At 44.5% G+C, this 57,671-nt stretch carries 54 protein-coding genes and 1 pseudogene (1 of these 55 running past the window's edge); 6 read left to right on the top strand and 49 right to left on the bottom strand.

From position 1 onward, the window contains the following. Positions 1–236, bottom strand: a pseudogene (locus tag C8R34_RS11240) (arsenic resistance protein); the annotation flags it as partial. Between the two features lie 197 nt (positions 237–433). On the opposite strand from C8R34_RS11240, the gene C8R34_RS11245 reads away from it, so the two are divergent. The 3 genes from C8R34_RS11245 (at position 434) to C8R34_RS11255 (ending at position 2,001) form a co-directional block, all read left to right on the top strand. Further along, positions 434–1,360, top strand: coding sequence for a cation diffusion facilitator family transporter (locus C8R34_RS11245; RefSeq protein ID WP_090318408.1), 927 nt, complete (start codon positions 434–436; stop codon positions 1,358–1,360). A 100-nt stretch (positions 1,361–1,460) separates the two neighbouring features. After that, positions 1,461–1,688: a GDCCVxC domain-containing (seleno)protein gene (locus tag C8R34_RS17080; protein ID WP_090318410.1), complete on the top strand. Its 228-nt coding sequence runs from the start codon at positions 1,461–1,463 to the stop codon at positions 1,686–1,688. Positions 1,689–1,848: 160 nt separating this feature from the next. After that, on the top strand, positions 1,849–2,001 hold the full coding sequence (locus tag C8R34_RS11255; protein ID WP_181415498.1) for a hypothetical protein: 153 nt from the start codon (positions 1,849–1,851) through the stop codon (positions 1,999–2,001). A 49-nt stretch (positions 2,002–2,050) separates the two neighbouring features. Here the strand turns inward: C8R34_RS11255 and C8R34_RS11260 are convergent, their stop codons facing one another. The 25 genes from C8R34_RS11260 to C8R34_RS11380 all read right to left on the bottom strand — a co-directional run bounded on the left by C8R34_RS11260 (position 2,051) and on the right by C8R34_RS11380 (position 28,371). Beyond that, positions 2,051–2,407, bottom strand: a complete 357-nt coding sequence (locus C8R34_RS11260) for a hypothetical protein (RefSeq protein WP_090318413.1) — start codon at positions 2,405–2,407, stop codon at positions 2,051–2,053. A 140-nt stretch (positions 2,408–2,547) separates the two neighbouring features. Beyond that, positions 2,548–4,755: a copper-translocating P-type ATPase gene (locus tag C8R34_RS11265; protein ID WP_090318416.1), complete on the bottom strand. Its 2,208-nt coding sequence runs from the start codon at positions 4,753–4,755 to the stop codon at positions 2,548–2,550. Between the two features lie 66 nt (positions 4,756–4,821). Continuing rightward, positions 4,822–5,175 (bottom strand): hypothetical protein, encoded by a 354-nt coding sequence (locus C8R34_RS11270; RefSeq protein ID WP_090318419.1) that lies wholly within the window; start codon positions 5,173–5,175, stop codon positions 4,822–4,824. 181 nt (positions 5,176–5,356) lie between these two features. After that, a complete protein-coding gene (locus tag C8R34_RS11275) occupies positions 5,357–6,112 on the bottom strand; it encodes an HD-GYP domain-containing protein (protein ID WP_090318661.1) in 756 nt (251 codons plus the stop codon). A 61-nt stretch (positions 6,113–6,173) separates the two neighbouring features. After that, positions 6,174–8,876: a cation-translocating P-type ATPase gene (locus tag C8R34_RS11280; RefSeq protein WP_090318423.1), complete on the bottom strand. Its 2,703-nt coding sequence runs from the start codon at positions 8,874–8,876 to the stop codon at positions 6,174–6,176. Further along, a complete protein-coding gene (locus tag C8R34_RS11285; protein WP_090318426.1) occupies positions 8,873–9,532 on the bottom strand; it encodes a class I SAM-dependent methyltransferase in 660 nt (219 codons plus the stop codon). Before C8R34_RS11285 ends, C8R34_RS11280 begins: the two co-directional genes overlap by 4 nt. After that, positions 9,529–12,675: an efflux RND transporter permease subunit gene (locus C8R34_RS11290; RefSeq protein ID WP_090318429.1), complete on the bottom strand. Its 3,147-nt coding sequence runs from the start codon at positions 12,673–12,675 to the stop codon at positions 9,529–9,531. Before C8R34_RS11290 ends, C8R34_RS11285 begins: the two co-directional genes overlap by 4 nt. A gap of 1 nt (position 12,676) precedes the next feature. Beyond that, positions 12,677–14,269, bottom strand: a complete 1,593-nt coding sequence (locus C8R34_RS11295; RefSeq protein WP_090318432.1) for an efflux RND transporter periplasmic adaptor subunit — start codon at positions 14,267–14,269, stop codon at positions 12,677–12,679. 24 nt (positions 14,270–14,293) lie between these two features. After that, on the bottom strand, positions 14,294–15,640 hold the full coding sequence (locus C8R34_RS11300) for a TolC family protein (RefSeq protein ID WP_090318435.1): 1,347 nt from the start codon (positions 15,638–15,640) through the stop codon (positions 14,294–14,296). After that, positions 15,637–16,059, bottom strand: a complete 423-nt coding sequence (locus tag C8R34_RS11305) for a copper-binding protein (RefSeq protein WP_090318436.1) — start codon at positions 16,057–16,059, stop codon at positions 15,637–15,639. The genes C8R34_RS11300 and C8R34_RS11305 overlap by 4 nt, the downstream gene beginning before the upstream one ends. Positions 16,060–16,214: 155 nt before the next feature. Next, positions 16,215–16,559 (bottom strand): hypothetical protein, encoded by a 345-nt coding sequence (locus C8R34_RS11310; protein WP_090318439.1) that lies wholly within the window; start codon positions 16,557–16,559, stop codon positions 16,215–16,217. Positions 16,560–16,664: 105 nt separating this feature from the next. Next, entirely contained in the window at positions 16,665–17,021 is a 357-nt protein-coding gene (locus C8R34_RS11315) for a hypothetical protein (protein WP_090318443.1), read from the bottom strand. A gap of 425 nt (positions 17,022–17,446) precedes the next feature. Beyond that, complete coding sequence (locus tag C8R34_RS11320; RefSeq protein ID WP_090318445.1) at positions 17,447–17,905, bottom strand: transglycosylase SLT domain-containing protein; 459 nt, start codon at positions 17,903–17,905, stop codon at positions 17,447–17,449. Positions 17,906–17,933: 28 nt separating this feature from the next. Continuing rightward, positions 17,934–19,022 carry a P-type conjugative transfer protein TrbL gene (gene trbL, locus C8R34_RS11325; protein ID WP_090318448.1) on the bottom strand — a complete coding sequence of 363 codons (1,089 nt, stop codon included), beginning with the start codon at positions 19,020–19,022 and terminating at the stop codon, positions 17,934–17,936. 55 nt (positions 19,023–19,077) lie between these two features. After that, positions 19,078–19,266 carry a hypothetical protein gene (locus tag C8R34_RS11330; RefSeq protein ID WP_256206170.1) on the bottom strand — a complete coding sequence of 63 codons (189 nt, stop codon included), beginning with the start codon at positions 19,264–19,266 and terminating at the stop codon, positions 19,078–19,080. 19 nt (positions 19,267–19,285) lie between these two features. Continuing rightward, positions 19,286–20,086: a P-type conjugative transfer protein TrbJ gene (gene trbJ / locus C8R34_RS11335; protein WP_090318453.1), complete on the bottom strand. Its 801-nt coding sequence runs from the start codon at positions 20,084–20,086 to the stop codon at positions 19,286–19,288. A gap of 18 nt (positions 20,087–20,104) precedes the next feature. Next, positions 20,105–21,514 (bottom strand): TrbI/VirB10 family protein, encoded by a 1,410-nt coding sequence (locus C8R34_RS11340; protein WP_110340759.1) that lies wholly within the window; start codon positions 21,512–21,514, stop codon positions 20,105–20,107. A gap of 13 nt (positions 21,515–21,527) precedes the next feature. Further along, positions 21,528–22,001: a conjugal transfer protein TrbH gene (locus C8R34_RS11345; RefSeq protein ID WP_258364474.1), complete on the bottom strand. Its 474-nt coding sequence runs from the start codon at positions 21,999–22,001 to the stop codon at positions 21,528–21,530. Beyond that, entirely contained in the window at positions 22,001–22,918 is a 918-nt protein-coding gene (gene trbG, locus C8R34_RS11350; RefSeq protein ID WP_110340761.1) for a P-type conjugative transfer protein TrbG, read from the bottom strand. Before trbG ends, C8R34_RS11345 begins: the two co-directional genes overlap by 1 nt. A 14-nt stretch (positions 22,919–22,932) precedes the next feature. Continuing rightward, positions 22,933–23,697, bottom strand: a complete 765-nt coding sequence (locus C8R34_RS11355; RefSeq protein ID WP_110340763.1) for a VirB8/TrbF family protein — start codon at positions 23,695–23,697, stop codon at positions 22,933–22,935. Continuing rightward, positions 23,694–26,231, bottom strand: coding sequence for a VirB4 family type IV secretion/conjugal transfer ATPase (locus C8R34_RS11360; RefSeq protein WP_110340765.1), 2,538 nt, complete (start codon positions 26,229–26,231; stop codon positions 23,694–23,696). Before C8R34_RS11360 ends, C8R34_RS11355 begins: the two co-directional genes overlap by 4 nt. Further along, on the bottom strand, positions 26,228–26,539 hold the full coding sequence (locus C8R34_RS11365) for a conjugal transfer protein TrbD (protein ID WP_074721752.1): 312 nt from the start codon (positions 26,537–26,539) through the stop codon (positions 26,228–26,230). Before C8R34_RS11365 ends, C8R34_RS11360 begins: the two co-directional genes overlap by 4 nt. A gap of 11 nt (positions 26,540–26,550) precedes the next feature. After that, positions 26,551–26,922, bottom strand: coding sequence for a TrbC/VirB2 family protein (locus C8R34_RS11370; protein WP_110340767.1), 372 nt, complete (start codon positions 26,920–26,922; stop codon positions 26,551–26,553). A gap of 21 nt (positions 26,923–26,943) precedes the next feature. After that, a complete protein-coding gene (gene trbB / locus C8R34_RS11375) occupies positions 26,944–27,909 on the bottom strand; it encodes a P-type conjugative transfer ATPase TrbB (protein WP_110340769.1) in 966 nt (321 codons plus the stop codon). A gap of 90 nt (positions 27,910–27,999) precedes the next feature. Continuing rightward, positions 28,000–28,371 (bottom strand): helix-turn-helix domain-containing protein, encoded by a 372-nt coding sequence (locus C8R34_RS11380; protein ID WP_110340771.1) that lies wholly within the window; start codon positions 28,369–28,371, stop codon positions 28,000–28,002. A 529-nt stretch (positions 28,372–28,900) separates the two neighbouring features. Between C8R34_RS11380 and C8R34_RS11385 the strand changes: the two genes are divergently transcribed. Together C8R34_RS11385 and C8R34_RS11390 are read left to right on the top strand one after the other, a co-directional pair. Further along, entirely contained in the window at positions 28,901–29,956 is a 1,056-nt protein-coding gene (locus C8R34_RS11385) for a ParB/RepB/Spo0J family partition protein (RefSeq protein ID WP_110340773.1), read from the top strand. Positions 29,957–29,995: 39 nt separating this feature from the next. Continuing rightward, positions 29,996–30,367: a KfrB domain-containing protein gene (locus C8R34_RS11390; RefSeq protein WP_110340775.1), complete on the top strand. Its 372-nt coding sequence runs from the start codon at positions 29,996–29,998 to the stop codon at positions 30,365–30,367. 171 nt (positions 30,368–30,538) lie between these two features. On the opposite strand, the gene C8R34_RS11395 is transcribed toward C8R34_RS11390, so the two are convergent. The 7 genes from C8R34_RS11395 to C8R34_RS11425 all read right to left on the bottom strand — a co-directional run bounded on the left by C8R34_RS11395 (position 30,539) and on the right by C8R34_RS11425 (position 42,013). Then, entirely contained in the window at positions 30,539–30,727 is a 189-nt protein-coding gene (locus C8R34_RS11395) for a hypothetical protein (protein ID WP_110340777.1), read from the bottom strand. Between the two features lie 36 nt (positions 30,728–30,763). Next, positions 30,764–32,431: an anti-phage dCTP deaminase gene (locus C8R34_RS11400; protein ID WP_110340779.1), complete on the bottom strand. Its 1,668-nt coding sequence runs from the start codon at positions 32,429–32,431 to the stop codon at positions 30,764–30,766. Between the two features lie 345 nt (positions 32,432–32,776). After that, positions 32,777–35,743, bottom strand: coding sequence for a type I restriction endonuclease subunit R (locus C8R34_RS11405; protein WP_110340781.1), 2,967 nt, complete (start codon positions 35,741–35,743; stop codon positions 32,777–32,779). Positions 35,744–35,745: 2 nt separating this feature from the next. Next, entirely contained in the window at positions 35,746–36,933 is a 1,188-nt protein-coding gene (locus C8R34_RS11410; RefSeq protein ID WP_110340783.1) for a restriction endonuclease subunit S, read from the bottom strand. Positions 36,934–36,936: 3 nt separating this feature from the next. After that, positions 36,937–38,397, bottom strand: a complete 1,461-nt coding sequence (locus C8R34_RS11415) for a class I SAM-dependent DNA methyltransferase (RefSeq protein WP_110340785.1) — start codon at positions 38,395–38,397, stop codon at positions 36,937–36,939. Further along, the gene (locus C8R34_RS11420; protein WP_110340787.1) at positions 38,394–40,532 is read right to left on the bottom strand and encodes a DUF262 domain-containing protein; all 2,139 of its coding nucleotides are present in this window, start codon (positions 40,530–40,532) and stop codon (positions 38,394–38,396) included. Before C8R34_RS11420 ends, C8R34_RS11415 begins: the two co-directional genes overlap by 4 nt. Continuing rightward, a complete protein-coding gene (locus C8R34_RS11425) occupies positions 40,529–42,013 on the bottom strand; it encodes a class I SAM-dependent DNA methyltransferase (RefSeq protein ID WP_110340789.1) in 1,485 nt (494 codons plus the stop codon). Before C8R34_RS11425 ends, C8R34_RS11420 begins: the two co-directional genes overlap by 4 nt. A 77-nt stretch (positions 42,014–42,090) precedes the next feature. Between C8R34_RS11425 and C8R34_RS11430 the strand changes: the two genes are divergently transcribed. Beyond that, positions 42,091–42,393: an HU family DNA-binding protein gene (locus C8R34_RS11430; protein WP_110340791.1), complete on the top strand. Its 303-nt coding sequence runs from the start codon at positions 42,091–42,093 to the stop codon at positions 42,391–42,393. A 50-nt stretch (positions 42,394–42,443) separates the two neighbouring features. Here the strand turns inward: C8R34_RS11430 and C8R34_RS11435 are convergent, their stop codons facing one another. The 16 genes from C8R34_RS11435 to C8R34_RS11510 all read right to left on the bottom strand — a co-directional run. Beyond that, the gene (locus tag C8R34_RS11435; protein WP_110340793.1) at positions 42,444–42,758 is read right to left on the bottom strand and encodes a DNA-binding transcriptional regulator; all 315 of its coding nucleotides are present in this window, start codon (positions 42,756–42,758) and stop codon (positions 42,444–42,446) included. Then, positions 42,745–43,125 (bottom strand): type II toxin-antitoxin system RelE/ParE family toxin, encoded by a 381-nt coding sequence (locus tag C8R34_RS11440; protein ID WP_110340795.1) that lies wholly within the window; start codon positions 43,123–43,125, stop codon positions 42,745–42,747. Before C8R34_RS11440 ends, C8R34_RS11435 begins: the two co-directional genes overlap by 14 nt. A gap of 429 nt (positions 43,126–43,554) precedes the next feature. Then, positions 43,555–44,847: a Y-family DNA polymerase gene (locus C8R34_RS11445; protein WP_110340797.1), complete on the bottom strand. Its 1,293-nt coding sequence runs from the start codon at positions 44,845–44,847 to the stop codon at positions 43,555–43,557. After that, entirely contained in the window at positions 44,840–46,231 is a 1,392-nt protein-coding gene (locus tag C8R34_RS11450; protein ID WP_110340799.1) for an exonuclease domain-containing protein, read from the bottom strand. The genes C8R34_RS11445 and C8R34_RS11450 overlap by 8 nt, the downstream gene beginning before the upstream one ends. Further along, entirely contained in the window at positions 46,228–46,845 is a 618-nt protein-coding gene (locus C8R34_RS11455) for a LexA family transcriptional regulator (protein ID WP_110340801.1), read from the bottom strand. Before C8R34_RS11455 ends, C8R34_RS11450 begins: the two co-directional genes overlap by 4 nt. Before the next feature lie 400 nt (positions 46,846–47,245). Continuing rightward, on the bottom strand, positions 47,246–47,398 hold the full coding sequence (locus tag C8R34_RS17085) for a hypothetical protein (RefSeq protein WP_258364475.1): 153 nt from the start codon (positions 47,396–47,398) through the stop codon (positions 47,246–47,248). A gap of 66 nt (positions 47,399–47,464) precedes the next feature. After that, positions 47,465–47,680 carry a hypothetical protein gene (locus tag C8R34_RS11465; protein WP_110340803.1) on the bottom strand — a complete coding sequence of 72 codons (216 nt, stop codon included), beginning with the start codon at positions 47,678–47,680 and terminating at the stop codon, positions 47,465–47,467. Further along, a complete protein-coding gene (locus tag C8R34_RS11470) occupies positions 47,677–48,000 on the bottom strand; it encodes a DUF4258 domain-containing protein (RefSeq protein ID WP_110340805.1) in 324 nt (107 codons plus the stop codon). Before C8R34_RS11470 ends, C8R34_RS11465 begins: the two co-directional genes overlap by 4 nt. 880 nt (positions 48,001–48,880) lie before the next feature. Next, positions 48,881–50,872 (bottom strand): pre-toxin TG domain-containing protein, encoded by a 1,992-nt coding sequence (locus C8R34_RS11475; RefSeq protein WP_132467092.1) that lies wholly within the window; start codon positions 50,870–50,872, stop codon positions 48,881–48,883. A gap of 27 nt (positions 50,873–50,899) precedes the next feature. Then, positions 50,900–53,824 carry a hypothetical protein gene (locus C8R34_RS11480; RefSeq protein WP_110340809.1) on the bottom strand — a complete coding sequence of 975 codons (2,925 nt, stop codon included), beginning with the start codon at positions 53,822–53,824 and terminating at the stop codon, positions 50,900–50,902. 181 nt (positions 53,825–54,005) lie between these two features. Continuing rightward, positions 54,006–55,703: a replication endonuclease gene (locus C8R34_RS11485; RefSeq protein ID WP_110340811.1), complete on the bottom strand. Its 1,698-nt coding sequence runs from the start codon at positions 55,701–55,703 to the stop codon at positions 54,006–54,008. A 7-nt stretch (positions 55,704–55,710) separates the two neighbouring features. Beyond that, positions 55,711–55,905 carry an AlpA family transcriptional regulator gene (locus C8R34_RS11490; RefSeq protein ID WP_181415499.1) on the bottom strand — a complete coding sequence of 65 codons (195 nt, stop codon included), beginning with the start codon at positions 55,903–55,905 and terminating at the stop codon, positions 55,711–55,713. A gap of 114 nt (positions 55,906–56,019) precedes the next feature. Beyond that, complete coding sequence (locus tag C8R34_RS11495) at positions 56,020–56,673, bottom strand: hypothetical protein (protein WP_132467093.1); 654 nt, start codon at positions 56,671–56,673, stop codon at positions 56,020–56,022. A 320-nt stretch (positions 56,674–56,993) separates the two neighbouring features. Next, the gene (locus C8R34_RS11500; protein WP_110340817.1) at positions 56,994–57,320 is read right to left on the bottom strand and encodes a helix-turn-helix transcriptional regulator; all 327 of its coding nucleotides are present in this window, start codon (positions 57,318–57,320) and stop codon (positions 56,994–56,996) included. Continuing rightward, the gene (locus C8R34_RS11505) at positions 57,317–57,583 is read right to left on the bottom strand and encodes a type II toxin-antitoxin system RelE/ParE family toxin (RefSeq protein WP_110340819.1); all 267 of its coding nucleotides are present in this window, start codon (positions 57,581–57,583) and stop codon (positions 57,317–57,319) included. The genes C8R34_RS11500 and C8R34_RS11505 overlap by 4 nt, the downstream gene beginning before the upstream one ends. A gap of 24 nt (positions 57,584–57,607) precedes the next feature. Further along, positions 57,608–57,671, bottom strand: partial view of an integrase family protein gene (locus C8R34_RS11510; protein ID WP_110340821.1) — the 3' end only. 1,199 nt of this gene lie beyond the right edge of the window; only the last 64 of its 1,263 coding nucleotides appear in the window; its start codon lies off the right edge, out of view; its stop codon occupies positions 57,608–57,610.

Below are 57,671 nucleotides of genomic sequence, written 5' to 3' on the forward strand. Positions count from 1 at the left end.
ATGATGAAATTGATCATCAATAGCGCAGCTGTAAACCGCTTATTCGCGAACGCCTCGCGCAGTTGAAGAAAAGGGATTTGCGCAAACATGCTATAAAGCAATAATGCAAGCATGGGGGAAATCAAATACTCCAGGCTTGCGCCAAAGCTAGGATTCCATAACCCAAGCCCCGTCCCGACGGCCAAGGCCACAGCGTATAGCCCTATCTGATTTTCTTCCAGTTGTTCTCTGCGCATAGTATTTCCTTAAAATACAAACCGTCATGGGTCAGCGAAAAATTTGTGCCATAATTTGGCACAGCGTTTTATTTCAATGATTCTGATCATGTTGACATAACCATTGTAATTCAGTCTACGAATCTCCGATCAGTTCCATATAATTTTAGTTAATCCGCTATTTTTAGAAATTCACATGTCGGAAAGAAAACCTATATATGGCACATAACCACTCCCACGATCATGATCATGATCATAGCCACGCTCCCAAAAACTTTGATCGCGCATTCGCAATTGGAATTGCGCTAAATGTAGGTTTCGTTGTGGTTGAAGTTATTTTTGGTTTATTTTCAAATTCTCTCGCGCTGTTGGCAGATGCAGGCCATAACCTCAGCGATGTGTTGAGTTTATTATTCGCGTGGGGCGCAAGCATCTTAGTACGCAAGTTACCAACACAGCGGCACACTTACGGTTTGCGCCGCACCTCGATTTTGGCTGCATTGATTAATGCGCTAGTTTTGCTTGTTGCTGTCGGCGCTATCGCCTGGGAAGCCATTCTCAGATTTGGCCATCCCGAGGCAGTGGCAAGTGATACAGTCATTTGGGTGGCGTCAGTTGGCATAGTCATTAATGGGTTCACGGCATGGCTGTTCATGTCCGGCCAAAAACAAGACATGAATATTCGCGGTGCGTATTTGCATATGATGGCTGACGCAGCTATTTCTCTTGGCGTCCTCTTGGCAGCTATTGCCATAAAATTCACGGACTGGTTGTGGTTGGACTCAGTCGTGAGTCTTATTGTCGCCGTAATTATTGGTATTGGCACTTGGAGTTTGCTCCGTGAATCGCTAAACCTTGCTCTTGATGCTGTGCCAGCAAATATTCATCCGGCCAAAGTTGAGGCTTACCTCGCTGGTCTTCCAGGAATTGAAGCAGTTCACGACCTACATATCTGGGCAATGAGCACGACGGAAATTGCGCTAACCGTGCATTTAATCAAGCCGGATGCAGTCATTGATGATTTGCTATTGGTTCAAATTAATAATGAATTGCGTGAGCTGTTTGGAATACAGCATACCACTGTCCAATTTGAGCGTGGAAATACATCTCATCCCTGTAAGCAAGCACCAGCAGAAGTGGTTTAAAGTAGAAATGAGTAACTTTTGTTTTATCATCACAACAAATAATCATTCGAGAGCTCCACAGGTTTTGTAAACTTAATAATTACGTGACAAATATACATAAATGAATACGATACAGTTGCAATCGACTATTACTTGCTCGAACTGTGGAACTCAAAAATTGGAGATGATGCCGACCAATGTTTGTCAATTCTTTTATGAATGTGAATCTTGTCACCATTTATTGAAGCCTAAAGCGGGACATTGCTGTGTTTACTGTTCTTATGGCAATGTCCCATGTCCACCGATTCAACTGTCCGATAGCAATTCTTCTTGCTGTACAGATTCTTGAATCACCAAGCTTGACTCTTTAAATAAGTTTGTGGATAGAGACGATCACACAAAGCCAGAAAGATGAGTGGATCAGGCCATTATGGCTTGGGAGAACATTAACTGTAATTAAAAAATTACCTTTTGCTCCGATATGAAGGATTCTGAATACTGGAGCTTTTATGTGCTACGTATGCGACAATAAGAACGAATACCCACAACATGATTCACGAAAACGTTCATTCCTGAAATTGACGATAGCCTTTGCGCTGGGTTTGGCTATTAGTGGTGCAGGTATTATCTTCAGTGTGGAAGAAATTCTTTCGGGCGCATAGCTTTCACGCCGAATGGCGGCACACAATTTATGGAGGTAAAGCAAAAGAATTATTTAATTGCTTCGGCCATCTTACGATGGGAATCAGCTAAATTCATATTTTCTATTGTAGCTTGCTCATAAGTATGAATCAAAGCCCGACACATTGATTCCATATCTAAATCGCGCTGACCATAATACTGTCTTTGGGCTTTATATTGCGCCAGCATTTTCTTATGTTCTTCTACTTTTGACTGCATATCTTTTGCAGTATCTTCATAATGTTCAGCAATCCAATTATGATCCCGAGAAGTTTTGGCAGACTCGATTATTTGAGTCATATCCATCTGATAAGGCCCCAGATCTGCGCAGGAAGTCAGAAATCCTAACAAGCCAAAAACAACTAACGAAAAAATTGAAATTCTCACAGTTATATATCCTTACTAATTAGGATCAATTAACACCCTATCAAAAGTAGTATATATCATCATACCTTACAGTACAGCATGAAATTTAGTAGCACAAGTAAATGAAAAATAAAAATTAATATCCAAAAATTTCCTAGTAATCATAGTCTTGTACGATTAAGCCTCAACGCGTTAGTAACAACCGATACCGAACTCATTGCCATGGCAGCACCGGCAAACATGGGTGAAAGTAAAAAGCCAAAAGCCGGGTACAACACACCGGCAGCAAGCGGAATTCCAAAGGCGTTATAGCCGAATGCAAAAGCAAGGTTTTGGTGAATGTTACGCATGGTGGCGTGCGACAGCAGGATAGCGCGCTCAATACCGCGCAAATCCCCTTTTACGAGCGTAATACTTGCGCTTTCCATTGCAACATCAGTGCCTGTACCCATCGCTATACCGACATCGGCTTGCGCTAGCGCAGGCGCATCATTGATGCCATCACCCGCCATTGCAACCTTGCGGCCTTCGGCTTGCAAACGCTTTACATGCCCAGTCTTGTCTTCGGGAAGCACTTCGGCCAGCACTTCATCAATCCCTAGATGCCGAGCTATTGCATTGGCTGTGTGCTGTGAATCTCCGGTCAGCATCACAATTCTAATGCCCAAATGTTTGAGCGTTGCGATAGCTTCGGGCGTGTTTTCCTTAATGGGATCAGCAACTGCTGCGATTCCAACGGGAATGCCATCCACGGCGAAGAACACTACTGTTTTGGCTTCAGTGCGTAAAGCTTCTGCTTGATGATGCCAAGATTGAGTATCCACGCCATGTTGCGCGAGAAAGTTGTGATTGCCAACGAGCACGCGCTCGCCATCAATATCTGCTTGTACGCCAAGGCCATTGATTGCGTCGAAAGATTTTGCTGGACGCAGAGTCAAGCCACGTGCTTTTGCATTCTCTACAATTGCAAGACCAATCGGGTGCTCCGAAAGTTGTTCCACACTTGCGATCAGCGCGAGCGCCTCATCATCCGCAATACCCTTGACGATAAAATTTGTTAGTACCGGACGCCCGAGTGTCAGCGTGCCAGTTTTGTCTATCACTAAGGTATCAATATCCCGCATGCGTTCGATCGCCTCGGCATTGCGAAACAGGATACCCATCCGAGCGCCTTGTCCCATCGCGACGGTGATTGAAATAGGTGTGGCAAGACCGACCGCACAAGGACAGGCGATGATGAGAACAGCAATGGCATTAAGAAATGCATAAGTGAATTTTGGCTCGGGGCCTAGAAACCACCATGCTAGTGCAGTGATTATTGCGATGGCGATAACGATCTGAACAAAGTAAGCGGCGATAATATCCGCAAGCCGCTGGATAGGCGCGCGCGTGCGTTGGGCTTCTCCGACCATATGGACGATACGTGCCAGCAACGTGTCTGCGCCGACGTGTTCAGCGCGGATAATCAATGAGCCATTACTATTCAGGGTTGCACCAGTGATCTTATCGCCCGGTGCTTTAGCTACCGACATAGGCTCACCGGTAATCATTGATTCGTCAACTCTGCTCATCCCCTCAAGTACTGTACCATCGACAGGAATTTTTTCTCCAGGTTTTACGCGTAGCCTGTCACCTACAACAATTACATCAAGCGGTACTTGTTCCTCCGTGCCGTCATCGCGCATGCGCCAAGCTTGGTTGGGTGCAAGCCTCAACAATTGTTGAATTGCCCGGCTTGTTTGACCCATCGCACGCGACTGAAGGTAATCGCCAAGTATCACAAGTGTTACGATAACTGCTGCTGCCTCAAAATAAGTGCCCACCGCACCGTCGTGCGCGTGAAACTCCTGTGGAAACCAATCAGGCATAAGTACTGCGGCCAGACTGAAGAAATAGGCACATCCGACTCCGAGTCCGATTAGCGTATACATATTAAGCGCACGGTGTACGAGTGAGAGCCAGAACTTACGCAAGATAGGCCAACCAACCCACAGCACTACTGGCGTACCCAGCAGGAATTCGATCCAACCACGTAAACGAGGTTGAAGGCCGAATGGTTCATTTAGACCAATCATGGGCATCATTGTGAGAGCAATCAGTGGAAGCGACAAAGCAATGCCAATCCACAACCGTCGCGTGAGATCGCGAAGCTCGGAATTATCCGATTCGCCCATATTCGTATTTGTAATAGGTATCAGAGCCATACCGCAGATCGGGCAGTCTCCCGGTGCATTCCGCAAGATTTCCGGGTGCATTGGACATGTCCATTTATCTTCATCCGCTGCTAGCGGCGCATCTGGAGGTTTGGAGTTTATTTGCCGATGATCATCAGTATGTGACGGATGTGAATCGTTTAAATCTGAATTCATTTTGACCCTCCCATAAATCATACCTAATCTGAAGTTTACGAGCCTGTCGTTCTTAAGTTGTGGACATTACTTCACTTCATCCGCTATTTGGTGGTGAATTTTTGCCATGCTCATATTTATTTCTACAGCTTCCTCATAACTTTTTATCAGACTCCTACAATGCGCTTGGAGGTCTTGGACGCGCTTGGGATAGTAATAAGGGTGGTTCTCATATTCTTCAAGCAGTTTTTTGTGCTCTTCCACCTTTAACTGCATTTCGTGAGCTGCATCTTCATAATGTTTGGCCAATGCTTCATGGTCAACACTGGTTTTGGCATTCCGAACCGCGCTGGTCATCTCCATTGGGTGAGGATTCATTTGTGCACAGGAAATCAATGAAGCCAGAATCACCAAGGCTGCAAAAAATATATGTGCTTTCATAAGTATCTCCTGGTAGTTGAGTCAAAGAAATATACCTAAATTCTATAATTTAATTCGTAATCCTCGGCACAAAGCAGCCACCGAGTATCCCCAATGCTGTGATAACTGAAAGAATATTCCGTCCTTAGCGGTTAGTGAGTGAACTCGCTGTTGGTGCCAAGATCAACTCCTACATAACAGTTCATTTGCTTGACACTAACGATGCATGATTATGGCATTTAGCAATAATCATTTTTCGCAGCACTTCTTCTTCGGCGCTGAAAGCATCTACGGCTTCCGGGTCAAACTGACTCCCTTTCATACGTAGAATCTCTGCTTTGGCGAACTCAAAAGAATGACCCTTACGATAAGGCCGATTAGAGGTTATCGAATCCAAGGCATCTATTACCATGAATAGACGTGCACCTAATGGAATACGATCGCCACTAAGTCCTTTTGGGTAACCTGAACCATCATAGCGTTCCTCATGACAGAGAATGATATTTGCAGCATCTGTCATGGCAGGTATTTGCGAAATGAGATGGTAGCCTTTTTCTGGATGTGTCCGCATTTCGATCCATTCAGATTCTGTTAAAGAGCCAGCTTTCAGTAAAATGGTATCAGAGATACCAATCTTGCCAATATCATGCAGTAATGTTCCCCAGTATATTTGCTGCAATACATTCGGATCAGAGGTAAAGCGATGTGCGAGCACCATCGTATGGCAGGCGACGCGCTTGGAGTGCAAACCCGTTTCGTGCTCTCTCAGATCCAGCGCATTCACCAAAGTTTCTGCTAAGAGGTTGAACATATCTTCCTGACTGGCGCAGACATCTATGGTTTTGAGGAAACAATGTTCAGAACAGTATGTAGCACCCACAGAAATATACGGTTGCCTTTCAAGAAGTTTTCCACAATGTTGGCAATACGCTTCTGAGTGCCTGCCTGTTTTGTTCATTTGATCCTCGTCTAGCATGTGTGTTTCATGAGTACACAGAGATCAATGTCATTATTATTTTTCAAATCTTCTTTATAAGACGATAGCGGATGAATTTTCTCAGCTCCAGAACAATCAATGGCATGAATCCTACCGCGAACCACCCTACGCACTGACCCAGCGTAATGGGCTCTACCCCGAATAAGGTTTGAAACATTGGGACATGGTGTATCGCCAACTGCAAGCCAAAGCATACTGCCACAACCAGAAATAATCTTATATTGGAAAACATGCTTATTTCCCAAATGGCACGCTGCTCGCTTCGGGCCCCAAAAGCGCGCAGCAGTCCGGCAATTACTAAAGTAGTAAACGCGGCATCGCGGGCTTGTTCAAGACTACTACCCGCTATGTAGAGTTCATAGGCAAACACACCGAGCGTGACGCTGGCGGTCAGTAAGCCGGTAAATAGCGTTAACTTGATTAAATCACGGTTGATTAATGCCGTCTGTGGATGTCGAGGCGGGCGGTCCAATACATCGGAGTCAACCGGATCGGTCGATAACGCCAAGGCTGCAAAGCCATCAGTTACCAAGTTGATCCACAGAAGATGCAAGGGCAATAGAGGGAGCGGCCAGCCAAGTAGAACTGCGACCAGCATCACGATTAATTCGCCGGTACTGCTACCTAGCAGATAAGCCAAAGTTTTAGCAATGTTGTCATAAATGCCCCGTCCTTCTTCCACGGCAGCGACAATAGAAGCAAAGTTGTCATCGGTAATAATGATATCCGCCGCCTCCTTGGTCACCTCGGTGCCAGTAAGGCCCATCGCGATACCAATGGATGCTTCCTTGATTGCGGGAGCATCGTTCACCCCATCTCCGGTCATCGCCACTACCGCACTTTGCGCCTTCCACGCGCGGACGATGCGAAGCTTGTGCTCGGCGGTGACACGCGCATAAACGGAAACCCTTGATACACGCTCCTTCAGCACCTCATCGTTCAATCGGTCGAGCTCGATACCTGCGAGAATTTCGTCATTCTTACCCAGAATACCCAGCTCACGCCCTATCGCACGTGCCGTATCAGGATGATCACCTGTAATCATCACAGTTTTGATGCCAGCCCGTTTGCATTTAGCCACAGCCTCTTTTGCCTCGGCGCGTGGCGGATCCTGTAAGCCTATTAGCCCCAGAAAAGTAAGTTCCTTCTCGATTTCGGCATCATCTGTCACTTTGCCTTCTTCGAAACTGAGGCCATCCAAGGCGCGTTCGGCGACGGCAAGCACACGTAGCGCATCGTTTGCCAGCAACGTATTAGCATGGAGAAGCCGGACACGGTCACTTTCTGTCAGATCCCTTATTCCCTGGTCGGTACGGATTCTTGTGCAGCGGTCGAGAATCATTTCCGGTGCACCTTTGGCGAATGCCCAGGAATGATTCTCCTGCCGACGGATGACAGTCATACGTTTGCGCACGGAATCAAAAGGAATAATGGCCAGTCGTGGCAGCTCAGCCTCAATCATTTTCCGGGTAATATTGCCTTTGGCGGCAGCAACCAGCAGCGCTCCTTCAGTAGGATCGCCCACTATCATGGATCGACCATCAATTAAAGCTAACTCGGCATCGTTGCAAGCAGCCGACGCACGGAGCAGCGCGAGAAGTGATGGGGTCTCCTCTACCGGTATTTCTGAATTTCCGACAAAGAATGTTCCCTCGGTTGAATAACCTTCGCCAGTAATGCGATACAAGTTATCTGCCGTGACCAGTTTGCAGGCCGTCATTTCACCCATCGTCAGGGTGCCCGTCTTGTCCGTGCAAATGACTTGAGCGCGGCCTAATGTTTCAATCGAGGCCAGGCGTCGCACCAATGCATTCCGCCGCACCATGCGTTGTACACCCAAGGCAAGCGCGATAGTCACTACTGCCGGCAATCCCTCGGGGATAGCAGCAACGGCAAGACTCACCGTGCTTAAGAAGAGCTCAAATGGCGCTATCCCCCGCAATAATCCTAGCCCGAAAATCAGTGTAACAATGCAGAAACAGGCCAGCAATAACATGCGTCCTACCCGGTCGAGCTGGACTTGCAACGGAGTTTCTCCACTTTCGGCAGTCTCCAGCAGTTTAGCGATATGGCCGAGTTCCGTTTCCATGCCGGTGTTAATGACCAATGCGCGACCGGAACCGCCTGTCACACTGGTACCGAGAAAAACCATATTTTTTCGCTCGGCCAAAGCTGTTTCCGGAGGCAAATTATCAGTAAATTTATTTACAGCTTGCGATTCACCAGTAAGCGGTGCTTCGTTGATGCGTAGAACAGAGGCTTGAATCAAGCGGGCATCCGCAGCAACCAGATCCCCTCCTTCTAGCAAAAGAATATCGCCCGGTACGATTTCGATTGCAGCAACCACCACGCTACGACTATTGCGCACTACGCGACAATGAGGCGATACCATATCAGCCAAAGCGGCAGCAGCCTTTTCGGCACGAAATTCTTGAATGAAACCAATCAGCGCATTCAATATTACGATGGCAATAATGGCAATGCCATCAATGTTTTCACCCAGCGCTGTTGAAACAGCCGCTGCGCCAATCAATACCCAGATAACCAGGCTTTTAAACTGACTTACAAAAATTGCTAAGGCTGAAAATCGCTTACCCTTTCGTAGTTTATTAGGCCCATTCCGTGCGAGACGAGCGGCCACTTCTTCATCGGTAAGTCCCCGCTCCACATCGGTTATAATGAGGTGTTCGAGTTCGGCTATTGATTGGCTATGCCATGCATTCATAGCTCATTTCTCATTGGTTTGCAGGCACGATATAAAGCGATGCCACCGACCACTGTGCGATAACGGGTAGTCTCCTCCACTGGATGGAATCCGGCATCCGCTATAAAAACCGGCAATAAACCCAGAATGTTATCGTGAACCTCTTCAGCCCACCGCATTACCAGAGAGATTAGCCACATGACCAAATCGTGCGGTTTGCCGAAGTCCGCAATATGCAACTCTCCACCGGGCTTCAACACGCGAAATGCTTCTCTGAGCGCTTGCTGTTTATCTTGCCGCGTCAAATGATGCAACATCAGGCTAGCGAAAACGTGATCAAAGCTTTCATCTGGATAGGGCAGACTTGTCGCTGTACCTTGTTGCAGGATAATGATCTCTCCTGCTTGCTCGGCCTTCCTTCGTGCGATGTCCAATATCTGAGGATCCATATCAAATCCATAGACTGCGGCATCCGGTTGAATTTGTTTGATCATCAGAGTAAGTGTGCCCGTACCGCAACCTACATCCAGCACCTCTTGACTAGGCTGGATACGGGCTTGCGCGATCAATGCAGTCTTTAACGCCGCCTCAGGAAATAAGCACCGCATTATCGGATCGTACCAGCGTGTCAGCCAGTGGAAATGAAAAGCCGGGATATAATGAGGATGTTTCTTCATGATAAATCCCTCATCTTTTCCGTTTTAAGTGAATGTCGAATTGAGATTTCCTTGACAAGCGCATAGACTGCGGGAAATACGATCAATGTTAGTATTGTAGCGGAAACCATACCGCCCACCATCGGAGCGGAAATGCGCCGGATCACTTCGGAACCTGTGCCACTGCTAAACATAACCGGGAGCAGTCCCACAACACTCCCAGCAATGGTCATCATCACGGGTCGTATTCGATATACCGCCCCTTGCACTACCGCCTCATAAAGATCCTCGACGGTGACTTTGCTGCCAGCAGCTTCGCGTTTTGCAGTCACATCTTTGAGCGCTTGATCGAGGAACTCGAGCATGACCATTCCCGATTCAGCCGCAATACCAACGAGGCCGATGAAACCAATCGCTGCTGCGATGCTCATGTTGTAGTCGAGCCAATACATCAACCAGATACCTCCGACTAAGGAAAAAGGTACCGATAGCATTACTATCAATGTCTCTGTGAGACGATTGAAATTCAGATATACAAGCAGGAATACCATCAGGAGAGTGATTGGAACTACTACTTTCAGTTTTTCGGTGGCCCGCTCCATGTATTCGAATTGCCCGCTCCAGGTAGCATAGTATCCGGGAGGAAATTGCACCTGTTCGCGCACTGCTTTCTGTCCGGCTGCAACGTAGCTACCGATGTCACGATCACGAATGTCAACAAAAATATACGCAGACAGTAGTGCATTCTCCGTACGAATGCTTGGCGGGCCTTTGACAAGGCTGATTCGTGCAAGCTGGCCAAGCGGAATCATCGTCGCTCCCATGGTTGGAACCAGTACCTGAGTAGCGATTGCCTGCGGATCGCTACGTAGCTCGCGTGGATACCGTACGGTAACACCAAAGCGTTCCCGGCCTTCAACCGTGGTCGTCACCATCTCGCCGCCAAGCGCTGCTGAAATCACAGACAATAAATCGCCGACAGCCAATCCATATCGGGCAAGTTCAAGACGATCCGGCTCAACATCAAGATAGTAGCCACCGGTCGTGCGTTCCGCATAGGCGCTACTGGTTCCTGGCACTGTTTTTACAGCTGCCTCAATCTGCTTGGCAAGTTTTTCAATTTCACCCAAATCCTTGCCGAACACTTTGATGCCGACGGGTGTGCGTATGCCGGTGGCAAGCATATCGTTCCTATTTTTAATCGGCATCGTCCAGGCATTACTGACTCCTGGCATTTGCAATGCTTGATCCAGCTCGGCGATCAGCTTGTCGACACTCATACCTGGACGCCATTCGCTTTCCGGTTTCAAATTAATGATGGTTTCAGTCATTTCCAGCGGCGCTGGATCAGTAGCAGTATTAGCACGTCCGGCTTTGCCCAATACCGATGCCACCTCGGGAAAGCTTTTAATGATTTTATTCTGTGTTTGCAGGATTTCTCCAGCCTTGGTTACGGAAATACCCGGAAGTGTCACTGGCATGTAAAGCAGCGTGCCTTCATTCAATGTTGGCATAAATTCTGTTCCAAGCCTGAGCGTTGGATAGACAGTAACCCCAACTATCACGACTGCTGCCAGGACAATGACTTTTTTCCACTGTAACACCTTAGCCATTACAGGCCGATAGAGCTGGATCATGATCCGGCCCAGCGGATTGTCTTGCTCGCGCGGAATGCGGCCACGGAGCAGAAGCAGAATCAGAGCCGGTACCAAAGTGATCGAAAGCAGCGCAGCACCTGCCATGGCAAACGTTTTGGTATAGGCGAGTGGGTGAAACATGCGTCCTTCTTGTGCTTCAAGCACAAACACCGGCAGAAACGATACTGTGATAATCAACAGGCTGAAGAACAGCGGTGGACCGACTTCCTTACAGGCTGCAATGACAGCCTCTGTGCGCGATTCATCGGGAGCAAGGCGCGCAAGATGTTTGTGCGCATTTTCTACCATGACGATGGCAGCATCGGTCATTTCTGCGATCGCCAGCGCGATACCGGCCAGGCTCATGATGTTGGAATTGATACCAAGGTGAAACATTGCAATGAAAGCGATCAGCACGCCAATCGGAAGCATAATGATCGCCACCAGCGCACTGCGCACATGCATGAGAAAAACCACACATACCAGCGCCACGATTATGACCTGTTCGACAAATACTTCGTTTAGCGTCGCAATAGCGCGGTGAATCAACTCTGAGCGATTGTAGACAGGCTGAATCGAAACGCCTTCCGGTAAACCAGATGCGATTTCGTCGATCTTTTTTTCGAGATTATGGGTCACATTGAGAGCGTTTTCACCATGCCGCGCTACTGCGATACCCGAAACAACTTCTCCTTCCCCGTTGAGTTCGGTAATGCCACGGCGCTCATCAGGTACTAATTCCACCCGGGCAACATGGCGCAGCAATACCGGCATACCCTCGTGCGCCTTCACAACCAGATTCTCAAGATCACTAATTCCGCGCAGATAGCCCTTACCGCGAACCATATACTCAGTTTCCGTCAGCTCGATCACACGTCCCCCGACATCGCGGTTGCTGGAGGCGATAACATCGGAGATTGTTTTGAGTGATATCCCGTAGGCTTGAAGGCGTCGTGGATCTACGGTAACTTGGTAGTTTTTTACAAATCCGCCTACACTCGCTACTTCCGACACGCCATGTGTTGCAGTCAACTGATAACGCAAAAACCAGTCCTGAATCGCGCGTAATTCGTCGAGTGCGCGGTTCTTGGCAACTAGCACGTATTGGTAAACCCAACCGACTCCCGTTGCATCCGGGCCGAGCGAGGGCCTGACATTTTCAGGCAACCGGCTTGCCGCGAAGCTCAGATATTCCAGTACTCGCGAACGTGCCCAGTAGATGTCAGTTCCATCTTCAAAGATGACGTACACAAACGATACACCGAAATTTGATACTCCTCTGACAACTTTTGATTTTGGTACACTTAACATAGCTGTGGTCAGCGGATAAGTCACCTGGTCTTCGACCACCTGCGGTGCCTGTCCGGGATATTCCGTGTAAATGATGACCTGTGCATCCGATAAATCTGGTATTGCGTCGATAGGCGTCTTCAATACTGCATACACGCCCCAAGCTACCACAAAGAAGGTTCCAAGTAGTACCAGGAAGACATTCCGCACCGACCATTCGATTATATTGCCAACCATCTTAGTGTCCTCCGTGAGTGGTGGTGCCAAGGCTGAGATCTGCTGGCTGAATGTGCACGATGATATATTCACCGGCTGATTCCTCGGCGATTTCGAATGCAACCTTTTGCCCGGGCTTTAATGAACGAAGTAGCGCTGGATCAGAAACGCGAAAATCCATTATCATTGCAGGCCATTGAAGACTAGCAATTGGGCCATGCGCAAGTGTGACAGTTGCATGCGCAAAATCCATGGCATTGATGGTTCCTTCGCCACGATGAGTTTTTGACGGCGATGCCTTAACAAACGAGCCAGTCTCAGTTTCTTTTTTCTCGTCCGGTAGCTGGTGGCCTCCATGACCAAAACCACTCAGAACCGCCTTGAGATTACTTTCTGCATCAATCAGGAAATTAGCTTTAACCACAACGGTTTCTCCAGCATTAATTCCCCCCAGCACCTCAGCATAACCGTCGGCATGCATGCCCAGCTTTACTGTACGCGGTTCAAATCGGCCTGCGCCGAGATCCACCAATACCACCCGGCGGGTGCCAGTATCCAGTACGGCTGAATTGGGTATTGCCAGTACTTTGTCTTTACTGTGGGATGAAGCAAATTCCACACGTGCGTACATGGCAGGCTTCAACAGGCCATCGGGATTGGGAAGTACAACACGTACGATGGCAGTACGCGTCTCCGGAGTTACCGTGGGATAGATGAAAGCGATTTCACCGTTGAATACTTTGTTTGGATAAGCTTCCACTCTGATTGTGGCCACCTGACCTTGATGCACCATTCCAAGATCCTGTTCAAATACGTCAGCTAGCATCCACACGCTGGATAAATCCGCAATCTGATAAAGCACCTCTCCAGGCATAAAGCGCTGCCCCATGACAGCCTTCTTTTCCAGTACCACACCGTCAGCTTTAGAGCGTAGTGTCATATACTGCCGCACCTCGCCGGTTTGCTGCAGGCGTTGTAACTCGGTTTCCGCAATATCCCAATTGCGCAGTTTCTGCAATGCGCTGGCAACCAATCGCTGCATAGAGGCCCGCACATCGGAATCGCTATCAGCGGTGGATTGCAACCCCCTTAGCGCGATCAAGTATTCTTGTTGTGCTGTAATCAAATCAGGACTGTATACATCCATTAACGCATCGCCTTTTTTCACTGCCTGACCCGTAGTGTTTACATAGAGCCGCTGAATCCAACCCTCAAATTTGGTCACTAATGTGTATAATTTTCTTTCATCTGCCTGTATCGTTGCTACGGCCCTGATAGTGCGAGTCAGTTCACGTAATGTTGCGGTTTCAGTAAGCACCCCTAGCATTTGAATCTTTTCGGTACTTATTTTTATGATAGTTTGATCCGAAGGAGATTCTTCTCCCTCATAAACCGGCAAATAATCCATTCCCATTGGATCTTTTTTGGGTACCGGGGAAGTATCTGGCAAACCCATTGGATTGCGATAATATAAAATCTTTTTCTCAGTACTGGCTGTTTCAAATATCGCAGTACCAGAAGATGATTGTGATTGCGTAGTACCCCACCAATAACTTGCAAACAAAGCAGTTGTAATCGCAACTCCAACCATAATTAGTTTAACGACGGATTTCATAGGAATCTCCATAATCGGTAACAGTTAGTGCTGCTTCTTGCCAGCCAGTAAATCAATCTCCGCCACGGCTTTGTTGTAATTCGCCATCGCGGTGATGAGACTGGTCTCGAAATCAAATACTGTCATTTGATTATCCAACAAGGTCAGAAAATCAACCCGGTTTACCTGGTAAGCAGCCAATGCGGATTCAACCGTCAATTTCGCTTGTGGAAGAATGGCAGTCTGATAGAGCTTGACCGATTTCAGGCTTTGCTCAGCGATGGCAATTTGCTGACGCAATCTTGCCGTAACTTCATTACTTTGTGCTTGATACAGACTGACTGTTTGATCACGCATTGCCTGTGACTCCATGATGCGAGGCTCAATTTTATTGCCGCGCCATACGGGCAGATTAACCGCCACAGTCATACTGACCATGTCATCGCGTCTCGTACCGTCCATCATGTTATCTCGCTGGCCATAAGAAAGTCGCACATCGAAATCCGGATAATAGGCCCTGCGCGCTAAATCAATGGATTTCTCATTACGTGCAATCAGGCTTTGCAATGCTAGCAATTGTGGGCGTTGCGCTATCGCTTCTTGTTGAAATGTTTCCAGATTAAGGGGCACTTCTTGAATTTGTAGTGGCACCGGAATCGGAATTTCACCTTTCGTGTTGCGCCCTAAGGTGCGAATCAGTTCCGCTTCCAACACAGGCTGTTCGCGTGCCAATATTAATAATCTGTCCAGCATTCTTGATACTTGTGTTTGTGCTTTCAGCACGTCCGCCTGACTGCCTTGTCCAACTTGGTAGCGTTCCTCAGCAATGCGTAGAAAACGTTCGAGTGTTTGTTTATTTTTTTCAACCAATTTGATCGTTTCCAGCGTAAGCCCGAGATCAAAGTAAGCTATTTTAAGATCGTGCACAACGCGATTAACCGTTTCATGATAGCCCTGCTCAATGGCGTCGGCATCCTTGGCGGCAACATCCTTGCGTAAGCCGCGCTTTCCCGGAAAAGGCAAACGCTGGGATAGACCGATCATTTTCATGGTCATATCCTCGCGGTTGAACGGTGAAGATGCCAGCGGCGCATTGATCACACCAGCCTCAAGCATGGGATCATCCAAAGCTTCCGCTGGCGATATTCTCTGCTGAGCGGCTTCACGTTCTTGATACGCAGCCTGAATCTCCGGATTATTTTCCAGTGCTTCTGCAATCAAACTCGGGAGCAGCGTCACGTTGTGGGAGTGGGATGCTGCTAAGGTTTTCTGCGGAATAGACTGTGCAAAAATTGCTGTGCCAGCCTTGTTTAAACTATCTTCCTTCCCCTGAACATTTGCCGGAAGTGCGGTAACAGCAAGCACTAACGCAACAATTCTGCCGGGAATCACTGCGAACTCCTAATGGAACTTTGCTTACTCAATTTTACGATGACGTGATCAGAAGTTTCTTTTTGAAGTAAGAATTCAACGATATCACCTTCTTTAATTTTGTTAATCAATGAACGTTCTTTCAGGCGAAAGGACATAGCCATTCTTGGCCAATTTAGTGCAGCGATCGGGTCGTGATTTATTTTTATTGTGGCGTTGGATTGATCGACCTGCAGCACCACACCCCTTGCAGAAATGAGATTGGAAGAAACAGGTGATTCTTTATTGGATATTTGTTCCGAGCTGTTGTGTGTGTGATCAGTAGCGTCGGATGCTAAATTAATTGGACTTGATTGCGTGATCCGATCTGCAAGTGACAGAGCAGACATACAGGCAAGGATTAACGACAGTAGTAATTTAAAAGAAAATGAAAGAAACATACTAACCTCCTAGCTTGTTGTATCACCAAAATTATCAATATAGTGATAGTCAACTAATGGTAATAGCTTTCGACATGGAAAAGTCTTGCGTAGCAATTACTTTGACGCAGGATTAATCCGAATTGAGATTTCTTGCCAGAATTACAGGCGGATTTTTAAAGGGAGTTAGCTAGCGGAGGATGTTGCGGCTGTTCGGGTACAAATGAAATAAAACTTGGACTCAATGAAGCAATAGCGGAAGTGCCGTTAGTTTGCATAACAGCAGTGTAGCCAGACAGGATCGGCGTATTACTGTATGCGTTACAAGAAGAAGTATCATCGCACGGCAGACTTGCTAACAAATGATCGGTTGTATTATCTGCTGTTTGCTTATGACAAGCATCATGATGATGGTTGTCGATCATTGCCGTTGATTTGCCATAATCACTATTGAAACTTTTTTCCTGTACACAAACTGATAAAACAGCCGCTACTACGGCTTGCAATGGCAGCCATAGCATGAAAAAAACCAATAGCCATCTACATATAGATAATTTCATCTTTCTATTATAAGCAGCTTCTAAGATTTTTGCTCAAAAAATAGATTCTATTTCATAGAGCAAATGTTATTTAATCTCCACAGTCATTTTGCGATGGGAATCGGCCATATCCAGATTTGCTTTTGCAGCTTGCTCATAAGCACGGATTAAGCCCTGGCACATTGATTCCATATCTAGACCTTGTCTCCCGTAGTATTGGCTTTCTGCTTGATATTGTTTTAACATTTTTTGATGCTCATCCACTTTTGCTTGCATTTCTTTTGCAGTATCTTCATAGTGTTTAGCAAGTGCATTATGGTCAGTAGGAGTTTTTGCATTCTGAATAGCCCGAGTCATATCCATTGGGTGTGGATTCATTTGTGCACAGGAAGCTAATAAACTTAATAAACCAACAGCAATTAAGATTAAGATTTTGTTTTTCACAATATTTCTCCATAATAAAAATTAATATAGCCCAATAAAACCATAATACTACTATAGTTATAGATCTTTGCACGACAAAAAATAAGACAAAGTTGATGAATGATCTAATTTAGGTGGATTCAAGGATGAAGTGGAATTTTATTATGAGCTTTTCAGATTTTGATGTCGCCCGCCGCACGCGTAAAGATCTCATATCGTAATACCTAATTTATAACCTCGAGCTTTAGTTATTTTCTCTGCTTTCCATACTCCCATTATTTTCGTTCTGAAGGATTCTCTGTATATTCATAACGATCAATTCTTTTATCAGTTCGCAGGATCGCCTTTAATTAAGGCATAAGTGTTTTTAACATTACCTGTGCCTAACATAAGCTTGTTATTCGCAGCCTTTTCCACGGAATTTGTGGATAACGCATAGAACTGAATTAATCCAGATAAGCGTCAGGTATTTTATTGATTTCCTTGATAAAGCGATTTTCTAGCCAGTCAGCCCATTTAGCAGCTTTGGCAATCAGATCAGCTCGATACCTTGCATTATGTTTTGGAGTACGCGAATGATAATTAGCCGCTCTTGTCCAGATGTCGCCTTTATCATTTTTGATATGTAGCCGCACACGCCATGCGGCCAGATCAAAGGCATAACAACCCGGATTTGCTACATGATCAGGCGTGATGCCATATTTGGATAAATCCTGAAGATAAGCCGTATTAAATTGCATCGAGCCAACATCATGCGTGCCGTTACTGTTACGCACCCATTGCCCCGGTTTACCACTTTCTTTTTCGGCTATCGCCAGTAAGATATTGGCGGGTATTTCATACTTGATGGCAGCAGTGATGGAACACACTACCCTTTCTTGCACATCCGGCGGCAAATCCATCATCGAGCGAATCGCTTAAATACCTTATCCATCATTTACCCTCTCCTCGCGAAATATTGTTAATACCCGCAGATTCCTGGGCCTGGCCTTTTTCAATGGCACTCCGCAAAGCATCCGTTCCTGCACTTCTTGCTGCCGTCAGCCGACCGGCTGCCAACGTGCCACCATAAGACGCAACAGCTGCGGCGGCACCTGCCGCTGCCATAAAACCACCGGCGCCATAACTACCAATTCCGACAGTCGAGCCTATGCTACTACCCGTTATAATGCCAGCCAGCAACAGCGGCAATCTAGAAATCAACACAAAGAATGCAATCGTAAAAATAAGCATAACCGCCAGTTCTTCATAATTCAGAACATTTTTACCCATTTTGGCGTAGAAACTGGATAACAGGTCACTACCAATACCAACAATCAGGAGCATTACAAATAGCTGAATACCAACACCCAGAACTGTTTTAAAGTAGTTTATGGCGATGTCGGATGTCCAACGAGCGCCACCAAAGCCTAAAAAGAAGATACCAGCATACAACAGTACCCAGGAGGAAATTAGCAAGAGCAGCATGTTTACTGCAATAACAGCGATTACGATCAAGATGATTAAAGATATGATGATTGCAATCAAACTGTCTATTGGTTGCATCAATGTTAGGTTACTTGTCGCCTGATTCCAGATTAAAACACCTGTATTCATAATACTGGAATAACCTGTGTTGCCAGGTAAGCCTGCCGCGCTATTACCTAATTGCTGCATCGAAGCTATAATGGTACCCGCAATATTGTGGCCTGATACGGCATTAGTCAGCAGCCAGAAGTAAAACCCTGTAAAAATTATAAAACGAGTGAACTCAGCAAAGAAATCTCCTATGTCGGCTTTGCGTAACAGCATCATGCCAAATGTCCAGACCATTGAAATCAGCACCAACGTCCAGAACAAACGCTCAGCAGCAGACTGTATGATGTTTTGCCAGGATTTTACTTTTCCAGCAAACATACTGGTCACCTGGTCCAGCACACTCAGATTAGTCGCTGGATCAATATAGGCCAGTTCAGCAAATGCCCCTCCAGAAAGAAACAATAGAAAAAACAAGGTTATGAAAACAAATTGTATTTTATTCATCTTATTTATTCCATTAATTGTCTTTCGCATGAGAATCGCTTAAGCTCACATTCAGTTATTTTGTTGCCTTCCTAGCATTATCAGGATCAGATGCATCCCAGACTATCCCAGGTGGCATTTCACTTAATTCTTTCTTAGGCTCCTTCAATTCAATCTTGCCATCGCCATCCTTATAACACCCTGACAACAGTAACAAAGACAATAAACAGATAACAGCAATATTCAAATCGCTCTTTTTCATCATTTTTCCTCAGATTAGTGTTTTAAAAAGCATCCCTGACAGACCAGTTTCTACCAACTGGCAATATTTCAGGACTCAGTCGCTTGGTTGCCGCCTCACGCGCAGCCTGCTGCATGGCCTTTTGGTCTACCTCGGCCTGACTTAGCGTATTGGCGGCATTATGCTGAGCAATCAGCATTTGACGCATTTGCAGCAACTGGTTTGCCTGGTACGCGGCCAGCTGGTTGGCATATTGCAGCGCTTCCATTTGTCCCTGAGCCGACTCGGTTCTTTGTTGTAAGACTTGCAGGTGAGCAGCATCCACTGGAATCTGATTCTGATGTTCGCTTAAACCCCGCAAGAGGGAATCATTGGCGTTTTTTTGTGCGTCAGTGCTGGTATTTTGTCCATCCTGTAACAGTTTCCAGGCGGAATCGTTGCATTTTTCCTGCAAATTAAAGCAAGGCGAGCCTCGATAGTATTCAACATTGCGAAACCGCTGCATATAACCATCCAGCCCACCATACTGCTGCTCATAATAGCGTATGGTATTGGTCAGATAGAGCAACCGGTTCATCGTATATTGCGCTTGCGCCCATACATAGGCAGGCGGAGCCAGCGTATTGCGGATCATGTTTTCATATTGCTGCAATTGCGTTTGATACTGCTCGATCTGCTTCAGCGTTTGCGCTACATTCTCAATGGCAGTCGTTGTGGTTTGTTTGATATTTGCCATATCAATGACCGCAAGACCGCCTGCTTTGATATCCGATGAATAACCGACATTACCCAGAATAAGCAGGATTGCTATCAACCGGGAGACTATATTTTTACTGTTTGTCATGTTCAAACACTCCTTGCATTAATAATCAAATGATTGATACGGTTTAGAAAACTTCATGTCTTTGGTCACAATGATGTTAAAGCGATACCCAGGTCTGATTTCAAGCGTGGGGGATATATTCAGGTTTTTGCGAATGAGATTGGCGGTTACCAATCCCAACTGCTGACCGAGCGATTGGCTCATGATGCTACCGGCATTTTGCCGCCCGAACGCACCACCTGCATCACGTTGACTGTACGTGGCACCGGCAACAATCGCCGACATGATCAGGGCTGATCCGAAGATACGCAGATAATGGTTATTGACCAAATCCTTAAACCCAGCATAACCCACCCCGTCAGCTCCCGGCATGGCACCGATATCCATGGTCTTGCCATCCGGGAAGATAATGCGTTGCCAAGCGACCAGCACACGCGCCTGACCGAATTCCACTTCACTGGAGTAGGTGCCCACCAGTCTGGAACCTTGCGGAATCAAGCGCCATTTACCGATGGGTGAATCATAAATATGCTGGCTCACCTGCGCCATGATCTGCCCCGGCAGACTGGAATTAATACCGGATATCAACGTTGCCGGTATCACAAATCCTGTTTGCAGGACATAAGGCGATGCAGGCTTTTGGACTTCGCTATTTAATTTCCAGCGCGCTTCTCCTTCTGCTGAATCAAAACGCGAATAATCCTTATCCCGTGTACCAGTCTCGTCATCCAGCAATCGAGGAGCGCCATCGTCCATGAATTCATCACTTCTACTCGCTCCCATTCCTCCGGCTACACTTGATCCCCCATCCTGCCGCAACTGCGCCAGGCGCGCATGATAGGCAGCCGTTGGATCTTCGCGCAGGTTTGCATCGATCTGTTGACGCACTGATGCCAATTTAGCCAACATTTCCTCGCGCGTTTTAGGTGCACCGGTATTGGCTAAATCCGGGGATGATCCGGTACTTCTGGGTGCAATGACATTCACATTGGTTTTGGCCTTGATCGCTTCTTCCAGTTGCTGGCGTTTCAGCATCCGAATATGCGCGATGTCGGCATGAAACGATGAATCGGTAGTATCCATAGAGGGCGGCAAAGGCGGTCGATCCAGATCCGATGGCCGTTCAATAATAATTCCCTGTAGGGATGCTTTTTCGGTTAAATCAGGAGTTTTATTCTGAGTTTTGGGTTCGATAATGCCGCCGATATAATCTTTGGCAATCAGTGAGGCAAAGGAATTGCTCGACTGTGTATCATGATTACCATCAAAATCGTATTGACCGCGTTCAGCTGCGCGATTCATGGCAACAATCATCATAAGCAACATGAATATCAACATGATCGTGCCAAAGATAACAATTGGCAGGTTATTGACACGCCGCACCCCAACGCTTTTGGTAACTACATCCGGGGATGAATCAGGCGACAGGAGTTTTGAATTGGTCGACATCACTCTTCCCCCCTTATTCTTTTCTGACCCAAAAACCGGCAGGGTGGATACTGTCGGCCTGTACCGCAAATGCACGCGATAAGCGCATATCGTCAATCATGAGTTTGACATGATACAAATCACCCGATTGATCTAAGATGTAACTTAGCGTGAGTCCTTTTTGCGGCTCAGTATCAGGTTGATGCTGCACAGCAAAGATTGGTTGTTGAATGACTTCCTGAACCGCGAACCCTTCAAGACGCAGGTTTTCGATCAAAGCGTTGCCAAACGGATCATTAACCACATGGCGTAAATTAAACTGCGTATTGGCCGCCGGGTACAGCCGCACTATTTGGGCCGTCACGTCATCAGCCATGACTTTGCTGTATGTGGTTGAAGGATTTTGAATAAAATTGCCATACGGTTGGCTTACACAACCATTCAATAGCAATAAAACCAACATGAGAATAAAAATAGCGTTGGATGCGGTGATCATTTTATTCATCATCAATTCCCCCGCGTAATCGTCACCCGGCTTTGATTGCCGCCGACACCGGCAATCAAAATAGCTTTGTCAAACACGGTATCTACAATATAGCGATCGCCCTGCAAGCGGTAATTCACCATGACCGTTTCATCTTCACTAAAAATGCCGCCTTCTTTGTTCAACAGTAGCAAAGTCGGCGCTTCTGTCTGTGCCATAATGGCAGGCATTTGTATGATGGTTTTTTGACCGTCGTTATAAACACGCAACGGCTTCCAGGTAGCATCGCCAGACACTGCATACGCAAAATCCAGATTGCCCAGATATTCCCCGGTTTCAGAAATGGTGCGCGATTTCCTGATTCCCATCGCATGGCTTTCTTTATCTCTAATCGCATCCCATTTAATCAGCGCATCTTCCGGATAAGTAAAACTCACTCTCGGCATAAAATCACGCCGATGAGATCGCAGACGCATGTGATAGGTGCGCCGGTTGGTGGTCACCACCAGGGATGTTTCCAGTCCCACATCCAATGGTTTTACAATCAAATGCTGCACCTCAGCGGAACCTTGGCCGGTAACCGCCGGTTCAATCAACCAGCGCGCCTGGTCACCCAAGTGGATGGAATTAACCTGCTCACCCGGCTGCAATTCAATATCGCATACCTGCAATACTGCACAGACGATGCTGGGTTGCTGTGAACCAAACAGAAAACGAATGGATCCATCCGGCCCTGCGACCGGCTTTGTGCCGCTAGGATTGACTGCCTGCCATTTCTTGGCCAGATCAATGGCCGCGCGCTCCTGTGGGGTTAGTTGCGGGTTCTTATCGGTGAAATACGCTTCTGACAATCCATTGGCATAGCTTGGGGCAACCAGTCCAATGGAGAGAATCAACGTACTTAGGGTGCTTAGCGTATTTAAAGAGAGTAACGGTTTCATGATGAGTGACCCCTTTATGTTTGTTTTGACCAGGAGAAATCCTGGATATAGATACCCAGCGGGTTATTTCTAATCTGTTCTTCCGTCGTGCTTTGCGTGGTCGGCTTGTTATAGATCCTGAGCAAAGCACGCATCTTGAAGGGTGGCTCGGTTAAGTGCCCTTGCCGGTCATAGACTTTTTCCAACCAATCCACCTGCCAGGTCTCCGGTGATTGAGGGATCACCGATATGATTTCAACATTAACCGTTTGGGTTTCAGCACGTTTGAAAGGACTGCTGGCCTCACTGCTATTGAACCATTCGTTAGCTTTTGCCGTTGCGGGATCGTTATTGGATAGCATGGCATACGCACGAAAGATGGCGCGCCGTTGCAAGGCAATATCGGGGGTCACCATGCGCAAATCATTGATGAATGCTGCCACGGACGCATGCACCACGCGCTGATCGGCCACAGCAGCGATATCCGCACGCGAAACCGCGATGGCTTCACCCAGTTTATTGACCTGCACGACATAGGGGATGAATTTGGACTGGCTACCGATGACAATCACACCACCTACTCCTGCCAGCGCAATCAATAAACAAAGAAGTGCTAGCATTTGCCACATAGTGCGCGAAGCAATTACTTCCCGCATATGATCATTCCAGGTGCGCCGTGCTGACAGATAGGGATTTTCATTTTCACCCGAGCGGCGACCACCTTCCATCCTACCGTCATTGACACGCATAGTTTTATGCGCACCCGGCTTTAACTTGAATAGTTCGTTGATCATATTCATGCAGCCACTCCATAGTCAGATAACGTTAACCCTTTTATCGCCAACCATTCGTGAACCCAGCGGTCTCCATACTTGTCACACAGGTTCTTAATCGTGGCGATTGATTCCTTATCCGTAGATCCTATAAGCGCCAGTGCCAATGGCCCAAGCGCCAGGTCATAGAGCCGCCTGCCGTTCTCAGACACGGTGTAATATTGCTGTTTGGGAATTGCAGAAGCCAGAATCTCAATCTGGCGTGAATTTAAACCCATGCGCCGGTAGAGTGTCGAAGCCTCTTCATCGCGTGCAAATACATTAGGTAGAAATATCTTGGTGGCGGTGGACTCAACAATCACATCGAGAATCCCGCTGTTGGCTGCATCCGACAAACTTTGCGTTGCCATCAATACTAAGCAGTTATTTTTACGCATGACTTTCAGCCACTCGCGGATTTTGGCGCGAAATACCGGGTGACCCAGCATCAACCAGGCTTCGTCCAGAATAATGGCAGAAGGCTGACCATGCAGGCTGCGCTCAATGCGACGAAACAGATACAGCAACGTCGGCAGTGCGTATTTATCACCGAGATTCATCAATTCTTCGATCTCGAACGTGGTGAAGGTCGACAGATTCAAACCATCGGCTTCAGCATCGAGTAAGTGCCCCATCATGCCGTCGATGGTGTATTGCCGAAGACACTCGCGAATACCTTCATCCTGGATCGTCACTGACAAATCCGATAAGGTTTTTGAGCCGCTTTGATGCATGTTAGTAATGGCCTGGCTGATTTCGTTACGCTGTAACGGGGTGACGGTGATACCGTTGAGTTCTACCATCAAACAAATCCATTCCTGCGCCCAGGCACGATCTCCTTTGGTCTGCAAGAATTGCAAGGGACAGAAAGACAGCGATTCATCGTCTCCTGCCACGGTGAAATGCTGACCACCCACCGCTTTGGTCAACGGATACATCGACAGTCCCTTATCAAAGCAATAAATAGACATGCCCTGATAACGCCGCAACTGCGCGGCAATCAATGCCAAGTGCGTGGATTTACCAGCGCCAGTGGGTCCGAACATGAAGGTGTGGCCCAGATCACGTACATGCAGATTCAGCCGGAAAGGGGTTGCTCCTTGTGTGACACAGTGCATCAATGGCGGTGAATTGGGTGGATACATCGGACAGGGTGCGGATTCCTTGCCGGTCCAGATGGTATTAACCGGCAATAGATCAGCCAGATTCATGGTATTGATGAGGGGTCTGCGCACATTTTCAACACCGTGACCGGGCAGGCTTCCCAGATAGGCATCCATCGTGTTGATCGTCTCAACTCGTGCGGCAAATCCCAGATGATTGATGGCTTTCTCTACCTTTCGCCCGGCTTCTTCCAATGCTGCCCGGTCTTCCATCATCAGCACGACCACGCTGGTATAGTAACCTTGACCTACAAAACCGCTATTCGTCTCAGCAATCGCAGACTGCGCATCTTCAGTCATATTGAGCGCGTCTTCATCAATGTTGCTGCTTTGCAGGTTAAACACCTGATCGAAGAATCCACGAATCTTTTGTTTCCAACGGCGGCGGAATTTTTCCAGATGATTGACTGCTTCATGCGCATCCATGAAGATAAACCGCGATGACCAGCGGTATACACCAGGTAATTCAGAGAGCAGGTTTAACATGCCAGGGGAGGATTCGAGCGGAAAACCCTCAATCGATACCACCTGAACAAAATTGCGACCAATCTTAGGCACGACCCCGCCCCACATTTCCTGACCACCGAGCAAGGTATCCAGATACATCGGATTGGCCGGTAACACTATCGGATGATCCAGGCCGGTCACGCATAATTGCAACCACTGCAAGAAATCATCATGGGTGATGGTGGTATTGTCTTCATTGACCAGTTTGTGGCTTTTTAAGCGCGACAAATGAAATACGCTGGATAATCGGGATTCAAAGTTGGTACATTCACGCTGGAAATATTCCAGCAGCCCTTGTGTTCTGGCTTTTTGATCCGGAGCCTGGGTTTCATCATCAAACATCAGTTCAACGAACTTGCGCTGCGCCAGCATCGGCGGTAAGTATGTGAGTGATACGATAAAGCAACTCTCATATAGGGCGCCGATACGCTCGAATAGATTGCGCCGTTCCTCGTCAATGGCAGCGGTCACAGGATCAGGATAATTGGAGTGCGCTTTGTCTGAATAACCTTGTGCGGGTTTTCTGATGGCATCCACATGAATCATCCAGCCGTTGCCTAAGCGGGATAATGCCTGATTAATGCGAAATGAAACGCGCTCACGCTCAATCTCGGTACTGCTGGCGGTATCATCGCCACAAAATACCCAGGCAGCCATCAATGAACCGTTCTTGCCGACAATCACGCCATCTTCCACCACCGCCGCATACACCAGCAGATCGGCAAAACCCATTGCTTTGGATCGATGTTGATCCAGTCGTAATTCTTTATCCGTATCACGGATACGGATAAACAGTATCAGAAGCAGCACGGCACCGCACACTGCAATGAGGATGGAAATGGCGGCAATCATAGATGCTGTTTCTCCTGCTGGCGGGTATTGTCATAGAAGGGTGTACTTCGCGCCGGATAGTATTTTTTGTATTGCATCTGGCGCAGGTAAACATGACGTAGCTGCGGATCATTTTTAGCCATCAGTCGTAGTGCAAACAGTGCAAAAATCCATAGGGCTATGCCAAAGAGCGTAGCCTTGATTTCCATCGCCACAAAGATGGAAGTCGCTGCAATCAGGATAGAAAACATAACCAGTTCCCGATCACCCCCCATAAACAGATTTGGACGGTTTCCCGATTGGCGGATCGGTATGGTTCGAAGCGCCATGAGTTTGCCTCCTATTCCTGTGAATTTACGACTGATTCCTGGATTTCACCCGGAATAACCGCACCCTGAAATAGATTGGTCATGATGTTGTTGGCACCCACGAGTAATGCCATAACCAGCACGATAAAAATCAATGTGCGGAAAAAAGCATTGAGCTCGCCACCAAAGATCAGAATGCCGCCTGCAACGACAATGCCGACAATGGATAGGGTAAAAGCAACGGGACCGGTGACGGAGTTTCTGAGATTAACCAACCAGGTTTCATAGGGAAGCGCACCGCCTGCACCCACAGCCGCTTGTGCGTTATCAACCGACAAGAAAAACAAAAGGAAAACGCATAAAGAAACAATGAAGAAGGGTGAAATTGAAGGCATCATTTTCATTGACTGACTCCTGTTATTTATTTACAGCTTCTTGATTTGGTAACTTCCTCTTTTAAAACCTTGTACTTCGATAATCTGCTGAATTTTTCTGCCATGCGGTGTGCGCGTGATATGTACCACCATATCAACCGCCTCTGCGATTAATGGCATAATTTCTTTCGGTGCTGAAGGATTGCGTGAAATCAGGGATTCCAGGCGGGTTAGTCCTGACATCGCATCATTGGCGTGCAAAGTTGCGGCACCACCTTCGTGCCCTGTGTTCCAAGCATCGAGCAAATCCAATGCTTCAGGGCCTCTTACTTCACCGACCAGAATGCGATCTGGGCGCATACGTAAGGTTGTTTTGAGCAATTGCGTCATATCGACATCGAGTGTGGTGTGATACTGAACAAAATTCTGTGCGGCACATTGAATCTCGCCGGTATCCTCCAAGATGAAGATGCGCTCATCCGGGTCACTGTGAACCATTTCATTGATGATGGCGTTGATCAGGGTTGTTTTACCTGATCCGGTGCCGCCAATGACTAGAATGTTGCGGTGCTTGCGCACAGCCTCTTTGATGACATCAGAGTGTCTGGGCGACAACACGCCGGTTTCCACATACTGCTCAAGCGTAAAAATCTTGATGGCTTTTTTGCGGATAGCAAAGGTGGGGGATGAAACAATGGGGGGTAGTTGACCGGCAAAGCGCGAATTATCAAGTGGAAATTCACCTTCGATCATCGGGTTGAATCGATTCACTTCCTTACCGTGAAAGCCTGCTACCGTTTTGATAACGGCTTCAACCTGGGCAGACTGGATATTTCCGATATGTTGTATCTTCTGACCCAATTTCTCTTGCCAGATACGGCCATCGGCATTAACCATGATTTCAACCGTATCAGGATCTTGCAGTGCGGACAGTATTTCCCGTGCATCGCGCTCCAGCTTGCTCTTTGCTCGATCTTTAACGGTTGTGATGAGAGGTAATTGATCTTGCGATGTCATGCGAGTACTCCAACAACTTACACACGACATTACAATATAACGTAATTACATTTTGTGCAATACTTTTTTTACTGATTTTTATTTCTTTGCTTATTTCTTACTTTTATTTTTTAATAAGAATGCTCTGTTCTTTTTATCCCATTGCTCGACTTGATAAGCTTCAAACTCACTCAGTACACCCCCTTTCCAGACAAAGCCTTTAGGCAAATGCTTTAGCTTTCGATTGGTTAATGCTTCAAGATCAGCCGCGCTCATATCCGAACTATCCAATAGCATCGGCAGTGGGGTCTCGAGTGCTTCTGCGATCGCTTCTATAATCCTGAGTGATGGATTGGCTTTGTCATTGGTCAGATCAGTAAAAAAAGAGATGGAGACCCCCGCCTTTTCTGCCAATTCTGATTTGGTCATATCCTTCTCGTCAAGGATACGCAAAATATTTGTGATTAAGATTAAATTGTACATATAATAGCCCTGCCATTTTTAGGGTTTAAGCAGCTTAACTAATCAGCATCATTGTTTTGCAGGTGTATTGCTGCTATTTTAATCCAAAATAAAAACACAAATTCATTAATTCAATGGAGGGCTAAATAATAGTTTCGTTATATACATAGTTTATAGATAATTATTAATAATAGGATTAGAATAAGAATCAAACTTTAAAATAATTACATCATTGATTTGTATTAATATACTTAATATTAATAGTTACCTTAGAATGCTATGAATAGAGGGTGGATGAGTAATTGATGGAAAATCTGGAGAATCAGAAAACGTAAGCCGTTTTCTGATACGAGAGATTAAGCATTCAGTAATAAACTGAACAAGAAGAACAAAAATACAAAAGTGCAAAAACAACTTTTTTGCGCGGTTTTTATTTGTTGATGACTGCATCCATAGTTTCTATCTTTCTAATCATAAAATGGTAGAATTATTTAATTCAAATAAATATTTTTGCCCAGTATAACGAACATCAGTTAAGCCCACGATTAAAATGACAGGAAGAAAAAAGGACAATAAAAAAGGGCTTGTTGCACCTATCGGCGCGACAGAAATTGACATCACGCTGATCAGCGAAGATATCCATCAACCCCGGAAGGAATTTAATCAGGAAACGTTACGAGAATTAACGGAGACGATTAAATTACGCGGCGTAAAATCACCCATATCGGTACGCCCCAATCCGGATAAACCGGGAACCTATATTATTAATCATGGGGCAAGACGCTATCGCGCCAGCATTCATGCCGGGTTAACAAAGATTCCGGCATTCATTGATACCGATTACAGTGAAGCGGATCAGGTAATCGAGAATCTGCAAAGAGATGATTTAACCTCCAGAGAAATCGCTGACTTTATTGGGCGGCAACTGGCAGGTGGTAAAACCAAGTCTGAAATTGCCAGGCTCATTGGCAAAACCAATCCCTATATCACCATGCACGCCACACTCCTTGATCTGCCTGATCCACTCGCAGATGTGTACCGGACAGGCCGTTGCACGGATGTCACAGCACTCTACGATTTAACGAGGCTGTATAAAGCCAATAAAGAGGAAGCAATCACTTGGCTGGCACTTAGCACACAAGAAGAGATATCACGATTGGACGTATACCAATTCAGTAAATTCTTAAAGCTAAAAAAAACGCCCCCATCTAATTCTGCGGATGATCGAGTATCCAATGCTGAGGGCAAATCGAATACCACTCCAGATAACAACAACGATCAGAAACAAAGTGCCTCGCCTTCATTGCTGGACTCTATTTACAATCTGATTAAGAAAGACAAACGCAAGCCACAGGATTTAATGCGTGATCTGTCTAACGATAATAAAGAGTTACTAAAGACTAAGATTAGCGATTATTTTGAGCAAGGCAGAAATTGCCCAAATATCGTTCAGTTCACGATCAAAGCGCTGCAAGATGGCAGCTTCTCAGCCAAGGGAAGCGGCGCACTGCAATTGATTGCTTTTTTGCACGGCATGGAAAGATCGGAGTCTTTTGATCTCATGAAAATACTGGAAGAAATCGCCGGACAACAGGAAGCAGGATAATTTAATCTTGCCAGTAATCCTACTTACAACTAATTTGAAATGACGACACCCGCAAAGCTACGAATGATTGTTATGAATGGCCAAAAGATTCTACAAACTCAAAATAATAATGAATGGGAAACGATTGGCACAATCAAAAAAGTAGAAGGAGGCATAAAGCCGGGTGTCTACAATATTTATTTAGCTAGAACACCTGTCGACAAAAATCAGTATGAAGGGCAAATCATTCATATTGATAAAGAGAACGCTATTTTTTATCAGCAGGTCAAGAAAGATTTTATTGTGCACCAATTAAAGGCTATTGATGGTAAACCAGTTGCTGGGAAAGATGTGGCCATTACGTATGATGGAGAAAAAGCCACATTAACTCTAATTGATACGCTTAAGAATAAAAGAACTTTGAAAATTTGACACTTAGTCACCAAAATAAGAATTTCGGCAAAAATACACCCAAGTTTTACGTGCCGCCAAATTTTCCAATAAAACCGTAATTTTATACTTTTACTGCCGGTTATGAAAGATTTCGATACATTTGGTGTTCTGGAGAATCACAATTAAGTGATTTATTTTTTAATTTTTTAATCACCATCGTAGTTTCTTTGCTTCCATAAGAAGCCGTTCTTGCACTGCTTGCGTATGGACTTGCGATTTCCTTGATTCTGCATAAAGGTTTAAATTGACCACTTCAGACTTATCTGTGTCATTTTGCTTGTCTGATTCACTGAAATCCAAGCTCATTTGTCGATTATCTGAATTTATTAATTGCGACATAGTAATCTCCATTTTTCGTAGTATAGAGGACTAAATTTACGACGACAACTTCTTATCTTCTAAATCTCTTTTAACTTCATCAAAATGCGCAACGACTTTTAATTCATATTCTCGGTAATCATCTAGATATTCAGGTATTTTCTTCTCCGCTTCGCGAACATTTATTTTCACTGCTTTACCAGTGTTATCTTTTCGTTCATCTGAAGATGTGAACATGTTTAAGTACTGCCTTGGCGCAACACCTTCAAAGTGCAGAAATTCAACCCGTGTTCTTGACTCAGCTTCATCGCCTAGTCCCCCGCGTTGACCATCCACATCGATTGCATCACCGTGCAATTCTATTGCGAGACTTTTTTCATAGGGCTCCAAATAAAAAACACGTTTTATACCCGAAGCTACGATATGTCGAGCGCAATTATGACAAGGAAAAGTGTAGGTAAACAGAGTCGCTCCTTCTGTACGTCCTCCCCCCTTGAATGCTAAGGACACAATTGCATCCATTTCTGCATGGATAGATCGTGAAAATTCGATTAAACCACCAAGACGAGTATCGTCATAAGCTGCATTAACTATATCGGAAGATAGTTTGGGAATTTTGATTTTTTTGAGAATATTCTTCTGCTCTTCCGTCGCATTGTTGTTAGCAAGATCATCAACAGCTCTACTAAACTTGGCACTGATTAAAGTTTCAATGTCTTTGATCAATCTATATTTATAAAGATCGTTGAAACATTTGGCATTCTCTAATTTTACACATCTAGCATCACTTTTTCCGTCCTCCGGACCATACAAGCCTCCACCAGCCTTTGGAACATCATTTCTACCAGTTGCTATAATTACTCCATCACTGTTCATTATCGACGCTCCAACCTGCCTAGATAAGCAAGCAGATCTGAGTCCGGAAGCATATGCTACATACATTCCATATTCTTCTTTTGTTGGTGAAATTCCATTGAAACCATGAATTAGATCAATCGCACGTTTTATCTGGTACTCAAGTGCATCAACATTTGCATGATCGTTTCGAATAAAATAATCTGCTAGTTGCAGAGTCTTATCTAGTTGTTGACCATTTTTTTCACGTTGTTTCCTATCCCGTTCAACTAACTCAGAGATAGAATTTTTAGGAATACCATCTTCTTTTAAACGATTCGCTCTTCGAGCCGAAGTGCTCAGAATACCAAATAGATAGAATAGATTCCCATATACTGCTCTAAGTAAAGTAACTTCGTCTTGATGTTTCAACTGATCAATTAGATATGCAGTACGAACTGGAATATAGTCAGTCGTATTCTCAAGTGCAGGATCGATTTTTTCTGCTCTAATTTCAGCGATTTGCTGTATAGCATATTCAGCAAGGATATCACTTTGAATATTACGTAATTCGTTACCAGCATCCTGTAATCTGATATATCTACCAGCCATATCCGAATTCTGTTCTGCTGAATGCGTAATGAACCCTTTTGTAAGGCAATTCTCTATATATTCACTTATCTTGATCTGTCGAACCTCATAGCCAGACGTAGATAGCAATTCAGAAAATTGTTCTTTAACAGTACGAATTCCACTGCCAATTGGTCCTGCAAAAGCAATTACTAATTCCTTTGATCTACGCTCAACAATGGCATCTCTTGGACGCTTCTTTCTGCTATTGGATTGAGATACCGCTTCTATAGAAAGAGTTTTCTTCTTAGCCACTGACATACTTTCACCGCATGCTTTTTAAGTTTAAAGAATAAAATTATTAAGAATCAATGGGATGCATTATATTCAAAATGTCAATTAACAATGGATATTTAAGCTTAACAGCCCACCCTGGCTCATTTATCTTATTAAATATTATCAGAAAGTTATGCTCTTAATGAGGGACAAAGAGGAATACTTCTCTTCTATTTCACTCTAGTGGTTGATCAACTATGACTCCTGCTCGATGTTTAGGTCTATTGATATTGTTCGGTCAGCAAGCTGTATTACTCTATGTGCTAATTCTTGAGACAATCCGGCTGTTCCGATTTCCAGCAACTGCAGAATGTCGATTAACTGAAATTCTTAATAATATTCCTTAATATAAGCATAAGCCCGATCAAACAGTACCTGATCTTTATGCAACTGATATTTCAGCAACGCCTTGCGTAACGATTTCTGCACTTCACGTTCGCCGGAAGTGGAATGCTGCCAACCGGGGAAACGCACCACACGCACAATCGCATCGATATCAGCAACAATCCGTTCCACGACAGCCGGTGTTTGATCGGTTTTCAGTTCTAAAAATAATTCTGTCAATGCTGCTTGCGGGGTTTTGTCCTGTAAGGCTTCTGCTAATTCTTTTTCTGCCTGAACCGTTTCCTTGGCGATTTTGCACAATTCTTTAACAAATTCAATCGAGCTGATCAGACCTTTTTCGGCTTTATCACGTAGCTCTTCCAGGCGTTCGCTGAGTTTTTTGAAAACTGGATAATCAGCATGTATCTGAAACCGCTTGATCAGCAGTTTTTCCAGTTGTTTGATTTTTTTGGGATCGGGGTGGTTGAAAATATCCTCAATCACATCGGCATCCAGCACATACTCTTCCAGAACATGCACGTCGCCGACATGAATATTTTCATGGATCAGTTGCGTAGTCTGGGCACCCAACGACAGCCACAACAGCTTGCCAATATTATCAGCAGCGGGTTTAACCGATTCATAGACTTGCGCCAGCCATTTGTAATCCTGGCTATAAAGATCCAGGATATTATCGGGTGATAACGATTCCCATAGTTTCGCCAGATACTTGAAATCAAGCGCAAAGGCATCTTTCTTCTCATTGGTGTTAATAGCATTCTGCGCCGCTTCTAAACCTTCAAACCCTTTCTGCGTTCTATCGACACCGGAAAAATGAGCAAGAGTCTCGCTCATCGCCTGCGGTAACTTTCCTCTTAACTCCGAAATATTCGTAATCACCTGCTTAACACTTTCTTCGTCAAATTCCAGTGCTTTGGCAGCATCATCAAACACGCCGAAGTAATCCACGATTCTGCCGAATGTTTTGTGTGGATATAAACGATTAGTTCGGCAAATTGCTTGCAGTAGTGTGTGATCTTTTAACGATTTATCCAGATACAGCGTTTGCAGTATTGGCGCATCAAAGCCGGTCAGCAATTTGGCTGTAACGATAATAAATTTTAGATCGGAATGGGCATCATTAAACTCATCGATAATTTTTTCCTGTGCCGACTTATCCACTGCCCATTTTTGTTTAAATTCAAACTTATCATTAGCTGACGTGGAAATCACCACCCGGCTGGCTTCAGCAGGAAAATGTTTATCCAGTTCTTCTTTGTATTGCACGCAGGCATAACGATCCGGTGTCACAATCATTGCTTTAAAGCCTTGTGGATCCACTTTTTCCTTAAAATGCACAGCAATATCGGCTACGATTTTAGCCACCCGTTCGGGCGATTTTAAAAACGACGCCATTTTTGCCGACCTCTGATTTAACGCATCGGCTTCTTCATCGGTCAGCGCCGCGCCCTCAGTAAACTCGGCAAAAGCCCGATCAATCGATTCCTTATCGACATGCACGTCCACCAAGCGTGGCTCGAAATGCAGCGGCAAGGTCGCTTCATCACGAATCGAATCATGAAAGGTATAACGTGACAGATAGCCACCTTGATCTTCTTCTGCGCCAAAGGCCCAGAAAGTATTTTTATCAGCCCGATTTACCGGCGTGCCGGTCAACCCAAATAAAAACGCATTCGGCAATGCCGCGCGCATTTGCCGCCCCAGATCGCCTTCCTGCGTGCGATGCGCTTCATCGACCAGCACAATGATATTGTCGCGCATATTCATATTCGGCTTGGCATCACGGAATTTATGAATCATCGAAATAATGATCTTGCGGGTGTCGCGTTCCAATAAAGTTTGCAATTCGCTGATGCTGTCGGTAGTTTCCACATTCGGCACATCGGCGGCATTAAAGGTACCGCTAATTTGCGTATCCAAATCAGTGCGATCCACTAATACAATCACCGTCGGGCTTTTCAATTCTGTGGTCCGGCGTAACTTTTGTGCCGCGAACACCATCAACAATGACTTTCCAGAACCCTGAAAATGCCAGATCAAGCCTTTCTTAATCCGTCCCTCGATCACCCGCTGTACGATTTTATTCGCACCTTCATATTGTTGAAAGCGCGGAATCACTTTGCTGCGCTGTTTCTTTTTGTTGGTAGTAAATAAAGAAAAGTTAAGCAGGATATCCAGCAAACGCGCAGGCTTGAGTAAATCGGTCAGCTCCTTGCCGATTTCCGCTAAACCGAGACTCTTGGCAATGTCGCCGCTATCCGATTCCAGCCGCCACGGTGCCCAGAATTCCAATGGGCAGCGAATTGCACCATAAAACAGCTCTTTGCCTTCGGTGGCAAACGACAGAATATTCGGCACGAACAATTGCGGCACTGCGTTTTCGTAGACTGTATGAATTTCATGCGCGCCATCCAGCCAACTGACCGAAGGGCGTATCGGCGTTTTCGCTTCACCGACCACCACCGGAATACCGTTAATCAACAACACAATGTCGGGGATTTTTGTTTCGCGGTGATGAATACGGAATTGATTGGTGGCAACATAGCGGTTATTGCTCAAATCATCAAAATCCAGCAAGCGAACTGGCACATGACGGTTGTTCTCGCCAAAAGGCATGGTCTTTTCCCCGCTCAGCCATTTAAAAAACTCCTCATTGGCTTTCACCAGGCCGATTTGATTCACCGAAATCAAAATCGCCCGCAGTTTGTAAATCACCTCGTCGGCCAATTCCGGGTGTAGCTGAATTTCCGGATTCAAGCGCAGCAACGCGGCTTTCAGTTCGCTTTCCACCAACACTTCATTGACACCGCGTGCTAACTCATCTGCCGACTGGTAAACCCACTGCTCACCATAACCCGCATTGAGATCAGCTACCTTGCCCGAGTTCAGATTTACACCGCTGATTTGGTGGATGATGTAATGCTCGACACTGTTCAGTTCGGTGAAGGCCATAGTTAGAAGATTTGGTTAATTAGCGATTTTTGAAGATTTCGAGAACTGACTAGAGAGTCGGCAACGGCTTTTATACAACTATCAAATCTTACTAATTCACGTGTAATTTCTTGTTGCCTTTGAAGATCAGGTACAGGAATTTTTATATTATTAATGGTGGTTAAAGTCAGCCTAGTAATAGCAGTCCCTGTCATCTGATTTGTTAAATTTAGATTTCCAATATCGCTATTTATGTATTGGCAAATATATTCATTAGATGTAAGTTTTGTATTAGCCCTTAGCAAACAAACGCTCGATAATAAGCTGACTTCTTCATCCAGGGTATTTAAAGTTGCAGTCCCAGTATTTGCGCCATCTTTAGTAAGTAAAACATCGCCTTTGATTGTGTCACATCGGTTATAAATTGAGTCATGAAAACTTTTATCAACATATTCATCCTCATTAAATTCAAGTCCATTCTTACGAATGTTCTTTGAGGTTACATACCTATATCGTTCGCCATTATTTTTATCATAAATGTTCTGTGGTGAAAGATGACTGCCATCTTGGATTTTCAGGCACAAAGCACCTAGAGCAACTTTTTTTACGTCTTTTGAATAGTAGCAATCATAAGAAATTCTCCTTTTTTTTACCTCAAGAGATTCTTTGACTTTCCAATAACGTTCAATTATTTCATCCATAGCCCAAAGCAATTCAGCCAATTTCGCTTGCTGGTGTTTGGGCGGCAGCATAAATTTCTGATGCTTGAGTGTTCCCCAGTTGATTGTCGGCGACAAAGAACCTACCGAAATATCAACCGCCCGGTGCATAAACAAATCTGAATGCAGAAAAAACGGAAACAGTTTTGGCTCGATAACGTCGGGATTAGCTCTTAATACCAAAGCATGGGCAGAACAAAAGCCATCTACCGTGGTAATGGACGCTTTGCGTTGATAGGCTCGCCGCCTACCAAATATCACATCGTCAGGATAGCACCTTAATTTTTGTCCGTTCACGTCATCCGGTGTGCCGGTGCGTTTGATATGAATGGATTCGGGATCAATATGTTCTAGTCCGATATAGACTTTTAAATCGGTATTATTAGGGTCAACTCGTTCCGAAATATTCTTGGCAATTTCATCAAAGCGGTAAGTTTTCCAGCCGTATTTATCCAGGTTCTTGAGATCAATTGCTTGCATGGCTTCCGTCATGGTTTATCCAATCACCCGAAAAAGCTCATCCATACTTTTCTTTAATTCTGCAGATGAATGCATCCAATTGTGCAGGGCTTCATCCAGCGAGATTTCTACATCACTGTTGTTTACGTTGCTGACATACAGCGGCATATTTAAGCTGGCTTTATGGCTTAGGATTTCTTGAATATCAACAACTTTACAAAATCCATCCTGATCCTGAAATGCTTGATAGGCCGCATAAATTCGCTCGATGTGCTGCGACTCCAAGAAAGCTATATTCTTGTCCTGCCTGACCTCCTTGACCGCGTTGATGATTAACACTCTGCCTTTCTTACTGGCTTCCTTATTAGTTTTGGTAATCAGCAAACAGGCTTCCATTGGCGAGTTGTAAAACAGGTTTGGCCCCAAGCCAATCACACATTCCACCAAATCTTGCTCGATCATTTTGCGGCGCATATCGGCTTCGGCATCCCGGAACAAAATGCCATGTGGCCATAAGGTTATGGAACGACCGTTCTTCTTATCCAGACTTTTTTGAATATGCTGCTGAAACGCATAATCGGCATAGCCTTGCGGCGGCGTGCCCCAGAGATTACGTCCGTATGGATCGCTCTCAAACGCTTTGCGATCCCAGGCTTTGATCGAATACGGCGGATTGGCGAGAATGACATTGAAGCTTTTGAGCTGGTCGTTCTCCAGAAAGGCTGGATTCGTCAGAGTATCGCCGCGCACAATGCTGAATTCTTCGATGCCGTGCATAAACATGTTCATGCGGGCAATGGCGGAAGTAAGCAGGTTGACCTCCTGACCAAATAGTTTCAGGGTGCGGTATTCCTTACCTTCATCTTTTAGATGCAAAGCACAATTCAACAACAAACCGCCGGAGCCGCAGGTCGGGTCATAGACGCTTTCACCGGGTTGCGGGTCCATGATTAAGGTCATTAACTTGACCACGGTACGATTGGTATAAAATTCGGCGGCGGTATGACCGCTGTCGTCAGCAAATTCCTTAATCAGGTATTCGTAAGCATTACCCAACTGGTCATCCGGCACGTTGCTGAGATTAAGTTTGTGCTGAGAATAATGCTCGATCAGATCGATTAAGATAGCATCGGACAATCGGTCTTTATTGGTCCAACTGGCATCGCCGAAAATGCCAAACAAAGTATCCGGATTGGCTTGCTCAATCGCCCGCATCGCTTCCTGTAATGCCGCACCGATGTTGACGGTTTTCTCCCGCACGTCGTTCCAGTGCGCGCCGCCTGGAATCTGGAAATGATGGTTCTCAGCAAACGCGGCATATTCCAGATCGCCATTACTTTCCGCTAAGGCATTGGCAAATTCTTCGTCATACACATCGGAGATGCGCTTAAAAAACAGCAACGGAAAGATATATTGCTTGTAATCCCCGGCGTCGATCGTGCCACGTAACGCCGTGGCTGCCCCCCAGAGGTATTTCTCGAGTTCTTGCTGGGTCATAACGGCTGGTTTTCGGCAAAAACTGGTATTGATATGTCATTGGTTATATCCAGAAATGACAGGTGCAGCAGCTCTAATTTGCTGGAACGTGTTCCGAGACTGATTTGCCATCTTTCTTCCATAAATTTTAGAAGTGTTAATCCGCGCTCTAAAATCTCAGTCTCTGTCCAATCTTCCTTCTTGGCTACTTCTAATTCTGAATATGAACCGTTAGCATATCCATTGCGAATAACTTCTCCATTATCATCGGTTTTTATTTTTTTCTTATTGGGAAAATCGTCATTTTGCAAACTTGAATTGATGCTTGAAGACAATGGCAACAGATTTCCTAGCGAACCGCGAAGATATCTGCATTCATCATCACTAAATTTGGAGAAGCGAGTTGTCCAGTATTCACTATCCGCTGTTTGCGGGTAAATGTGTTCGATAGAGACTTTATCCGTTTCACTCTTAGTGAAATTATGCCATCCTAGTTTTGGCTGATTCCTAGATTCTTTAATCCTTTCTTCGTATTCAAACAAGAAATAACTCAGATCATTCCAACCGTAGAATCCATCACCATTCGGGCCAAATTTTCTGCTAATGAAATCTCTGAAATAGCTTGTTTTGAAGATATTATTTTTGTCGAAAACCCAAGATAGATCGTTATTTAATGATGCAATAACATCTAGTATCGACATCTCCCCCATATAAACAGCTCTTGCATTCCGATAATAAGCGCTACTTCGGTAGGAAGATTGAGCTCGGCATAGTCGGAAAGAAATAAAGATAAACCGCTCAATCTGATTTAATAGTGAAATACGCTCATTTTCATTTGGCTTTGTCCGAATTAGTGCTGCCATAATCAATGGTCTGAAATACGCGATCTTAACGCGATTGATTTTATCCATTGCTATTTGTTCAGGTTCACTCAAATCTTTCGAATCACTTGGAAAGAAGGTGCTGTACCAAATTCCAGCTGACGTTTTAAGGCTGTCAACGTAATCACTAATGTCGTTGATTTTTAATTTGGACTGCGGACTCATTATAGGCTCTAGTTCTACCTCTTCCTCTTCCTCTTCCTCAAAGTCTGGAGAGTCGGTAAGTTCTTCGACATATTCAATACCACTGGTACTAACTTCCAACTTTTCAAATATATTTTTTGGTGAAAAGTAATCATCTAGTAAATAACGTATGTAATCGTTACCTTTATTGCGGCTGTACTTGAAGTACATGATCCAGTGAGCTTTTAAAAAATCATCATCATTTAATGGTGTTTTTTTGTTACGGCCTAGTTGGTTATAGATTTCACCCCAAGTTCTGTTAATTTTTGTTCGGATATTTTCCTTGACGTCATCGGGTACTTCCTGCGGTGAATAGAGAGTAGTCAGATAGATGAGCCTGTTCTTCAGTAATTCCAGATCAGAAAGTCGTTTTCCTCTATTATTCATCGTTTCGAAAGCGACAAAGACATCAAAGTTGTCGTCGATTTCATAGAGATTAAAAAGAAATCGTTGTGTCAATTTTTCATATATCTCTTCAAGCAAAATGTGGTCTTGCTGCTTGATAAGCTTTGCAATATTTTCCTTAAAAAACTTCTTTGCATTTTCGAGATTTAATGTATAGAAAGTCTCACGTATGGTACCTGCATTAGGTTCACCAAATATTTGATGACGCAAAAACTCAAAAGATGGATTGTCTACTTCATAGCCAAACTTATATGTATTGATAATGCGATGTCTTGGTTCCGTTATAACAATATATTTTTCAATGACTTCACTAAGCTTATAAGCTCCAAGAAATATATCACCTTTGTTGGATTTCTCGTTGGCAGGGGTACTTGTAACAGCTTCAATTAAACATTGAATAAGTATTGAAACCGTTGTGAGTCGTTGTTGACCATCCACAATGAAGTATGGAATATATTTTCTACCTGTTATTAGCCATCTTTCATCGTTCCACCCTGACCAAATATTTTCTGGAACCTTCTTGATCGACAATACGCCTGTGTAGTGGGAACGATACGAATCCAAGCTAAGTAAGTCTTCCCAAAACTCAATCAGTTGCTTTTCACCCCAAGCATATCCACGCTGGTAATCTGGAATTCTAAAAATCTTATTATTAAAAACTTCATTCAAGGATTGAAGCTCTTTCATTTTAAAAATCCTTGTAATATTTTCTTAAACTTTTCTTCTGCTTCTAAACTGGCTTGCCAGGCGGCCTTCAAATCGCTCAGCGCTTCTTCCACACTGGGTAAATTGTCCTCAATGATTTTTTCCACGTAGAGCGGTATGTTCAGGTTGTAATCGTTTTGTTTGAGGTCATCGATCGTGGCCACTTTGACGTAGTTCTCAACATCACGAAAAGCTTGGTACCAGTCATGAATCTGTTTGACATGTATCGATTCGAGGTAATTTTGCGCTCTACCGACTCTGATTTGATCCGAAGCATCGATAAAAAGGACTTTATGTTTTTTCTCGAATGCTTTGTTCTGCTTGAATACCATTACACAAGCAGCCAATTGAGCTCCATAGAAAATATTTGGTCCCAAGCCAATGACGGCTTCCAGCAAATCCTGCTCTATCAAAGCTTGCCGGATAGTGCCTTCAGCCCCTTTGCGGAATAATGCACCGTGCGGTAGCACGACAGTCATTCTACCGGTGCTGTTCATGGATTTAACCATATGTTGCACCCAAGCCATGTCGCCATTACTCTTAGGTGGGACCCCGCCAATATTTCTACCAAAAGGATCATTCACCCAATTCCCTGCCCCCCAGTTTTTTAGAGAAAAGGGGGGATTGGCGATCACGCAATCAAAGGTTTTTAGCCCATCGGCTTCAAAAAAAGCCGGGTTGCGTAACGTGTCACCGCGGAGAATCTCAAAATCTTCGATGCCATGCAAAAACATATTCATTCGAGCAATTGAGCTGGAAGTCAGATTTTTCTCTTGACCGTAGAGTTTTAGCGTCCGGAAATCTTCTTTGTTATGTTTAAGGTGATCGACACATTCAAGTAACATGCCGCCGGTGCCGCAAGCTGGGTCATAAATACTTTCGCCTTCGTGCGGATCGAGGATTAATCCCAATAAATGCACTACAGATCGGGGGGTGTAAAATTCACCGGCTTTCTTATTGGTAAGGTCGGCAAAATGCTTGATTAGATATTCATAGGCTTGGCCGAGCATGTCCGGATTGATTTTTTCATTACCCAGTGCGTATTGAGAAAAGTGTTCAACCAAATTGATCAGCAGGCTATCAGAGAGTTTGTTTTTGTTGCTCCACTGCGCATCACCAAAAATACCATACAAGAATTCCTGGTTTGCTTGCTCTATACCTCTTAAAGCTTTTTCTATGGCTAAACCGACATTGGTTGATGTCTCCCGCACATCATTCCAATGACAGCCTTCAGGGATTTCGAAGCGATGAAATTCAGGTAATGCCGCATATTCCTTATCACCATCGGATTCTTCTAGTGCAATACGAAATTCCTCATCATAAACATCCGATATCCGCTTAAAAAATAACAAAGGAAATATGTAGACTTTGAAATCTGAGGCGTCGACCGGACCTTTTAAGATCCATGCGGCTTTGGAGAGGTATTGTTCTAATTGGGAGAGGGTTAGTTTATTTTCGTTCATTTGGTTGATTATAGCGATATGAACTAACTCTCGCATAAATTCAATTTATTCTGTTCGTTAACAGTCAATGCGAAATAATGAATCTTTTAACCAGTTCCATTTTGTGGAAATTGACTACTGTCAAAAGTGGCTTTAAGAAATGGAAGAAAACCATAGCAAGCGGCAATGATGTTCAGTTAGTGGGATTTGGTACTTTCTCAGTGACAGAACGTGCAAGTCGTGAAGGCCGCAATCCAGCGACCGGCGAAACCATGACAATTCCTGCCAAGAAGGTCGTTAAATTCAAGCCTGGCAAAGCCTTATCTGATGCTGCGGCATCTGTAAAGAAAACCAATGCATCTAAATCAACAAAGCCCAAACAAACAGAAAAAAAGAAATAATACGATTACGTAAGCACATAGATTGCTGCAAGAAAAGGAAATTAGCCCATTCAGACGACAGCTTCCAGACCGCGCTTTTGCACAAGATGTAACAACTTAAGAGCAGTACCTGTTGGCCGTTTCTGTCCGATCTCCCATTTTTGTACTGTCGAAACACTTGTATTTAGTATGGCAGCAAACACCGCCTGACTAACTCGTGTAGCTTCGCGAATTTGTTTTATCTGTTCCGGTCCCAACGGTTCAATAGGCGGCAAACACAATCGATCGAATTCGCGCAGCGTAACCTGATCCAACACGCCTGCCTTGTGTAAACCCTTGGCCGTGTCATGTACAGCCTCAAGAATGATTGATTTAGTCTTGCGCATCGCAATTAACCTCCATTAATTCTCCCGCATGTTGTGCTTGATCGAGCGCCTGTGCTGTCAGTGACAGCAGGTGAACAGCCAACAGCTTTAGGGCTACCTCTTCATCTTTGTCAATGTTGCTACGTTCGTTCTTTGGGAAACCAAATAAGAATATCCAACGGTTTCCTTTGTTGGTGGCGACCAATGTGCGAAAGCCGCTTCTCTTTCCTTGGCCTGGTCGCGCAATTCGTTTTTTCAGCAGCCCATTGCCGAGATCGGCATCATACAGTCCCTCAGTCATCTCACGCACGGCGGCGCAAAGACTGGGCGAGGTTAATCCTTGTTTGTTTGCCCAACGATCGAACCATCGTGTCTTGTAAACGATCATTCTGTACCTATCTTAAGCAAAAGGTAGCACTTAGTGACATATCTAGCAAGCCCTAAATATATAATATAAATCATTTTAAGTGTCTTCGTTTAAACGGATGGAGATGTCACTAAAGAAATAGGTGTGTGTGGATTGATTAATTCAAGATTGATTGAATCCGCACCTTTGCTGCCGAACACAATCGTCAATTGAATGACCAAAAAGTAATTGAAGGAAGACTATTGGTGAAACAAGATCCAGAGCCTGCCTCTTTCTCCTATAAAAACCTACTACTCATATTCCGATCGGTATGTAAAACAATAAGAATTGATGCTAATTGAAAAAAAATACTGCTATAGAGTCGGCCTATGAAACAGTTTGATTTTTCATAGCAGTGAAGGCCGGAACGCGGAGATTCTAATAAATCTTTTTAATGGCCGGATCAATAAGTCATTTCATAACACAGATCAATTCATCCCAGTTCGTTGTGTAATTAGGACTCTTGTTCCCCTGCTTCATTTTCCACGGTTGCTTGAATCCTTCGGATGCGAGTTTAATCGTTCCTCTACCCATGCGGGCATTGATATGATCCATGACGCTCATCAATTTGCTGGATTGATTATCTGCTGCGGATATCGAACCAAAGAGATCGAGCTGCCGGTATTGCCTGGATACCAGTTCAGATAGCATCACCCCCGCTTTCTGATATTGGTAGCCACGGCGGTAAATTCTGCGCAATCCCCACAGCGCAACCTTGGTTAATAATCTCGTGTCATCCGTTTGTCTTGGCAGTGCAATTGTCATACCGTTGGCATAATACGGTTCTTTCTCATTGAATGGGCTGGTGCGGATGCTGACATGCACTGATCCGGCATACGATTGTTGTCTTCGCAGCTTTTCTGCTGCGCGACTGATATAAAGCGACACCGATTCTTCCAGACTGGCCAGATCGGATACCGGAATACCAAAGGATCGGGAACTGACGATCTGTTTTTTCGGTGGGTTGATTTCTTCCAGTTCGATACAGGACGTGCCATTGATCTCACGAATGATCTTTTCCATCACGACTGAGAAACGGGCACGCAGTTGCGATGGCGATGCTGTTTGGAGATCCCACACGGTTTTGATGCCGATTTCATGCAGTTTGGGTGCTAGCCGCCTGCCGACACCCCAGATCTCCCCTACTTCTATTTTGCTGAACCAATCTTCTTGTTGCTGAGGCGATAAGCTATTGAGATCGCACACACCATTAAATTCCAAGTTCTTTTTAGCGATATGATTGGCCAGTTTTGCCAGTGTCTTGGTCGACCCTATGCCAACACACACCGGTAATCCCGTCCATTGTTTGATGCGTTTTCGGATTTTCTGTCCATAACCGGTATGGCTGTGTCTTTTAAATCCGGTGAGATCCAGAAAACATTCATCAATCGAGTAGATTTCCTGTTCGGGACTGAACATACCTAAAATGCTCATGACGCGATTGCTCATGTCGGCATAAAGCGCATAGTTGGATGAATAAGCAATGATGCCGTGCTTTCTGGCCAGGTCTTGCAGCTGAAACCACGGTTGCCCCATTTTGACGCCCAGCGCTTTGACTTCATTGCTTCTCGCCACTGCGCAGCCGTCATTATTGGATAATACGACAACTGGCCTGCCTTCCAGTTTGGGATTGAATACTCGTTCACAACTGACATAGAAGTTGTTCACGTCAATTAACGCGATGGAGCGGTTATGCTTATCCATGCAACACGATCACTTCGACCTCTTTGCGGTTCAGGAATTTAAGCAGATAGCGGTAGGTATCCCGGTCAAAACATGAGCTTGCCGATAATTCCGCCAATTCCTGATGATCCTTGACACTTCCCAGATGGCACCACTGGTCAAAGACGTGTATTTCCGTGATGTCATAGTCCGGGTTGTGTTCCCTGATGCCAATACGACCAGCATACGGCCATGCCAGTAGTTTGTAATGGCTCAAAGCCGTGAGCAGGCGCAGCCAGTGTGATTCGGCGGATTCCTGACCAGCGCACAAGCCTTTGCAGTGTTTTAACTGATGCGCAAAACACACACCAGCACCCTTTTCCAATCCCAGTGCCTTATCGCATAGTCCGTATTCATCGGCCAGCTTGTTTAAAACCTCGACAGCCTGCCGTTTGGTTTTGAAAGTGCCATAGACATTGTCAGCGGCACGCCAGTCGATGTCGCTGTCATTGATCAAAGTGACCAACGGTTTGGCATTAGGGTCACTCGAAACTTGCCAGGCACAGAGTTGCCGCTCGCGCCTAAGTTGTCGGTTATGGATGGGTTGGTATTCCTTGATCAGGCGCGATTCCAGTAACAGTGCGCCGAGTTCTCCGCTGGTGATGCGGTATTCGACCCGCTTGATTTCCTGGGCGATACGCATTTCCTTGGCTGAGCTATGATCGCCCTGGAAATGGTTGAATACCCGGGAGCGCAATGAAACGCTTTTGCCGACATACAGCAATGCACTATCGCCATGGAATAAATAAACACCGCAGGTTTCCGGGATGGCATGGATATCCAGATGATCGAGTCCCGTTGGGGTCGCTTGCTGCTTCAGCAGTGTTTTTACGGTTTCCTGAACGATTGATTCGCCGAATTCTCGGATCGCAACCTCGATGAATGCCGCCATCATTTCGGTATCGCCCATGGCGCGGTGGCGCTGGGTACAAATCAACTGAAACCTATCGATGATGGCGTTGAGGCTATGTGAATGATGCTGCGGATAGAGTTTTCTGGAAAGTTTGACCGTGCACAGTAGTTTCTTCTGGAAGGTAATACCGGTGCGCTTGAATTCGTTTTTGAGAAAACCATAGTCGAAACGCACATTATGCGCGCACAATACCGCCTGATCGAGCCATTGCAGCAGCGTTTCACACACTTGAGCAAAAGTGGGCGCATGGTCGACCATATCCTGAGTGATTCCCGTCAACCGCTGAATGAAGGGTGAAATACTGACTTCCGGATTAATGAGCGTATTCCAGCGGCCAACTTCGATACCGTTTTCATAACGGATCAGACCAATTTCAGTGATGCGATCCTGGGTTGGTGTGGCTCCTGTCGTCTCCAGATCCAGCAATACATAACACGGCAACAGTGTAGTCATTTGAACCGGCGGAAAGATCCTATCACGACGCCAAATATCTCAAACTGCGTATCGGGGCGAATGTAAATGGGTTTGTAAGCGCCTGTTGAGTTAGCTGGCAGCAGCCGTGGCATTTTGTTCGCGCCGTGATCGAGGATTTTGATGGTAAATTCCCGATCCACCACCGCCAGCACAATGTCGCCGATACCGGGCGTTTTAGAACGATCCACCACCACTTTATCACCCGGCAACAAACCGACGTCGATCATCGAATCTCCCTTGATTGTGACGAAGAACGTTGAAGCAGCGTGATCGATCATAAATTCGCTGATATCCAGGCGCATCTCCACATGATCATCGGCTGGGCTGGGAAACCCCGCCGCCACCTTGGTAGAGAATAATGGCAATAGCGTCGGCTGCTCACTAATTGCGGGCGTGAAAAACTCATCGACTTCGATTTCTGTGATGGCATTCTCATCCACAGCCTTCGCTCTTTTGCGTTGCCAGGCTTCCAAAAAGTTTTTGATTGTTGCCGTCTGGCTTTGCGGTATACGCATTGTCACTGTTGATTCGCCATATTTACCCTGACCGGCTGGCCTGCCTGCATTTTCTCGTTTTCCGCCTCGATTGGACATGTTTGAGTGCTCCCATGCTTGATATGTGAAACAACATTCAAACACACCGGCTATTGCGATGTCAAATCCACAAAAACGATGAAAGTGAAATTACAGATAGTAGAAAGCTAACTGCTAGATTCCGTCAGATGTTGATAGTTTTGGATCTGATACTTTGATCAGCCGAGGCCAGCGATCATGAATCCAATGATATTCCGGTAGTGTTTATTCTGTAACAATATAAACCCTTTGTTCACCCGCCTCTTTCGGCTAGTAATGCTTGAATAGCCATGTTGGATGCCAGAGTGATCCAATGAGATTGGTGATCGTGGTCTTTTTCCATGAAACTGATAGCGGGAATTAGAATAGGTCTTGGGTGCCATGGTTTCCACTTTCCGCTTTTGATGGAATTCAGTCGTGCTCAGCCACCATTCGGAAATTTACCGGTGACTTCATCCTTGCGCCTGCGCCACGCTATCCAAGTTACACTGCCATCTCGCAAACGCACCGGCAGTCGCGCACTCGGTTGCGGGAAATAAATCTTCTGATCTTGGTATTCAATACCGCCACACATAGACTCCCTTGCCGCGTATGGACATAGATTATCGGTCAGTTTCCAGCTGATACCAATACCCGGAATCTATACTGCTAGAGGCGTCAACGTATAAACCCGACCAAATTTTCCTGCGGTACGAATATCTCCACGTTGCAAGGCAGCACGAACATCATCTAATTTATATGCGTCTTCAATCGACAAATAAGGCGACCAGCCTTCTCCTGAGTCTATCAACTCGATCTCAACTTCCGCAATGTATTGGCCTTCTCGTACCAATTTTGTTAGATGTTTATTATTCATCGTAATCTCCTCAAAAAATCATTACTCCACTTATCACAGTCAGGACGATAAGCCGTAACGACAACAGCTGGCATGTCCGCATTTCTAGGAATACCCCACACTACATGGATTGGCTTGTTCTTTTTATCTTTTTGTAACACCAGTACACATGGGCCTTTCGGATAGTCTGGATAATCTTCCACGACTATTGCTTCCCCAATACCTGAGAGAATATCTCTTGCAAAGATATTGTCGTGCGACAACTCATCATAACCATGTTCAGATATACGGACTTCCCCGTTACTGACTAATGCTATAACCCGTTGTAAAGTCACACTCATGACAAAGTATCATCAGGTAAAATTATCAACACGAAATATGCCATCTATTTTTCCTGGAAATCATCACTCCAGCTTATCCCCTTATTTTTCATTGTATTTTATTTAGCTTCCTTAAGTTCCATCTCCGACAACGAATCTTGGCAATAGGATCGGAACTGTAAATGTGATCAAATAAAACTACCAAGGTTTCATTGTATCAATAATAGCAAGCCAACTCATGCAGTTAAATTTTGATACAATTTTAAATGTTACAGATCGAAAAATTGATTGTGTCAAATTTGTGCCAAACTGTGCCTGAAATACCACCATATGTAGTTGTGTGACACTGATTTTATGCTTGGCAAGCATTGCAAGTGATTGATTTATATATACACAAAATTTATAGCTAGGTTTCGTAATCAGTAGGTCGGAGGTTCGACTCCTCTCAACAGCACCATTAAATCAATAGGTTCCATAAATAATATAAAAACACATGATTCATGTAGACGATATGTAGACAGTAAATAGGTATATTTGCTTTGGAAAATCCAACCTGATGCAAGTCAAATTTGTAATCAGAAGGTGACGAGTTCGGTTCTTAGTCTCGGCACCACAAAATAAAAGAGTTATAATTAATAAATTCATCTTATAAAATTTATTGCAAATTCTACTAAGACAAAAGTTAGATCCCGCTGTTTACAAGAAAGTAAATACTCGTGATAGATACGAGAAATTATTTGGAATTTAGTTAATTACTTCTTACTATAGCACTTTGATGTCGTTTCGGATAACTAGGCTTCAATCTTTTAAACATGCCGAAAGGCAAAATAAATGTAACCGCTGTTTTTTGGAATAGAAAATGGAACAGACGCCCCCCCGGCGCTCTCCATGATTCTGGTTTCTATTTGCTAGATGCAACCGTTTGTAGCGCCTGCTTCGCCAGTTCCGCTAGTTCATTTGCAGCAATGTTGATGCCAAGGATTTCGAAATTGAGTCCTTCACCGCCCTCTTTCAAAGATTTCTGCATCCGACGAGCCAGACCTTCGCTTGATTTTGCTACATCCTTTGGGAGAACTCCAAAAATCTTAGTTCTTGGCCCACTTCTAAGTAAAACAAGATACTCTAGATCTCCTACAAAAATGCTCGGCAATGTTCCATCTTCCAACGCGTCGAGTCGCTCTAGGTCGACTCGTGCTTGCCCCCCGAACTCTCCCATTTTGTATTCTTTGTTAACTTCATTTTCGATCTTTTCTAATGTGGCATTAAATGACTTACCGGTTTTGGTGGCCTGCAGCTTGGCCTTTTCGAAGCGTTTGGCGGCAACAGATTTAAGTGCTAGGCGGTCAACGTCAGTCACATCGCGTATGTACCTGAGATTTCTAGCACTCGACTTACCAGATTTTGCCTCATAAATTGCCAAGATGTCGAGTACACCCTGAATGTTATTGATCTCTCCTTGCGTCCGTTGGCCATACCAGATTTTCTTAATTTCACCGGAAGGCACGTGTTTCACGACCATGCCATCCGTAATTGGTCTCAACTTGGAGCTGTCTGTAAGAAGATGTCCAGGAAAGTACTGAGGCTTTACTTTTCCTGCCTCCAAACCTAGCGCCTTCAGGCCAATCTGCTGTTGAAGCATTCGTACAATTCGTGACTCGTTAAACTCTTCTAGTAGTTGCCCTTTGGCCAAATCAATGCTCAATCCCTTTTTGGTAATCGCTTTGTCGGCTACTCGCTTGAGAGCAAACTGATCAATTTCACTGAGTACTGCTTTTGCCATCCCCAGTTTTTTCAAAGCCTCGAATAGTGCCTCTTCAGCGGCAGTGTAGATAGGCACTTTTGCGGCCCCAGATTTCCCTACCAAAGTTGCTAGAGCCTTTTCGGCGTCCTTTAACAACGGGGGTGGAATGGGCTTTTTCGCTTTGATAAGCGCTCCTACTTCCTTAAGAATTAACTTTACTTTGGGCGAATTCTGAAGTTCCATCCGTTCAGCAATGGCTAAAAACTTAGGCCATTTAGCCTTTCCAAACATGTGTTCGAGGCGGGCTGCAGTGTAAATTGCCCTGCCCGCTTTTATGACCTTAGTCGCTGCTGGTATGATTACAAAAGCTCCCATGAACGCTCGTTCAACTGGGCTCAATTCTCGACAGAAGAGATCACGGCCTTCATATACCTCTATAAGTGTCAGAGCGTTGCCTATGAAGGGGAGGCACTCGATAATTTCAACGATTACTTCTGCGGCAAGCGACGGGTCGGCCAACTTGTAAGCTGTTGTTTGAGTACCCATGCTTTGAGCGAGACGCATTGCAAGGACAATATCCTGCCGCTCCTCCAGTACTGCAGCGACTCCGAATACTGCAGATCTGTTATAAAATTCGGGGTCAAATCTATGCTCCTTCATCCAATCTTGCACAGCTCTGATGAACTGGCCCTTGACTTCATCGACGAGTGATTTCTCTCTTTTCCTATCTAGTGGATCGAGCGGTAGAAGACGTTCCTCCATGAAATAGCCAACATCGCAGGTTCCACCCGTATGAGCCTTAACGTTGAGTATTTGAAGTTTTTGTAACACAAATTCTCTATACTCGACTTCTTTTTGAAGTACTTGTGCATAAGTAGGTTCATACTTACGCAGTTGCGCGTCCGCGCGCTTGACAGCCTGAACCTGCCAGACAAAAGGTCCATCAACACCCGACTCTTGCGAAGCACGAAGCTCGTGGATATTGACAGTTTCCTTCGGACGATACTGTAAATCTTCTTCCATGAGAGTAAGAGAGATGCGCAGTCGTGCGATTTCAGTAGCTGATGAAACACCGTCAGCTAATGCTCTAAACAATAGGCTTTTCTGATTATCTAAGGTGCGTCGGTAGTCATTAAGGGTTCTAGGTTGCATGTCTTAAACCCGAGAATGTCAATCTCGTCATTCGAAGGAGGGAAGTTTATCGTCAGGTTGCAACCAAACCAAAGTAGTCGGTATAATAACTTCCCATGGTTCGCCGTCGGGTTTTGCTCCAGCCAGATCATCGGTTTGATTACGAAGTTCTTCTGCAATTGATATAAACATGTCGTCTTTAAGCCTCGGTGTTTCTCCACCTTTCCAAATGGCGCCATTATTTTCTAAGAAATACATCACAGCATCGTTATATGCTGGACGGACAGGAAGTACTACTCTGGATGAACCTGCTTGTCTAAATTTAGTGAATAAAGGGTCAGCATCGTGTGTATTGATTTTATTAATCCATTCGGAATTTCTTCCCCAAAAATAAGGAAAAAATAGATATGTCATATTTTCCCACTCAAATGCTTGTTCAAAAAACTGAATTATCTTGCCTTCATTCAGGGCATCAAATATATCAAAATCAGGTGGTATAGGTGTAGGAGGAGTACCTATAGTATCTTTCATCGCATCAAAATTACCAAAAAGGTAGGTATCCATCAGCATTTTTGTACAATGCTTTTTCAATTCAGTCTTCTCAATTTCTCTGTTTATTAAAGGATTTTGTCCCGGGATAGTGACCCCACCTTGAAATTCTTGTGCCGCAATCTTTTGCTCGTACTCCGTTTGTAGTACTTTATAAGCAGTCAATATTTTTTCAAAGGTTTGGATTTGCCATTGTTCAAATGCTTCATTGGTTAATTCAACAGCTACATAAGCATTTACTGTATACGATATAACATCGTAACTATTTACTGAAATTTGGATGGGATTGCCTTCCCAGAACCAATGATAAGGTTCAGAACTTCTATAGTTATTATCAACAGCACCTACTGCTCCGTTATTATCCAATAAGCGGAATATTTTATTGCCAATGGTCACTTCGAGCCTGGGATAGTTAGAAAAGTATGCCGAACAATCAAACCAAACGCCAAGTTTAGAAATATATCCTGCTGGCACGATTAATTCTTTACTATTAGCTGTTTGACCATTTCCATCCAGGGGCATCTTATCTTTTGCGATAGAAGTCGAAATGGTTTTCCACGGTAGAGGCGGAGGAGAAACACCTTGTACATTATAAGTAGCTATTAAATCCCAATAATTTTGTCTTGTAATCTCCCTTGGAGTTTTGATAGTTAATTTTGGAGGTGGATCAATTTTATTATTGCGAGCTTTCTTCAATGAATATTCGTAGAACGCAGCAGGTTCAGGAATGATAAACTCAAACATCATCCGTACGCCATAATTATATACTTGAGCTTCATAATGCTTATCTACCCAACGATAAATTCCGGTAACATGGTCAGGCTTACCTTTGTTATCAATACCATGAGTATTTATTTCCTCAACTTCATGCAGTTTCTTTGTGGTGCGTTCTTCCTTGGTTCTTTTTTGTATTTTAGAGACTGACTTATCAATAACCTCCTTGGCAAAATTTGAAGAGCTTTTATTTGATTCTTTTTCTGCCTTACTATACGCAAACTCACCATGAGCGGTTATATTCACCATTCCGTATGAACCTGATACAGTAATACCTGCTTGCAAACTCATTTGCTCCTCAATCGTTTCGTCACTTTCTTTTTTTAGCTCGAACCGGTCTGTCGTTTGCAAGTCTTTGGTTGTTTCTTCACTCGTTTCATTAGAAATTGTAAAAATATCTTCTATTCTATCGAGAACTCGATGTTTTCGTTCTTTATATTCTCCTCGTAAGACATTTTCAATATGCGCTACTTCGCCTGCTACATATTTTTTTAATGTTTGCTTTACCACTTTTAAGTCGCCAATCCCTAAAGGCTTTATTGAACTTCTTACATTGGTTGGCGGATGAATGATAATAGGAAACTTTATAGAATCTGCAATTCCAAATTTTGAAACGATAGAAGATATTGCTGGAATTAGTTTTGCCTCTTCTGGCATATAAGACATAAAACGTACGTCACTCAATCCAGAAACAGCTAAATTTGTAGTTTCCAGCTTTCTTTGTAATTTTGTGAAGGCATCAGATATCTGCAAGTTATTTTCTGATATATTGATATTGTTAAGTAAAGTTTTTGTGTTTTTATTTAGTGTTTCGAAACTTTTTTTATTGACTATCAATTCATTTTTAAAAAAGGATAATTTAATTTTTTCTTCTATTCCTGTTTCTTTATTTGGGATAACGACATTTTTTGTTTGCGTCGTTATTTTAGTATCAAATCTGATATTTTTTAATTCCTCAATTGCTCTGTTAGTGTCTACTAAATCAGACCACAGATTTTTATACTCCTTCACTTTAAATTCGTCTAACTTTTCTGGTTTTTTGGATTCCTCAATCGTAACTTTGAGTTTTGGCAAATCAGTGAATAATTTTGGTATGAGAGGAATAGCAAAAAAAATACTCTTCAAAGTCTGCTCATCTGAAATTATAATTTCTTGGCTAAGCAAATGAATAAGATGATATATTCTTAGGATACCTGTGAGATTATCTAAATTGATTGACTCCGTTCTTCCCAGCATGTAAAAAGCATAATATCTGTCCCAGATTTCATGTAGTTGTTCTTGAAACTCTTCGCTTTTGTACAGCACAACTAGTTTCTCATCAAGAATTTTTTCTATACCTTTTAATAAAACATCATTTGAAATATCGTTTTTATCAATATTTGTTATGAATTCATAAATTTTTTTAAGATTGCTGTCTTCTTGAAGATAATTCAAATCAAATTCTTTCATTTGAATGAACTCTTTAATTTGAGTTGGAATTTTTGTTCCATTCTTAGGATCAAATTTCTTAGTCAGCTTACCAACTGGAGTTTCTTCAGGTTTTCTTTTATCGGTAATAAAATTTATTTCCTGCTTTTTTTTATCAGCAGAAACAGGAGGTCTCAAAGATACAAATTTGAAAATGTCGGACTGATTAATGTCTTTAGTCATGATATTTTAAGTCTCCTAAAATCAATTTTTGAAAAAAAATTTGTCCAATAACCAGCAATCTATGCAATAAATATATCATTCTTCCATAAATGTATTGTTAACTTCTCCGAAATGTCTGTCATATAATTTAAATACTCTAATTCTAAGAAATGCTTACATGATCTGTAGTAAATTTTAATCGCTAGTAATATTTATCTCTATCTTTCGTACAGTTATTAACAGAACTCCAAGGCGGCTGCGCCGCAAATGCGGCCTCGCGGTCGCTGCCGCTCCCACTCGGGCGCTTTGCGCTTCGCCGTTCAGTTGGTTCCGTGTTGACTGCACATTTTTCGATACGCCATTGATGCAAACGGGTGGGTAATTGGATGGAATCTGTTTGAACACCACAGATTTTTTGTCCTATCGGATCACCATATTTTCCCAGTCCTTTGGATTCTATTTTGAGTAACTTGATGGGATTGTTTTTTCGTTTGGAAATGGTGCCGCCCATCAATTGAATGAATTGCCACCATTTGTTTTGATCGGCTGCTTGCTGGGCTTGCTGTAGAATGCCTTCGGGTGCTTCGCTGATTCGGCGCAATTCGCGCCAAATGCTGACCGGTGCGCCGCCAATTTGTTGGAATTGCCGAATGCTCCAAGTTGATGCCCAGGCTTCTACTCGTTCTGCCGCTTCTTGTATCGGGCTGCCGTCAATGTCCTGTTCCAGGCCATGGCCGTCGATGTTTTTTGAAATGTATTTCGCAATGTAACCGACTGCAGTGCCTTTGCTTTTATCGATAGGTTTTGCTAAAAAACGATGCTCTTTTGCTCCGGGTTCGTCGCCATCGGTTTGCAGGGCATAATGCCGCATAATTTCCTGTACTTTCTCGGCTTGTCCGAGCGGCATGAATAGCAGTATATGCCAGTGCGGCGTGCCATCATGTTGCGGTTCGGCAATGCGGAAACCGTACACAGGAAGCTTGTCTCGCTTGAGTTTGGAGCGAATTCGTGACCAGACTTTGTTAAGGTATTTTTGCGCTTGTTTAGGTGTTGTGCCGTCATATTTGGAATTCCGTTCACCGCTGCCGGAATGCCGGGCATGCATTTTGGATGGGCAAGTAATGGTATAGAATTCGCCAACATGTCCCAATTCATTGGCAATGAATTCAAATCCGAATAGGCGCACCATCAATTCACTGCGTCGTACATGCGGATTAGCCAAGCTATGTTCTGCCAGTTCGTTGAGTGTGAAACACTGGCCGAGCTCATTGGTTGCCAATAACCCATCGAGAACGCGGCGGATACGTTTTTTCTGTTCTCTGCGCCTTGTCAGTGTTTCATCGCTGACATAGCGGCTGGCGCGTTCATGTACCAGTCCGATGCGGATGGCATCTTGCTCCAGCTTTTGCGCGTGAATCTTACGCAGCCGTTGCAACCACCAGATTTCATCGGTCAGACGGGTATAGATGCCGGCGGTCGTGATATCTCGATCTTCTAGCGATGATCGGTCGATTTCATACTTTTGTGTTCGATGCAGCATCGAGGAAACGGCATGTTCCAGCTTCAAATAAATGCGGCTGATTTGCTGCATCTCCTTGACAATATTTTTCGCCAAATCTTTCAGGTCGTCATCGCTGGCATTGAGCGCAATGCTATTTTTAGTAATCGATCCATAAGCATTAAGCAAACTATGATTGGCGCTTTGCCTGCCGTCAAAGATATAAGTCTCCTTGTAATCGTGGGCAACGATTTTGGCGAATCGCTTCGGCAATTGCCGGAATATCGGCGCGCGCCAGCGTTTATCATTGCCATCCGGCTCATCAAGTAAACTTAAAATGCTCTCGGCGATGCGTTCACTGGAGCTAAGCAGTTCCTGGTTATCATGTACTAACGTGTGCATACACACCTCAGTACTCACTGGTTGAATAATGAGTGCAAGATTCAATATAGGCGAGCAAATCGCTATGACGATAACGAACTGCTCGGCTGCCTATTTTGACGAAAGGCACCCGAGCACCTGCCCAGCGGTCTCGTTCCAGGAATGCGATACTGACGCCTAAGATTTGTGCGGCTTGTTTAGTAGTGAGTAATGAGTTTTGCATGATTGTCTCCAGTAGTAGTTAAACTGAAGACAATTTGCGATAAATGACGGGGTAAAAAAAGACGCTAAAAAAGTAGATAGGTATCTATTTTTTTTGAAAGGGGTTTTGTTTTTTCTATCCCATTGATTTCTTTCTTCTTCCACCTTTCCTGGCAAGCTCGGGAGCGTACTCTTTTGCCCATTCCTGAAATGAATCTTTGGAAAAAACAGAGGGGTTTCCGTATTTCTGCATTATTGAATGGTTATAAATTTGGTCATACGAGTGATTCGGATTTTCTTTCCATAGTTTTCTGGCAAGCTCCAGGCAGCCTGTTATTTTCCTGCGCCTATCAGTCATTTCATCATGCCAGTTTTTATTTTCGTCTTCAGTCTCGACTGTTTGACCTGTAGCTGTTATTTGATTCTGTGTCCAACATGGCGGTGGTGCAAGCAAGGCTACTTTCTCGCACCAAGTAATGACTTCATTTCTCTTGACGTAAAGATTATCCAGGTAATCCTTGCTGAATTTGTTATGCATGAGCCATCGGTAAAATTTAATGGTATGCCTGAAATCAAAGATAATTGAAAGAAACGAATCATCGAAGAAAATTCGGTGCCCCTTCCAACGAGCGGAAATCTCCTTGCTGCCTATTGCTCGGATCAGGCGATCAATCGCAAGTCTTAGCCCTGATGAAATTGCAGCGGAATCGGTTTGATCGGATTTTTCACCGGCCCAATCATGCGCCAATTGCCAGATAGATTTGAAGTCGGGATTATTTTCTACATGCATGACAACCATCCTATGAGAAATAATCTCAATTGACGGCTGAATAATTTGCTTGCTTGAGGAAATTTGCGAATGGTATCTTGAGTACTCGGATTTGCCACCCTTGACAGGCTGCCGCCGCCCAAAGTTTGGTTTTGCATGAAGGATTGCGGTATTGTGATTTAGTTAGAAAGAAGCAGATGCATTGCGGCGTGAGATCCACAAGGAGCTAAAAACGGAAAAGATTCAATCCTTCGCCGGTATTGTCTTGGGCGGCGGCAGCCTGTCAAGGGCAAGCCGCTTCGCGGTGGCAAAAAAACTGATTAAAATAAGATGAGTGTTAGTTAGTCAGCACCTCGGATAGCTGAATGCACTCGTTCAAGCATCTTATTGGTTACGGTGTCGCGGCGTTCAATTTGGCTCACATAAGCTTGACTGACACCTAAACATTGAGCCAATTGCTCTTGCGTAATACCAGCCTTGATTCGTGCGAGCGCTATAGGATTATCGACATAATCTTCAAGAACAAACGGTTCATAGGCTTCATTCCGATTTGCTTCACAAGTAGCCAATTCTTTTTCGATCTGATCTTTCAAGGCACGGTAAACCGCTATTGGTAACAGGACATATTCGTCTTTACCTTGGATGGATTTGATTTTTTGCAGCGTCATTTGTAAGCATCTCCACGCGGTTTGATTTTCTCAATCGTAATAATTCTAACGACATCATGCCGTTCAAAAATAACACGCCAGTTACCAACTCTCATCCGAAAATAGGGCTCACCTTCCAGTTTCTTGATATCAAGCGAACTATCATCAGGATTCCGGCCTAGTTGTTCCAATTTCTCAGCGATCCTGAATCGATCCGTTTTCGGCAAGCTTTGCAGTTTCTTTTTGGCTTGCGGCCGGATCAACAAACTGTACGGATTGTGCATATTATAAGTTATAAAATGTTATATTCAAGCATTTTGGTGCTTTTGGAATGACAATATCTTCTTGTCTTCTTTGATTTTGAAATATCGA

Origin of the sequence: Nitrosomonas sp. Nm84, from assembly GCF_003201565.1 — a bacterium.
Classification (GTDB): Bacteria; Pseudomonadota; Gammaproteobacteria; order Burkholderiales; family Nitrosomonadaceae; genus Nitrosomonas.

What these genes read in the sequence shown, in the direction of transcription:
- C8R34_RS11415 (WP_110340785.1), bottom strand. Translation starts at nt 38,397, where the DNA reads ATGACCCAGCAAGAACTCGAGAAATACCTCTGGGGGGCAGCCACGGCG.
- C8R34_RS11425 (WP_110340789.1), bottom strand. Translation starts at nt 42,013, where the DNA reads ATGAACGAAAATAAACTAACCCTCTCCCAATTAGAACAATACCTCTCC.
- C8R34_RS11400 (WP_110340779.1), bottom strand. Translation starts at nt 32,431, where the DNA reads ATGTCAGTGGCTAAGAAGAAAACTCTTTCTATAGAAGCGGTATCTCAA.
- C8R34_RS11310 (WP_090318439.1), bottom strand. Translation starts at nt 16,559, where the DNA reads ATGCTATGGCTGCCATTGCAAGCCGTAGTAGCGGCTGTTTTATCAGTT.
- C8R34_RS11270 (WP_090318419.1), bottom strand. Translation starts at nt 5,175, where the DNA reads ATGAAAGCACATATATTTTTTGCAGCCTTGGTGATTCTGGCTTCATTG.
- C8R34_RS11245 (WP_090318408.1), top strand. Translation starts at nt 434, where the DNA reads ATGGCACATAACCACTCCCACGATCATGATCATGATCATAGCCACGCT.
- C8R34_RS11410 (WP_110340783.1), bottom strand. Translation starts at nt 36,933, where the DNA reads ATGACGGAAGCCATGCAAGCAATTGATCTCAAGAACCTGGATAAATAC.
- C8R34_RS11255 (WP_181415498.1), top strand. Translation starts at nt 1,849, where the DNA reads ATGTGCTACGTATGCGACAATAAGAACGAATACCCACAACATGATTCA.
- C8R34_RS11465 (WP_110340803.1), bottom strand. Translation starts at nt 47,680, where the DNA reads ATGAATAATAAACATCTAACAAAATTGGTACGAGAAGGCCAATACATT.
- C8R34_RS11320 (WP_090318445.1), bottom strand. Translation starts at nt 17,905, where the DNA reads ATGATGGATTTGCCGCCGGATGTGCAAGAAAGGGTAGTGTGTTCCATC.
- C8R34_RS11305 (WP_090318436.1), bottom strand. Translation starts at nt 16,059, where the DNA reads ATGTTTCTTTCATTTTCTTTTAAATTACTACTGTCGTTAATCCTTGCC.
- C8R34_RS11505 (WP_110340819.1), bottom strand. Translation starts at nt 57,583, where the DNA reads ATGCACAATCCGTACAGTTTGTTGATCCGGCCGCAAGCCAAAAAGAAA.
- C8R34_RS11455 (WP_110340801.1), bottom strand. Translation starts at nt 46,845, where the DNA reads ATGTCCAATCGAGGCGGAAAACGAGAAAATGCAGGCAGGCCAGCCGGT.
- C8R34_RS11500 (WP_110340817.1), bottom strand. Translation starts at nt 57,320, where the DNA reads ATGACGCTGCAAAAAATCAAATCCATCCAAGGTAAAGACGAATATGTC.
- C8R34_RS11405 (WP_110340781.1), bottom strand. Translation starts at nt 35,743, where the DNA reads ATGGCCTTCACCGAACTGAACAGTGTCGAGCATTACATCATCCACCAA.
- C8R34_RS11370 (WP_110340767.1), bottom strand. Translation starts at nt 26,922, where the DNA reads ATGAAAATGATGCCTTCAATTTCACCCTTCTTCATTGTTTCTTTATGC.
- trbL (WP_090318448.1), bottom strand. Translation starts at nt 19,022, where the DNA reads ATGAATAAAATACAATTTGTTTTCATAACCTTGTTTTTTCTATTGTTT.
- C8R34_RS11390 (WP_110340775.1), top strand. Translation starts at nt 29,996, where the DNA reads ATGACGACACCCGCAAAGCTACGAATGATTGTTATGAATGGCCAAAAG.
- C8R34_RS11480 (WP_110340809.1), bottom strand. Translation starts at nt 53,824, where the DNA reads ATGACTAAAGACATTAATCAGTCCGACATTTTCAAATTTGTATCTTTG.
- C8R34_RS11435 (WP_110340793.1), bottom strand. Translation starts at nt 42,758, where the DNA reads ATGCGCAAGACTAAATCAATCATTCTTGAGGCTGTACATGACACGGCC.
- trbG (WP_110340761.1), bottom strand. Translation starts at nt 22,918, where the DNA reads ATGAAACCGTTACTCTCTTTAAATACGCTAAGCACCCTAAGTACGTTG.
- C8R34_RS11340 (WP_110340759.1), bottom strand. Translation starts at nt 21,514, where the DNA reads ATGTCGACCAATTCAAAACTCCTGTCGCCTGATTCATCCCCGGATGTA.
- C8R34_RS11495 (WP_132467093.1), bottom strand. Translation starts at nt 56,673, where the DNA reads ATGCATGTAGAAAATAATCCCGACTTCAAATCTATCTGGCAATTGGCG.
- C8R34_RS11430 (WP_110340791.1), top strand. Translation starts at nt 42,091, where the DNA reads ATGAATCTTTTAACCAGTTCCATTTTGTGGAAATTGACTACTGTCAAA.
- C8R34_RS11395 (WP_110340777.1), bottom strand. Translation starts at nt 30,727, where the DNA reads ATGTCGCAATTAATAAATTCAGATAATCGACAAATGAGCTTGGATTTC.
- C8R34_RS11275 (WP_090318661.1), bottom strand. Translation starts at nt 6,112, where the DNA reads ATGAACAAAACAGGCAGGCACTCAGAAGCGTATTGCCAACATTGTGGA.
- C8R34_RS11475 (WP_132467092.1), bottom strand. Translation starts at nt 50,872, where the DNA reads ATGCAACCTAGAACCCTTAATGACTACCGACGCACCTTAGATAATCAG.
- C8R34_RS11265 (WP_090318416.1), bottom strand. Translation starts at nt 4,755, where the DNA reads ATGAATTCAGATTTAAACGATTCACATCCGTCACATACTGATGATCAT.
- C8R34_RS11295 (WP_090318432.1), bottom strand. Translation starts at nt 14,269, where the DNA reads ATGAAATCCGTCGTTAAACTAATTATGGTTGGAGTTGCGATTACAACT.
- C8R34_RS11445 (WP_110340797.1), bottom strand. Translation starts at nt 44,847, where the DNA reads ATGGATAAGCATAACCGCTCCATCGCGTTAATTGACGTGAACAACTTC.
- C8R34_RS11365 (WP_074721752.1), bottom strand. Translation starts at nt 26,539, where the DNA reads ATGGCGCTTCGAACCATACCGATCCGCCAATCGGGAAACCGTCCAAAT.
- C8R34_RS11440 (WP_110340795.1), bottom strand. Translation starts at nt 43,125, where the DNA reads ATGATCGTTTACAAGACACGATGGTTCGATCGTTGGGCAAACAAACAA.
- C8R34_RS17085 (WP_258364475.1), bottom strand. Translation starts at nt 47,398, where the DNA reads ATGTGTGGCGGTATTGAATACCAAGATCAGAAGATTTATTTCCCGCAA.
- C8R34_RS11385 (WP_110340773.1), top strand. Translation starts at nt 28,901, where the DNA reads ATGACAGGAAGAAAAAAGGACAATAAAAAAGGGCTTGTTGCACCTATC.
- C8R34_RS11285 (WP_090318426.1), bottom strand. Translation starts at nt 9,532, where the DNA reads ATGAAGAAACATCCTCATTATATCCCGGCTTTTCATTTCCACTGGCTG.
- C8R34_RS11490 (WP_181415499.1), bottom strand. Translation starts at nt 55,905, where the DNA reads ATGCAAAACTCATTACTCACTACTAAACAAGCCGCACAAATCTTAGGC.
- C8R34_RS17080 (WP_090318410.1), top strand. Translation starts at nt 1,461, where the DNA reads ATGAATACGATACAGTTGCAATCGACTATTACTTGCTCGAACTGTGGA.
- C8R34_RS11345 (WP_258364474.1), bottom strand. Translation starts at nt 22,001, where the DNA reads ATGATGAATAAAATGATCACCGCATCCAACGCTATTTTTATTCTCATG.
- C8R34_RS11280 (WP_090318423.1), bottom strand. Translation starts at nt 8,876, where the DNA reads ATGAATGCATGGCATAGCCAATCAATAGCCGAACTCGAACACCTCATT.
- C8R34_RS11360 (WP_110340765.1), bottom strand. Translation starts at nt 26,231, where the DNA reads ATGATTGCCGCCATTTCCATCCTCATTGCAGTGTGCGGTGCCGTGCTG.
- C8R34_RS11380 (WP_110340771.1), bottom strand. Translation starts at nt 28,371, where the DNA reads ATGTACAATTTAATCTTAATCACAAATATTTTGCGTATCCTTGACGAG.
- C8R34_RS11470 (WP_110340805.1), bottom strand. Translation starts at nt 48,000, where the DNA reads ATGAGTGTGACTTTACAACGGGTTATAGCATTAGTCAGTAACGGGGAA.
- C8R34_RS11290 (WP_090318429.1), bottom strand. Translation starts at nt 12,675, where the DNA reads ATGGTTGGCAATATAATCGAATGGTCGGTGCGGAATGTCTTCCTGGTA.
- C8R34_RS11420 (WP_110340787.1), bottom strand. Translation starts at nt 40,532, where the DNA reads ATGAAAGAGCTTCAATCCTTGAATGAAGTTTTTAATAATAAGATTTTT.
- C8R34_RS11450 (WP_110340799.1), bottom strand. Translation starts at nt 46,231, where the DNA reads ATGACTACACTGTTGCCGTGTTATGTATTGCTGGATCTGGAGACGACA.
- trbJ (WP_090318453.1), bottom strand. Translation starts at nt 20,086, where the DNA reads ATGACAAACAGTAAAAATATAGTCTCCCGGTTGATAGCAATCCTGCTT.
- C8R34_RS11355 (WP_110340763.1), bottom strand. Translation starts at nt 23,697, where the DNA reads ATGAATATGATCAACGAACTATTCAAGTTAAAGCCGGGTGCGCATAAA.
- trbB (WP_110340769.1), bottom strand. Translation starts at nt 27,909, where the DNA reads ATGACATCGCAAGATCAATTACCTCTCATCACAACCGTTAAAGATCGA.
- C8R34_RS11330 (WP_256206170.1), bottom strand. Translation starts at nt 19,266, where the DNA reads ATGATGAAAAAGAGCGATTTGAATATTGCTGTTATCTGTTTATTGTCT.
- C8R34_RS11485 (WP_110340811.1), bottom strand. Translation starts at nt 55,703, where the DNA reads ATGCACACGTTAGTACATGATAACCAGGAACTGCTTAGCTCCAGTGAA.